The organism is Azospirillum mesophilum, from assembly GCF_053470405.2.
In genome coordinates this window covers 54,321-110,886 of sequence record NZ_JBPXMQ020000015.1, presented here as the reverse complement: position 1 = coordinate 110,886, position 56,566 = coordinate 54,321, and the positions used below count along the sequence as shown (strand labels likewise).

Genomic DNA, 56,566 nt, shown 5'->3' with positions numbered 1-56,566 from the left:
CTTCGTGCCGCGCATTGCCGACCAGATGGCCGACCGCCTGCGCCAGATCGAACCGGACCAGTTGTCCGGTGCGGAAGGCGCGAAATTGATGAAGAGCACCCTGACCGCCGTGGTCAACCGCGAGATGAGCGGCATGCGCATCCGCGAGGTGCTGCTGGACCGCATGGTCGTGCGGTGATGAACCTGCTTCCGTTCCCAAACCCCTTCTCCCCTCCGGGGAGAAGGTTGGGATGAGGGGGCGGCCGTAAGGCCGGATGAGTGCTGCCCGCAAAGGCACTGCAATGAGCCGGCATTTCCCTCTCACCCTAACCCTCTCCCCGGAGGGGAGAGGGGATTTGAGGGAGGAAGAGGAAAAGTCCCTTACTCCGCAGCCGCCGCGCGGCGGTCGGCGTCGCGCTGGAGGCGGGCGCGCTTCAGTTCCTCGGCCAGCAGGAAGGCCAGTTCCAGCGACTGGCTGGCGTTCAGGCGCGGGTCGCAGGCGGTGTGATAGCGCTGGGCCAGCTTGTGGTCGGTGATCGCCTGGGCGCCGCCGGTGCACTCCGTCACGTCCTGGCCGGTCAGCTCGAAATGGACGCCGCCGGCGTGGGTGCCTTCGGCCTGATGGACGGCGAAGAAGTTCTTCGCCTCCGCCAGGACCAGCTCCACCGGGCGGGTCTTGTAGCCGCTGGACGACTTGACCGTGTTGCCGTGCATCGGGTCGCACGACCACACCACCACGCGGCCCTCGCGCTGCACCTTGCGGAGCAGGGGCGGGAACTTCTCCGCCACCTTGTCGGCGCCCATGCGGACGATCAGGGTCAGGCGGCCGGCCTCGTTGGTCGGGTTCAGGATGTCGATCAGGCGGATCAGCTCATCCGGGTCGGTGGTCGGGCCGCACTTCAGGCCGATCGGGTTCTTCACGCCGCGCAGGAATTCCACATGCGCGCCGTCCGGCTGGCGGGTGCGGTCGCCGATCCACAGCATGTGGGCCGACACGTCGTACCAGTCGCCGGTGGTGCTGTCGACGCGGGTCATCGCCTGCTCGAACGGCAGCAGCAGCGCCTCGTGGCTGGTGAAGAGCTCCGTCTCGCGGATCTGCGGGGTGGTCGCCGCGGTGATGCCGCAGGCGGCCATGAAGGCCAGCGTCTCGTCCAGCCGGCTGGCGAGTTCGCGGAAATGCTCGCCGGCGGGGGAGCGCTCCACGAAGCCCAGCGTCCACTGGTGCACCTTGTGCAGGTCGGCGTAGCCGCCCTGGGCGAAGGCGCGCAGCAGGTTCAGCGTGGAGGCGGCCTGGTTGTAGGCCTGCATCATGCGCTCCGGGTCCGGAACGCGGGCCTCGGGGGTGAAGTCGAAGCCGTTGATGATGTCGCCGCGGTAGGACGGCAGCTCGACCCCCTCGATCACCTCCGTGTCGGCCGAGCGCGGCTTGGCGAACTGGCCGGCCATGCGGCCGACCTTCACCACCGGGATCGCCGCGCCGAAGGTCAGCACGACGGCCATCTGGAGCAGGACGCGGAAGGTGTCGCGGATGTTGTTCGGGTGGAACTCCGCGAAGCTCTCGGCGCAGTCGCCGCCCTGGAGAAGGAAGGCGTTGCCGTTGGCCGCCGCCGCCAGACTCTCCTTCAACCGGCGCGCCTCGCCCGCGAAGACGAGCGGCGGATAGGAGGCCAGACGCTGCTCGACCGCTTCGACCTTGGACGGGTCCGGATAAACCGGCATCTGCTTTGCCGGTTTCGACCTCCAACTGGCGGGGGACCAACGCTCGACCATGACGCCTGCTCTTTCCATGAAGTAAGGGGTGCCTCCATTAGACCGATCAACGGCCTGGGGGATCAACCCTATAGTCCGAGTCGGGCAATTTTTCCATAGTTTCGGCGGCCTCTCCCGCAATGGACGGTGCGGCATGGCGCCCGAAAAAGCGCGCTGGCGGCGCGGGCGGCACCCGGCCTATACACGGAAGAACACAGGGATTCGGAAGGGTTAACCCGGTGAAAGCATCGCCCCGGAAAACATCGTCCTGGAAGACCGCGGCGTCCGTCTATCTGGACCGCCGCGTGCTGGCCATCCTGTTCCTGGGCTTTTCCGAAGGGCTACCGCTGGCGCTGACCGGATCGACCCTGTCCTTCTGGCTGCGCGAGGGCGGCGTCAGCAAGGAGGCCATCGGGCTGTTCTCGCTGGTCACGCTGCCCTACGCGCTGAAGTTCGCCTGGGCGCCGCTGATCGACCGGCTGCGCCTGCCGGTGATCACGCGGCTGTTCGGGCGGCGGCGCGGCTGGGCCTTGCTGACGCAGGCGTGCCTCGCGCTGGCGCTGCTGGCGCTGGGGAGCACGAACCCGGTGACGGAGCTGTGGTGGACCGCCCTGTTCGCGGTCATCGTCGCCTTCTGCTCGGCCAGCCAGGACATCGTCATCGACGCCTTCCGCGTGGAAAGTCTGGCGGAGGACCAGCAGGGCGCCGGCGCCGGGGCGCTGGTGCTCGGCTACCGCTTCGGCATGCTGGCGGCGGGGGCGGGCGCCATGGTCGTGGCGGAGTTCTTCGGCTGGCACGCCGCCTACACGGTCATGGCCGCGCTCGTCTCCGTCGGCATGGTCACGATCCTGCTGAACCGGGAACCGGCGGTGGCAGCCTCCGCCGAATCCGCGGCACGGGAGAAGCATGTGGCCGACTGGCTGGACGCCCGCCCGCACCTGCACGGCTGGCGGGCGGAGCTGCTGGCGTGGCTCTACGGCGCGGTGGTGGCGCCCTTCGCCCAGTTCATGACGCGCCGCCACTGGGCGATGATCCTGCTGTTCATCGCGACCTACAAGATGGGCGAGGTGATGGCCGGCGTGATGGCCAGCCCCTTCTACGTGGACCTCGGCTTCGCCAAGGCGGAGGTCGCCGCCGTGTCCAAGGTGTTCGGCCTGTGGGCGACCATCGCGGGCGGGGTGATCGGCGGGATCTTCGTCAGCCGCGTCGGCGTGCAGCGCGCGCTGCTGCTGGGCGGCGTGGCGCAGATGCTGTCCAACCTGGGCTATGTGCTGCTGGCCGTCGCCGGTCACGATGTGGCGGCGCTGGCCGTCACGGTGGCGATCGAGAATGTCTGCGCGGGGATCGCGACCTCGGCCTTCGTTGCCTACCTGTCGGGGCTGTGCAACGTGGCCTACACCGCCACGCAATACGCGCTGCTGACCAGCTTCACCAAGCTGGGCGGCGACCTGTTCGGCGCGTCGAGCGGCTTCCTGGCGGCGCGGCTCGACTGGATCAGCTTCTTCCTGGTGGCGACGGCGGCGGGGCTTCCGGCGCTGCTGCTGCTGATGTGGCTGCAAGGCCGGACGCGGGCGCTGAAGCCCGCGTCGGCCGAAACGTAACATATCGGCAAGTGCCGTTCTGTAGGTTGGGTTGAGGCTCCGCCGAAACCCAACGGGCTTGCAAAGGCGGAGGTTGTTGGGTTTCGCTGGCGCTCAACCCAACCTACGGAGTCGCCCTCACTTCACCTTCGTCGTCTTGCCAGCCCCCGGACCGGCGCCGAGGTCGGCGCCCGTCACCGGGTTCACGTCGGTGCGGGACTTCGTGCGCATCGCGACTTTGTTGATGGCTTGCAGCTCTTCCGCGGCGAGACGGACGGTCGGGTTGCCGTCGCCGCCGTTGACCGGGGCCTGCTCGGCGCGGATGTCCACGAACTCCCACTGCTCGCCCTGGTTCCAGGGGCCGCGCGAATCGCCGGGACCCTGGCTCATGTTGTAGTACTTGTCCGTGTATTCGGGGTTGCCCGGCAGCTTGCCCGGCGGGAAGTTGTTCTCAATCGAATAGAGGGCCTTCTCGAACATCTTCTGGTGCGCGACCTCGCGGGTCATCAGGAAGGTCAGCGCGTCCTTCACGCCGGGGTCCGGGGTCAGGTTGATCAGGCGCTCGTAGATGATCTTGGCGCGCGATTCCGCCGCGATGTTGGAGCGCAGGTCGGCCGTCGGCTCGCCGATGCTGTCGATGTAGCCGGCAGTCCAGAGCTGGCCGGCGGAGTTGGTCAGGGCCGGGCCGCCGCCGTAGAGAAGGGCCAGCGTGTGGCTGCCGTTGCCCTGGGCGATGTTGGCGTAAAGCTCGGTCACTTCCTCCGCGCCTTCGGCCAGCTTGCCCTTCACGCCCTTGGTCAGCATGGCGACGATGCTGCCGATTACCTCAAGATGGCTCAATTCCTCGGTCGCAATGTCAATCAGCATGTCCTTGCGCGCGGGATCGTCGTCGGCCAGCCCCTGCGTGAAATAGCGCAGAGCCGCCGCCAGTTCGCCCTGCGGGCCACCGAATTGCTCCAGCATCAGGCTGGCGAGCTTCGGGTCGGGGTCCGAAACGCGCACCGTGTACATCAAATTCTTGTTGTGCATGAACATGCGAAGGAGCCTCCCGCTTCATGATGAAGGGCGGCGGCGCCACCGGTTCTAGCCAGTCCGGTGGCCGGTCCGGTTGCGCGCCGTCGTCCCGTCAACAGGAGCTTTTTTAGAGGCGTTCCAAAAAATCGGAGGCCTTACGCCACCTTTTCCCGCATCAGCACGAACTCCTCGGCGGTGGAGGGGTGCAGCGCGATGGTGCGGTCGAAGTCCTTCTTCGTGGCGCCGCAGTTCAGCGCGATGCCCAGACCCTGCACAATTTCCGGCGCGTCCATGCCCATCATGTGGCAGCCCAGCACGCGCTGGCTCTCGCCGTCCACGATCAGCTTCATCAGCACGCGCTCGTCCCTACCGGACATGGTGTGCTTCATGGGGCGGAACCCGGCCTTGTAGATGTCGACCTTCGGGAATTTGGCCCGCGCCTCCGCCTCCGTTAGGCCGACGGTGCCCAGCGGCGGGATGGAGAAGACGGCGGTCGGGATGTTGGCGTAACTGATGCTGGTCGGGTTGTCGTTGAACACCGTCTCCACGAAGGCGCGGCCTTCGGCGATGGCGACGGGGGTCAGGGCCATGCGGTCGGTGACGTCGCCGACGGCGAAGATATTGTCCACACTGGTGCGCGAATACTCGTCCACGCGGATCGCGCCCGCCTCGTCCAGCGCGACCCCGACCGTCTCCAGCCCCAGGTCGCGCGTGTTCGGCCGGCGGCCCGTGGCGGCCATGACGAGGCCGGCCGAATGCTCCCGCCCCAGATGGTCGGTGACGGTGAAGCCGCCGGGGCCGTTCTCCACTTTCACCGGCTGGGCGCGGGCGACGATGTTGATGCCGCGCTTGCGCATCTCCTGCGCCAGCGCGATGCGGATGTCGTCGTCGAAGCCGTTCAGCAGCTCCTCGCCACGGATCATGATGGTGACCTCGGCGCCGAGGCCACGGAATATGCCCGCGAACTCCACCGCGATGTAGCCGCCGCCGAGGATGATGACGGAGTGGAGCAGGGTGCCCAGCTGCAATGCCTCGTTGGAGGTGACGGCGTGCTCGATGCCCGGAATCTTCGGCAGGGCCGGCCAGCCGCCGGTGGCGATCAGGATGTTTTTGGCGGTGTAGCGCTTGTCACCCACCTCCACCGTGTGGCGGTCGATCAACCGGCCGAAGCCGTGGTGGAGGGTGACGCCCGAGCTTTCCAGCATCTTGATGTAGATGCCGTTCAGCCGGTCGATCTCCTTGTCCTTGCGCCCGATCAGCGTGCCCCAGTCGAAGGCCGGCGTGTGGGAGGACCAGCCGTAGCCGCAGGCGTCCTCGAACGCGTCGCGGAACTGGGCGGCGTAGACCAGCAGCTTTTTCGGCACGCAGCCGCGAATCACGCAGGTGCCGCCGACGCGGCTGCCCTCGCAGATGGCGACCTTGGCGCCCATGGACGCGGCGCGCCGGCTGGCCGCGACACCGCCGGAACCCGCACCGATGGTGAAGAGGTCGTAATCATACTCGGCCACAGCCGTCTCCTTCCGTCCCGCTTTTGGAATCCGCCCGTCCAGAAACTGCTGCTCCGGATCTTATGGGGAGTGTTCAGCATTCCGGACGCCCTGTCGAGGGGCGGCGCCATGAAGGAGAATGTGGGGTGCGTTCAGCGCATGACCATTTCCTGGACCAGCACCTGACGCACCTTCATCGACTGCATTTCCTTGGCGGCCGTCTGCATCACGGCGTCCTTGATGAAGTACGGGCCGTTCTTGCCGCGCAGTTCGGCGGGGTTCACGTCCAGCATGAGGACGTTCATGGCGCTGGCGATGCGCGGGGCGTAGGTGACCACCGTCTTGGGCTGGGCCAGCGGCTCCATCTCCAGCACCACGCGGACGCGCAGCTCGCGCAGGCGGTCGCCGTCGGTCAGGGTGAAGTTCATGGCGGGCAGGGACGCGTAGTTGGCGGCGGGCCGCGTCGTTTCCGGTCCAGGCAGCCCGGCGCGGGCCATGCGGGGCTTCAGCAGGAAGAGGCCGCCGGCGCTCGCCAGGCTCAAGCCGATCACCAGAGCCAGGAGCAGGAGGATGACCTTGCCGCTGATGCGGTCCAGCGACGGGGTCAAGGTCCCCACCCGTGAAATCGCTTGAGCCATGCCGCACCCCTGTCCCGACGGCCCTGTATTCAGGGCGATGTTCTTGGAACCTATAGTGAAGTGCCTGATGGGGTTCGTCAAATGTCGGTATTTTATACTGTAGGATGCGAAGTATTTGTTGGGGCAATCTCTCGCCTGGTTCGCGAGCGCTTTAAATGGGAAACGCTTCGAAATTCGTAATGCATTTTAGGGAAGCTGCCCGATGGGGCGTTCCGGCGCGATCTTGCGGGCTGCGGCGCAACGTCACCGCTTGTTCCGCGTTTACAGGGTTGAAGCCTCTTCCACAGAAGGCTTGGGGCGTATAATGCTGGTTTCTCAATCGGATCGTCGTTCCCGTGGAGGGGACGGCCTCCGGACCGGACCATTGCGAAGGGCAAGAGCGGGGAGACGAGGACAGCGCCATGGACCAGACCAAGAACCGGCCGCCGGCCAGCCATCCCCCCGCCGCGGCGATCACGGAATGGACGGACACCTACTTCAAGCGGACCAAGGATGCGGTCGGCAAGTTCGGCGACAAGAAGGTGACCTACGCCATCTTCATGCGCCGCCCGGTCGTCTGCGCGCCGCGACTCGCCATCGAATGGCTGGAGGCCGTGGCCCGCGAGCGTGGGTTCGATGTGGACATCCAGCTCAACTACCCGGAGGGCAAGTGGGTCGGTGCGGGTGAGCCGATGATGTACATCACCGGGTCCTTCTACCATCTGGTGGACACCGAGACGATCATCCTCCAGAAGCTCGGCCCGGCCTGCGTGGGCGCCTACAACGCCTTCACCATGTGCGCCGACATGCCCAAGACCGCCTTCCTCGCCATGGAGGCGCGCCACTGCGCCGGCACGGAGATGGAGGAGATGATGGCCTACGCCGCTTCCGTCGGGTCCGACCGGGCCAAGCGGAAGGTCGGCGCCAAGGGCTTCATCGGCAACGCCACCGACGCCACCGCCCATTTCTTCGGCCAGAAGAAGGGCATGGGCACCATGCCGCACGCGCTGATCGGCTATGCCGGCTCCACCGTGCGCGCGGCGGAGATGTTCCACGAGACCTTCCCCGACCTGCCGCTGACCGTGCTGGTCGATTACTTTGGCCGCGAGATCACCGACGGGCTGGAGGTTTGCCGCCGCTTCCCCGAGCTGGCCGCGCAGGGCAAGCTGGCCGTGCGGCTCGACACGCCGGGCGGCCGATTCGTGGAGGGGCTGGACCCGCCGGGCTCCTACGCGGTGCTGGAACGCCACGCTCCGCACGCCATCCGCGGCTATCGGGACGAGACGCAGCTGCGCTACCTGATCGGCACCGGCGTGTCGGCGGCGGCCATCCACTACACGCGCGAGAAGCTGGACGAGGCCGGCTTCCCGGCGGTGAAGATCGTCGCCAGCTCCGGCTTCGGCCCGGCCAAGTGCCGCCTGATGGCGGAGGCCAACGCGCCGGTGGACATCATCGGCACCGGCAGCTACCTGCCGGAGCGCTGGACCGAGACCTACGCCACCGCCGACATCATCGAGTACGACGGCGAGAAGCGCGTGAAGGTCGGCCGCGAGTTCCTGTTCCGGAAGTAGCGTGACATGTCCCTCTCCCGGCGGGGCTGGGAGAGGGTTTTCCTTTACCGCGCCAGCACCATCACCAGCCGCTCAACCGGTTCGTTGTTGACGAGGTGGGACTCGACGATCTCGTCGACATCCTCCGGTGTTTCGGGCCGGTACCAGATCCCCTCCGGATAGACCACCATCAGTGGGCCGGCCGAGCAGAAGCCGAGGCAGCCGGTCCAGGCCATACCGACATCCATCAGCCCCTTGGCCTGGATGCGCTGGCTGAGCCGTTCCCACAACGGATGGGCGTTCTTTGCCGCGCAGCTGCCGCGCGGGTGGCCGGGTGGACGCTGCTGGGCGCAGCAGAAGACGTGATGCCGGAACGGCTGGGGCAGGTCGAGGGACATCGGGGACTCCGAATAAGCCGTACTTCGTGTACGGTTATTTCCCTCGGCTTGCTGCGGCGCAACAAAACTATAATTGTTCTAATTCCAGACTAGACGTCCTCCGCCAGCCGGATTCCGGTGAAGGACAGGCGCGTGTCCGGGCGGAGATAGTGGCGCGTGGTCGGGTTGGCATGGTCGAAGGGCGTGACGCAGCTTCCGCCGCGCAGCACCATGCGGTTGATCATGAAGCGGCCGTGCACCGCCTCATCCACCCCGTCGGGCTGGCGATAGCCGGGGTAGGGGGCGAAGGGGCTGCGGGACCATTCCCAGACGTCGCCGAACATCTGCCATGGTCCGTCGCCGTGGCAGGGGCAGGCGCGGGGGTGGCGGTATCCGGTGCCCAGCAGGTTGCCCATGCTGTCGCAGCGCGCGGCGATGGCCTCCCACTCGGCCTCCATGGGCAGGCGCTTGCCGGCCCAGCGGGCGAAGGCGTCGGCCTCGTACCAGCTGAGATGGCAGACGGGTTCGGCCGGGTCGAGCGGGCGCATGCCGTACAGCGTGAAGACCTGCCACGCGCCGTCACGCCATTCCCAATAGAGCGGCGCCTGCCAGCCCTCCGTCTGCACCTTCTCCCAGCCATCGGCCAGCCAGAGCGAGCGGGTGGTGTAGCCGCCTTCCTCGATGAAGGTCAGGTATTCGCCGCAGGACACGGGCTGGGCGGCGAGGCGGTAGGGGGTCAGGTACACGCGGTGGCGCGGCCCTTCGTGGTCGAAACCGGGGCCGGCGTCGGCGCGGCCGATCTCCACGAGCCCGCCCTCATGCTCGATCCAGTTCTGCGGCTGGGGCGGGACAGGGAAAAGCTGCGGAAGCTGTTCGTAGGCGGGGCGCAATGGGTTGGACCAGAAGGCGTGCTTGATGTGGGTCAGCATGCGCTCCTGGTGGCGCCGCTCGTGGGCGATGCCGACCTCGACCCGCTCGGCGACCTCCTGGAGGCCGGACTCGCCGACCTGCTCCAGCAGGTGCAGCACCGCGCCGTTGACGTGGTCGCGGTAGCGCATGACCTCCGCCGCGTTCGGCCGCGACAGCAGCCGCAGCGCGGGGGAGGGCAACTGGTGGCTGCCGAACCGGTCGCCGCGGGCGGCGAACAGTTGCAGGAAGGCCGGGTCGAAGGGGCGGTAGCCGGGGCTGTGCGGTACCAGCACCATGGTCTCGAACAACCACGTCGTGTGGGCGAGATGCCATTTGGCCGGCGCGCCGTCGGCCACGGACTGGACCATCAGATCCTCGGGCGACAGCGGAGCGGCCAGCTCGGCGGTGCGCCCGCGGGTCTTCTGGAAGCGCGTGGACAGCGCCTGACGCAGGGCGTCGCCGGACGGCTGTGCGTGCTTGGCGATGTGGGAGTCGGGCACGGCGAGACCTCCTCACGGGAACGGGTTTCCGCGGCGGGAATGGCGCCGGGCGGCGCCTCGGCCCGTCGCCGGAGGATCAACTTGGACATTGTGCCGCAACCCCCGTCCCGCCGGGGTGGCGCATCGGTGGAAGCCATAAACCGAATTTGCAAAAAGCGCCGATGTTTCAGGCGTCTACGACCGTGTGCGGGCGCAAGGCGCCGTCCAGCGTCAGCAGCAGGTGCAGATAGACGGCGACCCGCCGCGCCGCCTCGGTGTGAAGGTCCAGGCAGAGCCGCAGTTGCCGGGCGAGCGCCGCATTCTCCGCCGCATCCTGCGGGGGCTGATGCGGGTGCGTCGGCGCCGCCATGTGGACGATGTGGTCATGGTCCAGCGGAACCGTGGTGGCCGGGTCGTCGAGCAGGGCGGCGGCGATGCCCTCCTCGTCATGGTCCGGCGGAGGGGAAGGCGCGTGCGGCGGCGGAGCACGGGTCGCCAGATGGGCGCGCAGGTTCTGCTTGATGCGCGCCCGCTGCTGCGGCTCCAGCGTGTCGATCTCGTCAATTTCGTCGAAGAGGAGGTCGTAGACGCGCCGGCGTTTGCGGTTGGGCTCCTCGTGGTCGCGGCGATCCTGCTGGGCCGGGCGGCGCTTCTGCCGATCGGTCGCGCTGCCCGTGCGCTCGACCGCCACCGGCGAGCGGATCAGGGGCTCCGAACGGCCAATCGAACCGTCGGTCATGGCGACCTCCCCAACGGGGATGTGGAAGGTTCAGTGTGCGCCGTGGGGCGGGAATGTCAAGGTGGGGGATCCCTCCTTATTGAGGCCCCCAAATGAGAAGAGCCCCGCCCTGGGGCGAGGCTCTTTGCGACAGTCCGATCCGGAAGGTTCAGTCGGCGGCGCCGGCGCCGGCGATTTCCGTGGGTTCGGGGCGATGCTTGCCGAACTTGATGTTCGGGAAGGCGTTGATCAGCGCGGTGATGAAGGCCGACAGGTAGGGCAGGGACTGCACCACCAGAAGGCCCGACCACATGAAGGCGTCGCGGTTCTCGTGGCCGAACACCATCACGATGGCCAGCGCCGCACCCCACAGGCCGAGCAGCAGCGCGATTTCCTCCCGCGCCATCAGGAAGGCCTGCATCAGCGCCGGCTGGTTCTCGCATTTCGGCGTGCGGACGAAGGGACGGCCGGAGGTGAACATGCCCAGCCACATGGCGCGGCCCACCGTGTGGGTCAGCGCCATGCCGGCGATGGCGGCGCCCACCTTGTCCCAGAAGCCGCACTTCACGCGCGCCTCGTACAGCCAGAGCGACGCGCCGACCTTGAAGGCGAAGACGCTGAGCGTCGGGATCATGAAGACGTTCGGCGGGAACTCGAAATACTTCGGGAAGGCCAGCAGGCCGATGGACCAGATGATGCCGGCGATGCCGAAGATCATGTGGGCGGCGTCGGCGAACCACGGCAGCCAGCCGGTGATGAAGTGGTACTTCTGCCCGGCGGTCAGGCGCGGGCCGCCCGGCAGCAGGTCGCGCCAGTGGTGCTTCAGGATCTGCACGGCGCCGTAGGCCCAGCGGAAGCGCTGCGTCTTGTAGGCGGAGAAGCTGTCGGGGACGAGGCCCTTGCCGTAGCTTTCCGGCATGTAGACGGCCTCGTACTTGTGCTCGAACAGGCGCAGGCCCAGGTCGGCGTCCTCGGTGATGCACCACTCGCCCCAGCGGCCGACCTCTTCCAGGGCCGACTTGCGGATGATGGTCATCGTGCCGTGCTGGATGATCGCGTTGCGCTCGTTGCGCTGGATCATGCCGATGTGGAAGAAGCCGGCATATTCCCAGTTGATCATGCGCTGGAACAGGTCCTGGTTCCATTCCCGGTAGTCCTGCGGGGACTGCACGAAGCCGACCTCGGGCCGGTCGAAGTGCGGGATGGTGGCCTTCAGCCAGTCTGGGTGGACCTGATAGTCGCTGTCGATGACCGCGATGTGCTGCGCGTCCGGCGCCGTCTGGGCAAGGCCGAAGTTCAGCGCGCCGGCCTTGAAGCCCGGCCAGTTGTCCAGGTGGAAGAAGCGGAACTTGTCCCCGAGCTGCTTGCAGTATTCCTCCACCGGACGCCAGACGGCCGGGTCCTTGGTGTTGTTGTCGAGCAGCAGGACTTCATAGTTCGGGTAGTCCAGCCGGGCCAGCGCGTCCAGCGTCTGCATGACCATGTGCGGCGGCTCGTTGTAGCAGGGCACATGGATGGACACCTTCGGCGCGTTGGGCGCCGGGGCGGCGGAGCAGGGGTGGAACTTGCGCTTGAAGCGGTCCTGCCAGAGCACCTCGGTCAGTTCCAGCCCGTCGATCAGCATGACGGAGAGCAGCACCAACTGGGCGAACAGCAGCAGGCCCCAGGCGATTTCCGTGGTGGTGGCGAGGCCGGCGGCGCTGGCGGCGCTGACGGAAAAGACCAGCACGGAGGCCACGGCCTGGATCATACCGCCGTAGAAGATCTGCCCGCCGAACTTCAGGTCGCCGCCACGGCGCCACAGGAAGAAGACGAGCGGCAGGAAGCCGACGGCGATCGAGATGCCGCACAGCACCGGCCAGTTGCGGACCTCCGTCACCTCGCCGATCATCGGGAACTTGGGCTTGCGCCACGCGTCCCACAGGCCCCAGCTGGTGCCGGCGGTGCCCTCGATCTCCCGCTTCCAGGGCTGGTCGAAGGCCTCCATGATGAAGTAGTCGAGCTTGTTCTGCGCCGCGACGTTCAGGAAGGTGCGGATGAACTTGGCCTGGTTGACCTGGCTCGCCTCGGCGCCACGGCGCCACGGACCCTCGGCCGGCCAGCCGATTTCCGAAATCAGGATGTGCTTGTTCGGATACTTGGACTTCAGCTCGTTGTAGCGGAGCATGGCGTAGTCGACCGACTGGTCGGCGGGCACGCCTTCCCAATAGGGCAGCAGGTGCACGGCCAGGAAGTCCACGGCCTCCACCAGTTCCGGGTGCGAAAGCCAGACGTGCCACGGTTCCGCGGTGGACACCGGCACGTTGACTTTCTTCTTCACGCGCTTGATGTAGTCGATGGCCTGCGGGACGGTGACGTCCGCGCGCAGGATCGCCTCGTTGCCGACCAGGACGCGGCGCACGTTGCTGTTGTCGCGCGCCAGCTTGATCAGGCCGTTGATTTCGGGCTCGTCGACCTCGGGCTTGCCCATGATCCAGGCGCCGGCCGTGACCGGCAGCCCGTATTTGCGGGCGACGGGGGCCACCTGCTCCGACCCGTCGGTCGTGGAGTAGGTGCGCACGCCCTTGACCGAGCCCTCCAGGGCCTGCATGTCCTTCTCGATGTCCTCCGGCGACGCGCGGTCGCCTTTGGACGGGCTCTTGTCCGGATGGAAGGGCGTGTAGCTGACGCCGTTGATGGCGCCGCCCCAGGACCGCTCGGCGACCGGGCGGTTCCACACCGCCCACACCCCGATGTTGCCGAGGATCACCAGAAGAAGAGCCGCGATCGCCGACTTGCGCATGACCGTCTTTCTTTTCCCGCTCATCTCGCGGCTTGGCCGGATCGCTCCGCCCCTGGCCGCCCTGTCCCAATCGCTTGGGCTTGCGAACTCCTTGGACGGCGCACGAGCGGCACCGCCGCCCCGACACCGCCTTCGGACCGAACCCTAAACCACCCCGACTGCTGGACGTTCGTGGTCCCGTCGCGAAGCCCGTCCGCCCCGGTCCGTCGCCTTTTCCGGCGGGGCGGAGCGCAACGATCTTCCCGATGCATGCGGTGTTTCTGTAGAACTCCGCCGGACCGAATAAAGATCGTCGGGTAGTTTATACATTTTTCCTAGTCCCGCAACCATGGCCTGGCGAACACCCCGGCCTTGCGTTTATTCCCGACGTCGTAAGACACAGCAAGGTGAAAGCATGTTCCATCTGCATGAGCGTCTCGCGGCCGACACCACGCCCGTCATCGAGCTTGCGCTCAGCCGCGTGCTGCTGATGAACAACCGGGTCTGGCCGTGGCTGATCCTGGTTCCGGCGCGTCCCGGCCTGACCGAGATCCACCAGCTCGACGAGGCCGCGCGCCACCGGCTGATGGACGAGATCGCGCGCGCGTCGCAGGCGCTGGAGGGGCTGTTCCGGCCGGACAAGATCAACGTCGGCGCGCTCGGCAACATGGTTCCGCAACTGCACGTCCACGTGATCGCCCGCACCCGGTCCGACCCGGCCTGGCCGGGGCCGGTCTGGGGTTCCGGCTTCGCCGAGCCCTACGACCCGGCGGAGCGCGACACGCTCGTTGAAAAGCTTCGCGGCGTGTTGGGCGAAAATTGAGGCTGGCCGCTCCGGGAAAGCGGTGCCGTGACGTTCGGCGGCCTCCTTCTGTTGATGGAACAGGAATCATTCCACGCAGGAGGGGCTGTCATGAATTCCGACCGCATCACCGGGGCCGGCAAGGAGCTGAAGGGCGAAGCGAAGAAGCAGGCCGGCGACCTGACCGGCGACCAGAACCTGAAGGACGAAGGCCGCGCCGACAAGGCCGAGGGCAAGGTCGACAAGTTCATCGGCAAGGTGAAGGACGTCCTTCGGGGAAACCGCACATGACCCCGAACGGCCGGGGGGACGAGCGGGGGCGCCGCAAGGACGACGCCCCGTCCGAATCCGCCCAGCGGATCGAAGACAAGCTCGTCGAGGAAACCGGCAAGGCGTCTGGCGATCCGGACAAGCCGGTCCAGGAAAAGTTCGATGAGCTGGGCGAGAAGGACGAGGTCAAGAGGAAGGGTTTGAGGGAGTGAGTTATTACCCCCTCGCCCAGCCCCGCTGGGAGAGGGAAGGGGCTCACGAAGTGGGAAGGGTGAGGGCAAGGTTTCTCGGGCAGGCCTTGCTGTGCATTGCCAGGATTCTTGGGCTGACCTTGCCCTCACCCTCCCCGCGCCTTTGGCGCTGGCCCTTCCCTCTCCCGCCTCTCGCGCAAGCGAAGCTTGCGCTGACGGCGTCAGGCGAATGCCTGCGGCATTCGCTGAGAGCCGGAGGCGGGCGAGGGGGTTTTACGCCTCCAACTCAATCTTCGGTTCACACCGCACGGGGAAGTTCACCGAGTTTGCGATGAAGCACTTTTCGTGGGCTTCGTGGTGCAGGGCTTCGGCCTTGGCGGTGTCGCTGCCGGGGGCCAGGGTCACTTGGGGACGCAGGGTCACTTCGGTGAAGCGGCCGCCGCCCGCGTCGCCCTCGGCCATGGTGCCGGTCGCCGCGTCGCTGTAGGCGGTCACGGCGATGCCGGCCGTGGCGCACAGGTGCAGGTACCACAGCATGTGGCACGCTGAGAGCGAGGCCACGAGCATGTCTTCGGGATTGTAACGGCTGGGGTCGCCCCGGAAGGCGGGGTCGGAGGAGCCGGGGATGACTGGCTTGGAGCCCGCCGTGATCTCGTGGTCGCGGCTGTAGGCCTTGTAGGCGGACGTTCCGGTGCCGAGGTTGCCCGTCCAGGTCACCGTTGCGCTATAATGGTGCTCACGCCCGGCCATGTCAGCCTCCCGTTGTTTTCCGGAAGGGTAACCGCAGTTCGGCCGGGTGAAAAGAGGCGCGGGAGGGCAGAGCCCTCCCGCTGGTCCTTCCCAGGCTTGACGCCTTACGACGCCTCGGCCGCGCGCTGGTGGCGCTTGCGCTCGTTCGGGTCGAGGTAGCGCTTGCGCAGGCGGATGGACTTCGGCGTGACTTCCACCAGCTCGTCGTCGGAGATGTAGGACAGCGCCTTTTCCAGGGTCATCTGGATCGGCGGGGTCAGGCGCACCGCCTCGTCCTTGCTGGTCGTGCGGATGTTGGTCAGCTGCTTGCCCTTGATGACGTTGACCTCAAGGTCGTTGCCACGGGTGTGCTCGCCGATGATCATGCCCTGGTAGACCGGCACGCCGGGGTCGATCAGCATCGGGCCGCGGTCTTCCAGGTTCCACAGCGCGTAGGCCACGGCGGTGCCGTCGCCGTTGGAGATCAGGACGCCGGTGCGCCGGGCGGCGATGGCACCCTTGTAGGGGGCATAGCCGTGGAACAGCCGGTTCATGATGCCGGTGCCGCGCGTGTCCGTCAGGAACTCGCTCTGGTAGCCGATCAGGCCGCGCGACGGGGCGTGGAAGACGATGCGGGTCTTGCCGCCGCCCGACGGGCGCATCTCGATCAGGTCGGCCTTGCGCTCGGCCATCTTCTGGACGACGGTGCCCGAGAACTCCTCGTCCACGTCGACGACGACTTCCTCGATCGGCTCCAGGCGCTGGCCGTTCAGCGGGTCGGACTTGAACAGCACGCGCGGACGGCTGATCGCCAGCTCATACCCCTCGCGGCGCATGGTCTCGATCAGGATGCCCAGCTGCAGCTCGCCGCGGCCGGCCACCTCGAAGGCGTCGCCGCCCTCGGTGTCGGTGACGCGCAGCGCCACGTTGCCTTCCGCTTCGCGCATCAGGCGGTCACGGATCATGCGGCTGGTGACCTTGTCGCCCTCGCGGCCGGCCAGCGGGCTGTCGTTGACCGAGAAGGTCATCGCCAGGGTCGGCGGGTCGATCGGCTGGGCGGCCAGCGGCTCAGACACTTCCGGCGCGCAGATGGTGTCGGCGACGGTGGTGTTGGTCAGGCCGGCCAGCGCGACGATGTCGCCGGCATGCGCCTCGTCCACCGGAACGCGCTCCAGCCCGCGGAAGGCCAGCACCTTGCTGATGCGGGCATTCTCGACCAGCTTGCCGTCGCGGCTCATCGACTTGACGGCCATGTTGACCTTGACCGACCCCGTCTGGATGCGGCCGGTCAGGATGCGGCCCAGGTACGGGTTCGCTTCCAGCGTGGTCGCCAGCATGGTGAAGGGCAGGTCTTCCTCGACCTTCGGGGCCGGGACATGGTCGCGGATCAGCTCGAACAGCGGGGTCAGCGTCTCGCGGGCGCCGTTCTCCAGGTCCGTGGTCGCCCAGCCGTTGCGGCCCGAGGCGAACAGGGTCGGGAAGTCCAGCTGCTCGTTCGAGGCGTCGAGCGAGGCGAAGAGGTCGAACACCTCGTCATGCACCTCGTGCGGACGGCCGTCGGGACGGTCCACCTTGTTGATGACGACGATCGGGCGCAGGCCGAGCTTCAGGGCCTTGCCCAGCACGAACTTGGTCTGCGGCAGCGGCCCCTCGGCCGCGTCGCAGAGCAGGACGACGCCGTCGACCATGGAGAGGATGCGCTCCACCTCGCCGCCGAAATCGGCGTGGCCCGGGGTGTCGACAATGTTGATGCGCAGGTCGTTCCACAGGACCGACGTGCACTTGGCCAGGATGGTGATGCCGCGCTCGCGCTCCAGATCGTTGGAGTCCATGGCGCGTTCGGCGACTTGCTGGTTCTCGCGGAACGAACCGGCCTGCTTCAGGAGCTGATCGACCAGGGTGGTCTTGCCGTGGTCGACGTGCGCGATGATGGCGACGTTTCGAAGATTCATGTGTCGGGGACTCTAAGCTCGGCTCTGGGGCTTCAGTTTCGCTATGCCGCCCCGACACCGCGGCACCCCTGCCGCGCACAACAAAAAAACCCTCCGAGGGGAAGTCGGGGGGCTCTGTCGGGGAAACTGTTGCGACGCAATATAATGATCCGGCTTGCGAACGCAAGCGGTGAGGTGCCATTTCCTGGCTGAACCGCTTATGCGGAATTTCCTGGGGGGTGCGACAGCGGCGCCATTGGCTTGCCCTTTCGCGCATCCCACATGGACCGACGATGACCCGCCGCGTTCCCGCTTCCCGCCTCGCCGCCCTGCTGCTGACCGGTGCGCTTGCCGCCGCACCGCCCGGTCCGGTGCGGGCGCAGGATGCCGAAACCGCCCCCCCGCCCGCCGAAGGAGCCCCCGCCGAAGCTCCTTCTGCTGAAGGATCGGCGCAGCCCGAGGCGGGGCCGAAGGTTCCCTACGAGGTGGACATCACCGGCGTGGAGGACGGCCTGCGCACCCTGCTGCGCGATACCTCCTCGCTGGTCAGCCTGAAGGACGACCCGCCGCCGTCGGTGCTGGGGCTGGAGCGCCGGGCCGGCGACGACCGGGAGAGGCTGGCGACGGCGCTGCGCTCCGCCGGCTACTACGACGCCACGCTCGACATCCGTGTGGACGCCGACCGGAAGCCGGTGAAGGTCACCATTGCGGTGGAACCGGGGCCGGAATACCGCTTCCGCACCGTCACCATCCGGTCCACCGACAACGTCCCGCTGCCCGGCGATCCCATCACGCCGGACGACCTCGGCCTGAAGATCGGCGCCCAGGCGCGCGGGCCGGCGGTGGTCGACGCGCAGAACGCGCTGTTGGGCCGGATGAGCGACCGGGGGCACCCCTTCGCGAAGATCGCCGAGCGGCGCGTGGTGGTCGACCACGACGACCACGGCATGGACGTGACCTACACGGTCGATCCCGGCCCGCTGGTGCTGTTCGGGGAAACCCGCATCGAGGGGCTGAAGGACATAGACCCGGCCCTGATCCGCGGCCGGATCCCCTGGACGGAGGGGCAGATTTACGACGCGGCGCTGCTGGACAAGGCGCGGCAGGCCATCGCGAAGCTGGAGGTGTTCGACACGGTGCGCGTGCGGCTGGCCGACGAGCCGGGGCCGGGCGGGGCGACGCCGGTGACCGTCACGCTGGTCGAGCGCAAGCCGCACTTCATCGGGGCGAGCGCCTTCTACTCCTCCACCGACGGGCTTGGAGGTTCGGCCTATTGGGGCCACCGCAACCTGTTCGGCGGCGGGGAGCGGCTGCGGCTGGGGGTGGACATCGGCCGCGTCGCCGGGACGAGCGGCACCGGGTCGCGGCGGGGCCGCGAACTCGACCTGCCGGACCTGCGCTTCTCGGCCAATTTCCGCAAGCCGGACTTCCTGCTCCTGCGGCAGTCGCTGGTCCTGAACTTCGAGGTCACGTCGGAGCAGCCGCCCGCCTACGACCGCGTCGCCACCGTGCTGTCCGGCGCGCTGGAGTGGCAGGCGACCGACCAGCTGAAGGTCTCCTACGGGGTGAGCGGAGAGCGCGGGCGCGTGCGCAACAACCTGCGCGAATACCAGACGGCGCTGGTCGGCGTGCCGCTGGGCGTGGCCTGGGACGGGTCGGACAGCCTGCTGAACCCGTCCAAGGGCTACCGCACGTCCTTCCAGGCGACGCCGTGGTTCCCGCTGGGCGGGGACACCACCACCCAGTTCACGACGCTGCAGTTCAACGGGTCGGCCTACCGCGACCTGTCGGGGGACGGGCGCTACGTCGCGGCGGCGCGGGTCGGCGTCGGCAGCACGCTGGGCGCCACGCTGGACCAGATCCCGCCGGACCATCGCTTCTACGCGGGCGGCGGCGGGTCGGTGCGCGGCTTCGGCTTCCAGAAGGCGGGGCCGCGCGACATCTTCGGCGACCCGACCGGCGGACGGTCGCTGTTCGAGGCGGGGCTGGAGCTGCGCATCAAAGTGACCGACACGATCGGCGTGGTGCCCTTCGTCGATGCCGGCACGGTCTACGACAGCGCCTTTCCCGACTTCAAGCGGCCCCTGCGGGTGGGCATGGGCATCGGTGCCCGCTACTACACCGACTTCGGGCCGCTGCGGGTGGATGTGGGTTTCCCGCTGAACGCGGAGCCGGGGGACGCGAAATGGCAGCTCTACATCAGCCTGGGCCAGGCATTTTGAGGAGCGGGGCAAAAGGGCGCAGCCCCATTTTTGCCCCTTCCCTCGGGACCCCTCTCTCAATTTCCCGTTATATCGTCCGTGGAATGCCGGAACGGGGTGCGTGGTGACGGGGCTGCGTCGTCTGTTTTTTGTACTGATCGGCCTCGTTGCCCTGAGCGGTGTGGCTTTTGCGGCCAACAGCGACGGCGGCGGCGATGGAGGCGGGTGGGGGCCGGTGAACGCCGTGCGCCGCTGGATCGCCACGACCATCGAGAACGCCGTCAACGGCCCCGACCTCCAGGTGAGGATCGGCGACATCGGCGGCGCCGTTCCCGTCAACTTCACCATTTCCGAGGTCACGGTCGCCGACCGGGAAGGCGTCTGGCTGCGGCTGGAGCGGCTGCACGTCAACCTTGCCCCCACCGCTCTGTTCACCGGCCGCGCCAAGGCCGACGTGATCGAGGCGCAGACCGTGACGGTGGAGCGCGCGCCGGCACCGGGCACCCAGCCCAAGCCTGCGCCCCAGCCGCAGCAAGGGCCTACCTCCCTTCTGCCGAACCTGCCCGTGGGCGTGGCGGTGGACCGGTTGGCGGTTGACGAGTTGCGGCTGGCCGAGCCGCTGCTGGGGCAGGCGGCGACCTTGAGAGTCGTGGGATCGCTGAACCTCGCGTCCGGCGGTTCGTCGCTGGAGGCGCATCTGGCGGTGGACCGCATCGACAGCCAGCCGGGACAGGCCAAGCTGGACGTCGCCTTCAACCCCGACGACAAGCGGCTGGACCTGAACCTGAAGGCGTCGGAGCCGGCGGGCGGCATCGTCGCCCGCGCGCTGGCGATCCCCGGCCTGCCGCCGGTCGCCGCGTCGCTGGACGGGCAGGGCACGCTGGACGATTGGAAAGGCACGCTGACGGCGAGCGCGGAGAACGCGGCGCGCCTGAACGCCGACGCAACGGTGAAGGCGGTGCCGGAGGGGCACGCGGTGACCCTGGCGGCCGGTGGCGACGTGGCAGCGCTGCTGGGACCGCAGGCGGCGCCTCTGGTCGGGCCGCAGCCGACGCTGGACGGCACGGTGCTGGTGGCGCCGGGTGGTGCGCTGACCGTGCAGCCGGTCGTCGTGAAGGCCGTCGCCGGGACGGCGACTCTCAACGGCACGGTGGGCGCCGACCGCCGCAGCCTCGCCCTGCGCTACGAGGTGGCGGCGGGGCCGGACTCCGCGCTGCATGGCCTGACCCAGGGGATCGGGTGGCGCGAGGGGGTGGTGACCGGCAGCGCCGAGGGCACGCTCGACGCGCTGACCGTAGCCGTGCAGGGGGTGATCCGCGATCTGGCGACGGACAAGCCCGAACTGGCTTCAGTGGCGGGGCCGGAGGTGCGGCTGGACGGGCGGGCGCAGGTTTTCACCAACGACGGGCGCGTGCAGATCAACGGGTTGACGCTGACCACGGCGGCGGCCACGGCCACCGCGCAGGGGAGTGCCGCCGGCTGGGGGCAGACGGCGGACGTGGCGCTGTCGCTGACGGCGGACGACCTGTCGCGCCTGTCGGGGCTGGCCGGACGGCCGCTCGGCGGGTCGGTGGCCCTCGGCGGGCCGGTGCGGCGGGAGGCGGACGGCACGATCACGGCGGAGCTGAGCGGGGCGCTGCGCGACCTCGCCACCGGCACGCCGGCCGATGCGGTGCTGGGCGACGCCGCGACGCTGGGGCTTCAGGCCGCGATGGAGCCGGGCGGGGCGATGCGCCTGCGCGATCTGGTGCTGGACGGGCGCAACGGACGGCTGACCGGAACCGCCGCTCTGGCCGACGGCAAGGTGGATGCGATGACCCGGCTGGAGGTGGCGAACCTCGCCCCGGTCGGGGGCAGCCTGGGCACGGAGATGGCCGGCACGCTGGCGCTCGACGCCACGGCGAACGGGCCGCTCGACGCTCTGGCGGCGGAGGCCAAGCTGAACGCGCGGGGGCTGGTCGTGAAGGGCCGCCGCTTCGGCGCCACCGACGTGACCGCGACCGCCGCCAACCTGCCGGCCAGCCCGCGCGGACGGTTGAGCGCGCGCACTCAGCTTGCCGGGGCAGGGCTGGCGGTCGATGGCGCCTACGCGCTGGAGGGGCGGACCTTGCAGGTCAGCGATCTTGCCGTGGCGAACGGGCCGAACCGGATCACCGGGGCGGTGCGGGTGGCGCTGGACGCCATGACCGCCACCGGCGAGCTGGACGGCACCCTGCCGCAGCTGAAGGCGCTGTCTGAGCTGGCCGGGGTGCCGCTGGACGGGGCGGCGGGCTTCACGGTGGCGCTCGACGCGCCCAATGGAAAGCAGGCGGCGACCCTGACGGCCAACGCCAGCAACCTGCGCGTCGAGGGGCAGGGCGCGCCGCTGCTGGTCGCCCGCCGCCTGACCGCCAACGCCGACGTGGCCGACGCGCTGGGCAGCCCCAGCGGCAAGGCGCGGCTGGAACTGCTGGACGGGTCGGCGGCCGGCAACGACCTCGCCCGCGTCACGGCCAGCGCCGACGGCACGCTCGCCAAGGCCGGCTTCCGGGCGGAGGCGACGGGGGCCGGGCGCGACCCGCTGGCGCTCGACCTCGCCGGCAGCTTCGCGCAGGACAATGGGCTCAATCGTGTCCGGCTTGACCGCTTGCAGGGCCGCTACGCCGGGGAGCCGTTCCGGCTCGCCCAGCCGGCCAACCTCGCGGTGGGCGATCGCCGCTATGAGGTGAAGGGGCTGCGGCTGGTCAGCAACAACGCGCAACTGGCGGCCGACCTTGGACTGACCGGCGACCGGCTGTCGGGGGAACTGCGGCTGGATCAGGTGCCGATGGCGCTCGCCCGGCTGGCCGACCCGACGCTGCGGCTGGACGGCACGCTGAACGCACAGGCCACGCTGGGCGGCTCCGTCGGGCGGCCGCGCGCCGACGCGACGGTGCGCGTCGCCAACCTGAAGGCGCAGCAGACCACGCAGGCCGGCGTGCCCGGCATTGATGCCACCATCAACGCCCAGTGGCGGGAGGAGCGCCTGTCGGTCACCGGCAACGCCGCCACCCGCAACAACGCCGGCCGGATCACCCTGAGCGCCGGGGCGCCCCTGGTCATGAACCGCGACACGCTCGCCGTGTCGGTGCCGGAGCGCGGGAAGCTGGAGGCCGCCGTCAACGGCACCATCGACGCCTCGCTCGCCAACGACCTGCTGGCCGCCAGCGGCGACCGGGCGCGGGGGGCGCTGCGGCTGGACGTAAACGTCGGCGGCACGGTGGGGGCACCCACCCTCGGCGGCGTGGTGACGCTGTCGGGCGGGCGCTACGAGAACCGGGCGTCCGGCGCCATCATCCGCAACATCGACGCCCGCATCGTCGGCAACGGCGACGTCTTCTCCATCGAGAACTTCAGCGGGAAGACGGCCAACGGCGGCACCATCGGCGCGCGCGGCGTGATCCGTCCGGCGGCCACCAACGGGCAGCAGCTCGACCTGCAAATCCAGGCCGACAACGCGCGTCTGGTGCAGAACGACCTTGCGACGGCGGACATCGGCGCCTCGCTGACCCTGACCGGCAGCTTCACCAACCCGCGCCTCGCCGGCCCGATCCGGATCGAGCGGGCTGAGGTCCAGATCCCCAACCAGACCCCGCCCAACGTGGTGGACCTGAAGGTCGTGGAGGTCGGGAACGGCCGCAACGGCAACCTTCAGAGAGCCAGTCTTCCGAAGGGGAACGGCCGGAAACCCAACGGCCAGAATACCAATGGCCAGCCGGCGCCGGAGTCACCCTTCGCCATGGCGCTGGATTTGACGGTGGAGGCACGGAACCAGATCTTCGTGCGGGGGCGCGGGCTGGAATCGGAATTCTCCGCCAACCTCGCCGTCGCCGGCACGTCCAGCCAACCGCTGGTGAGCGGCCGGCTGACCATGCTGAAGGGCCAGCTCTCGCTGCTCGGCAAGAGCTTCGACTTCAAGCGCGGCATCATCGAGTTCGACGGCGGGCCGCAGATCGACCCGCGCCTCGATCTGCAGGCGGAGGCGACGGCCAACAACGTCACCGCCGACGTCGTCATCACCGGAACCGCCCGCCAGCCGAAGCTGGAGCTGACCTCGCCCCAGGGACTGCCGCAGGACGAAATCCTGTCCAGCATCCTGTTCGGCAAGTCGGTCGGCAACCTCAGCGCGGGGGAGGCGGTTCAGTTGGCCCAGTCGGCGGCCTCGCTGGCCGGCTTCGGCGGCAACGGCGGCGGGCTGCTCAGCCGCGTGAGGCGCAGCCTGGGCATCGACCGGCTGGAGTTCACCTCCGGCGAGAACGGGAAGGGCGGCGCGGTGCAGGCCGGGCGCTACGTCAGCGACCGCGTCTATGTCGGCGTCGAGCAGGGCATCGGCGCCAACCAGAGCCGCGCCACGGTCGAGGTAGACATCACCAAGAACCTGAAAGCCGAAGCCGACGTGGGCGCGGATTCCGAAACCCGCGTCGGCGTGAAGTGGGAGTGGAATTACTGAGGTTTTACTGAGTTCTATGCAAAAGGGCGCCGGTTTTCTTTTCCGTCGTCCCCGCGCAAGGCGGGGATCCGGAAAACTTCGCGTAGGAGCACCTGAAATGCCCTGGATCCCCGCCTTCGCGGGGATGACGCACGGTGGTTGCTCTCTCGGACAAGATCATGCTCTGTCCGCCGCCCCTACTTCCTCCCCACCACAATCCGCACGTGGGCGGGGAGGGGGACCACGTCGCCGGTGGCGCGCTCGTCGAAGCGGCGGGCGATGTCGGCCTCCAGTGCCGCGCGCCGGTCCGGGGGGAGACCGTGCAGGCGGTGGCCGAAACTCATGTCCAGGGTCGCGCGCCAGAAGGGCTGGCCCTTGGGGGCCTTGCGGACGGGGGTGAGGTCCGTCTCCGTCGCCTCGCGGAAGCCGGCGGCGCGCATCGCCGACGCGAGCAGGCCCGGAGCGGCGAAGCGGAACAGCGGGTCGAGGCTGCCGTCCTCGCCAAGCTGTGCGGCGACCCCCGCGCCCACCGTTTCGAACAGGGCGTTGCCGGCGCGTGGTCCCCAGACCATGAAGGCCGCCTTGCCGCCGGGGCGCAGGACGCGCCGGACCTCGGCGAGGGCCGCCGCCACGTCGGGCACGAACATGATGCCGAAGCGGCAGGTCACGCCATCGAAGCTTTGGTCCGCGAAGGGCAGGGCGGTCATGTCGGCGGCGGTGAAGACGGGGCGTTGCCCGTCCGGTGCCTCGGCGGCGCGGCGCACCGCCCCGCTCATCATGCCGGGCACGAGGTCGCTGCCGACCACCAGACCGCCCGGTCCGACGCGCCGCGCCGCGCTCAGCGCCGGTTCCCCGGCCCCGGAGGCGAGGTCGAGCAGGCGTCCACCCTCAGCCACGCCGGCGGCGTCCAGCAAGGGCTGGTTCAGCTTGTCGGCCAGATCGGCCATGGGGTCGGCCCAGCGGTCCCAGGCGTCGGCGCTGGCGGCCCAGCGCGCGCGCTCGGTGTCGCCGTCGATGGAAAGGTCGATGTCGGTCAATGCAGAAGCCTTGCGGTGCTGGTGGTCCGGGGCGCGGAGTCCGTGTCGCCGAGCCGTTCGCCGAGCGCGGCCAGCTCCTCGCCCAGCTTGCGGTTGGCGTCGGTCAGCTGCTGGATGCGATCCTGCGCGGCCTGCTGCCGGGCGTTCAGCGCCGCGACGGTCTCGGCAAGCCTGAGATTCTGCTGGGCTTGGCGCGCCAGGCTTTCGTTCAGGCTGCGGCGGATCGACCCGACGGCGGCCAGCGCCGCCACGGCCACGACGGCGGCGAGCATGGTGCAGACCACCATCAGCCAGTCCGCCGGAAACCCGCCTGTCGTAAGCCCGTCCATGGCCGAAGCCGCCTGTCCTTTTTCCGCCGCCATTGCTCATGACCGTCGGCCGCGCGCCGCCGGTGGAGGAAGGCGAAAAGCATCGGCCGATTCACAATTTTGGTCAAGCATGGCTCCGGTCAAGCACGGCGCAAAAACGGCAAAAGGCCCGGCCTTCCGGCCGAGCCCTTCTGTCCGCTGCGGTGCGGTCCCGCGTCAGGCGACGGTGTCGTCGACCGGACGGGAGACCTTGGCGCGCATGTCCTTCAGGTGATCGCCGAAGGCGCGCAGGACCGGCATGATGCGCTGCATCTGGTCCGACGTGACGTGCGCGTCCGTCTTCAGGACGATGGTCGGCGCCTCCGACATCAGGCGCTTGGCGCGCATCGGGCCAACCTTGTCGTCCATGAACATGGACAGGCCCATCAGGATGCCGAGCGTCACATCGTCGGGAGCCTTGGGCAGAGCCAGCACGTCGTGCAGCTCGTTGAGGAGGGTGTACGCGACGATGGAGGTGCGTTCGATGGTGTCAACGTCGGCAGCCATGGACATCGGTCAGAATCCTTAGGGCGCTGAGTGGTGCGTTCTGACGGAACGTTAGCGCTTGGATCGTAACCAAACTGTTAACCAACCCTCATCCGAGTCGCCCCGAGTCGTTTTTTTCGATTCGCAATCCACGGTCGCCGAATCAGGTCGTTACCTCCACAGATTCGATTGTTCGGACCTTCGCGACCCGGTCGATGGCCGCCAGAACGGCCTCCGGACGGGCGTGGTGCGGCATGTGGCCGGTGCCCGCCAGCAGGTGCAGCGTCGATCCCTTGATGGCGTCGTGCAGGGGAACCGCATGATGTTGCGGGTCGATGATCCGGTCCTCGTCCCCGGCGACGATGGAGACGGGGCAAGTGATCTCCGGGTAGCGGGGCGCCAGCTCCGCCACGCCGGGCACCAGCGCGGCCAGTTGCTCGGCCGCCCCCTCCAGCTGCGTCGGCCGCAGCAGCAGGTCGGCGGGCAGCAGGGCGTAGCGCTCCGGCACCGGGTCGGGCTCGAAAATGCGGCGAATCAGCGGGCCGATCAGCAGCCGGTCCACCGGCGGCAGGACCGTGCGGCTCAGCACCGGTCCCAGCACCGGGACCGCCGGCGTCAGGAAGGGAATGAAGTCCGGGCGCGGGGTCGGGTGCGAGAAGCCGGAGACGACGACCAGCCCGCCGACCTCGTCGGGATAATCCAGCGCCCAGGCCAGCGCCACGGCCCCGCCCAGGGAATGGCCGACGATGATCGGCTTCTCCAGCCCCAGCTTGCGCGCGCCGGCCCGCAGGATGGCGGCTTGGGCGGCGGGGCTGGCCTGCCCGTGCGGCAACTCGCTATAGCCGTGCCCCGGCCGGTCGAAGCAGACGCAGCGCCAGCGCTCGGCGGCGCGGTCCAGGATGCTCAGCGACCAGTCGTCGGCCACCACGCCGTTGCCGTGCAGGAACACCACCGGGCGGCCCTTGCCGCGGTCGAGATAATGCAGCGTCACCCCGTCTGCGTTCATGAAGTGGCCGGCGGGCGGGTGTTCCCGCTCCGCCCGCGCCGTGCGCCGAGTGGTGTCGAGCCAGAGCCCGGCGAGCATTCCGGCGGCCAGCGCCAATCCGTTGCGCATCAGCCGGCCCTCCGGGCGGCGGGGACGGTGGGGTGGGGCAGGGACGGCATGGCGTGGGCTCTCCCATGGGCTGCATCGCGGACCCCGGAGCAACAGGGCGGCGGTAGGGGGTGTTCCGGCGGGACCCGCCCCCGCGCGCAGGGCGGCCATGTCTCAACATTGTTTCGACAAATTAAGCTAAAATCTTATCATTCTCGGCGTGTAAGGGGGAGGCGAACTCCCCGTGGTTCGGAAGTGAATTCGTTAGCGAACAGTGGAATCCATGAAGGCCTACCCAAGAGCGGGAGAATCGCCATGAGTGCCGCCGCCAAACACGCGCCGGGCGAGCCCGAACGCACCGCCACCGACCGCAATGCAGACCGCAGCGGGCGCGGCGCCTTGCCGGCGGTCTACACCGACCTCGGCCGCATCATCGAAAGCATGACGCGCCGGTTCCTGGACGTGCTGCGCATGGAGCTGGCGCGCATCGGGATCGACGATCTCAGCCCCGGACAGGCGCTCATGCTCATCAACATCGGCGGCGAGGAGCTGTCGGTGCGCGATCTGCTGGAGCGCGGCTACTATCTGGGCTCCAACGCGTCCTACAACCTGAAGCATCTGGTGGAGGCGGGCTACGTCGACCGCTCCGCCTCGCAGCGCGACCGCCGCACGGCCCGCCTGCGCCTGTCGGAACGCGGGCTCCAGCTGTGCGAGGCGCTGCGCGGCCTGGAGGCGCTGCGGACCGAGGGGCTGGTGCGCAACGACGAGGAGGCGGCGGACTTCGAGACGACCTACCGCACGTTGCGCCGTTTGGAGCGGGCGTGGAGCGATCTTATCCGCTACGATACGCCGGACTTCTGATCCTCCGCACGGACGGCACCGCGCATGGCCCCGCGTTCCCTCACCCAGAAGGCCCTCAGCCAGAAGGACGTTCAACGCCTTCTGGCCGCCCCCGACGCCCAGGCGCGCATCGACACCATGACCCATGTGGTGCGCGACCTGGAGGCGGGGGAGCTTGCGGAGACGGAACGGGCGCTGGCGCTGGAAATCCTCCAGCGCTTCGCCGCCGACGCGGTGGCCGCGGTGCGGGAGGCCGTGGCATGGCAGATCAACAACTCCTCCCTGTTGACCGAGGATATGGCCGCCCGGCTCGCGCGTGACGTGGACCGGGTGGCCTTTCCCATCCTGCGGCACGCGGAAAACCTCCGCGAAGGGCTGCTGCTGGACATCCTGCGGGAGCGCAGCCCGGCCAAGCAGCTGGCCATCGCCGGGCGCAAGACCGTCTCCCCGGCGGTGTCGGACGCGCTGGTCCGCACCGGCAACGTCATCGTCATCACGCAGCTTCTGCGCAACCGCGGCGCGGTGATCGCCGAGCCGACGCTGCACAGCGTGCTCGACCAGTACGGCACGGTGGCGACGGTCAACGAGGCCATGGCCGAGCGCCCGGACCTCTCCGCCGCTGTCGTGGAGAAGCTGATCCTCTATGTGTCGGAGGAAATCCGCGCCCGTCTGATCCGCACCCATCGCCTGAGCCCGCGCCTGATCGGCAAGCTGGTGGAGCGCGCGCGGGAGGCGGCGACCCTGCTGCTGCTGAAGCCGCTGACGCCGGGGGAGGCGGACGTGGAGTTGCTGGCGCGGCACCTGCTGGTGCGCAACCGGCTGACGGCGCCGCTGCTGTTCCGCGCGCTCTGCGCCGGGGAATTCGCGCTTTTCGACGCCGGCATCGCCGTGCGTGCCCGGCTGCCGCTGGAGAACGCCCGGCAGCTCGCCTGGGACGGCGGGCCGCACGCGCTGAAGGGGCTGTTCGCGAAGGCGGGCCTGTCCTTCACCCTGATGAGGCTCTTCCGCGTGGTCATCGGCGTTGCCAAGTCCCTGGACTACAAGGGCGGCGACGAGGGGCGCGAGCGCTTCCAGACGGAGGCCGTCGCCACCCTATTCGACACCTGCGCCAACAGCGAGGACCGGGAGGTCGACGATCTTCTGCTGCAACTGTTCGACCAGACCTCCGCCGACGTGATCGCCCGCGCGATGGAGCAGGCCGGGATCCCCTTCGCGCCCGTGGGCGGGTGACGGCCCTTCTCTTATGCACTTTTTCGTCATCCCCGCGAAGGCGGGGATCCAGGGCATTTCGGGCAGTCGTCGGGGGGCTCTGGACCCCCGCCTTCGCGGGGGTGACGATCGGTGGTCGTTATGATGGAAAGCTTCGGAGGCGGGCGAGGGGGTTCTCTACAGCTTGAAGTAGGCCTTCAGCTTTGCCAGCAGGTCGGTTTCGGCCACCACGGGGATGGCCGCCGCAGGAGCGCTGGCGCGCCGTTGGGCGTCGTTGCGGCGCTGGCGCAGGCCCATCAGGTCGGCGAGCCGCTTCGCCAACTCCGGGCGGCGGCGCAGGACGGGGTCGAGGGCTTCCTTGTCCAGCTCGTAGACCACGGCGTCGGTGTTGGCGATCACCGACGCGCTGCGCGGCTGGCCGGTCAGCAGGGACATCTCCCCGAACACGTCCCCCGGCCCCATGTGGTCCAGCAGGATCGTCCGTCCGCCGAAGACGCCGCGCACGTCGAGCGCGCCTTCCGCCACCAGGAACAGGGAGGTGCCCAGCTCGTCCTGCCGCACCACCGCCTCACCGGCCGGAACGTGGCGCAGGTGCATGCCGGCGGCCAGCTCGTCCAGCTCGTCGGCGCGGAAGGCGGCGAACAGGTCGACGTGGCACAGCAGCTCCCGGCCCAGCCCCTCGGCCGTGCAGTCGGGCGGGGGCTTGCGGCTGCGCTGGAGTTCCTGCTTGGGGTGGGCGGGCTCCAGCCCGGCGCGGGACAGATGCTCCAGGATGGCGGAGGCCGCCGCGTCGCGACAGGCGGCGAGCCGCGCGAAGTCCGGCACCCAGAAGCGCGCCTGATAGGTCACGCCGTTCAGCGTCACCGCCTCCACGATCACGTCGGGGCGCGGTTCGGCCGGGATGTCGTCGCAGCAGACCATGGCCGACAGCAGGATGCGCTTGGCCCGCGCCACCGGGACGCCAGCGTCCAGCGTGACGGGGACGGAGCTGCGGAAGCCGTTCACCGGCTGGCTGAAATTGACGATGCGGCTGCCGGCCGCCAGCCCGTTCGGCACGGTCAGCACAGTCCCGTCCAGCGCGACCAGCCGCGTGGCCCGCCAGTTGATCTCGTCCACCCGGCCGGCGATGCCCGGCGGCAGCTCGATCCAGTCGCCGATCCGGTAGGGATGCTCGATGTTCAGCGCGATGCCGGAGAAGATGTCGGCGATCATGTTGCGCAGCGCGAAGCCCAGCACCGCGATCAGCACGCCGGAGGTGGCGACCAGCCCGGTCACCGGCTGCCCCAGCACATAGGCCAGGATGCCCAGCGCCGCGATCCCGTAGAGCACGGCGCGCAGCAGGTCGGTCAACAGGCGGGGCATCGGTGTCGCCCGCGCGCTGCGCGCGATCGCAAGGTCGATGACGCGCGAGCCCAGCCAAGCCGCCCCCAACCACGCCGCCGCCGCCAGCAGCGTTGCCAGCGCTTCGGCCACCATCGCCCCGGCCATGGGCGCGACATGGCCGGACAGCCACGGCCGCTGTGCCGCCGCCGCGGAAGCGGCCAGCGTCAGCAAGGCCGGCGCCAGCAGGCGGCGCAGACCCGGCCGCGGCGTTACCCCGGCGGGGCCGGCGGGAAGCGGAGCGAGGCGGGATGAATCGGGCATGGGCGTGGGCTCCCTTCTTCGACCTTCGCACCGGGGGCGGTCCGGTCAAGCCCGCAAAGGAATAGGGGGATGGGGCGGACTTCCTCCCGCAAAATGGGGTGGCGGCGAGCCGCTCTACGACCTCAAATAATCAGCGGGGAGGGAGAGAAAGGATGAGGGGCGAAAAACCGCGATCACTGCGACCCGACAAAGCATAAGATCACCTTCTCTTAGGGAAAGGGGGAGTCCATGCAACGAGTCGCCATGGTGGTGGCGGCCGCGCTGCTCCTGTTGCCGGGTGCTGCGCTGGCCCAGTCCGACAAGCCGAGACCGAAGGCGCCGGACGGCGCCCGCGCCTACATCATGTGGCCGACCAACGGCGCGGTGATCCCCGGCGGCAAGTTCTGGGTGCGCATGGGGCTTCAGAACATGGGCGTCGCCCCGGCGGGCATCCGCAAGGACGACACCGGGCACCATCACCTGCTGGTGGACAGCGACCTTCCCGGCTTCGACGAGCCGATCCCGAACAACAAGCAGTCGCTCCACTTCGGCGGCGGACAGACGGAGGTGCGGCTGGAACTGCCGCCGGGCAAGCACACGCTCCAGATGGTGCTGGGCGATGCCGACCACATGCCCTTCGACCCGCCGATCATGTCCCAGAAGGTCACCGTCACGGTGAAGTAGGCCGGGAGACCAACGCCGCCGGGAGGCCAACGCCGAAGGGAGAGCACGCCATGATGCACGCGCCCGCAACCTTGTCCGGAACCTTGTTCGGAGCCATGGCCCTCGGCCTGCTGCTGGCCGCCGGGCCGGCGGCGGCGCAGTCGTCGCCGGAAGCCGACCCGCTGAACAAGCCGCTCGCCGACACCAAGAACACCCCGCAGCCGGCCAGCCCCGGCCACGAGCACGAAAGCACCCCGACCACGCCCGATGCGGCCAAGGCCGGGCGCACCAAGGCGCCGAAGGACGCCTACGTCTACATCGGCTGGCCGAACAACGGCGAGGTGGTGCAGGGCCGCTTCAAGGTGTGGTTCGGCCTGCGCAACTTCGGCGTGGCTCCGGCCGGCGTGCGCAAGGACAACACCGGCCACCATCACCTGCTGGTGGACGCCGACCTGCCGCCGATGGACGAGCCGATCCCGAACAACAAGAACTACATCCACTTCGGCAAGGGCCAGACCGAAACGATGCTGGAGCTGCCGCCGGGCAAGCACACGCTCCAGCTCCTGGTGGGGGATTCGGAGCACATCCCGCACGACCCGCCCATCATGTCGAAGAAGATCACCATCACCGTGCGGCCGGGCGGGGACAAGACCCGCGTCTCCGTCCGCTGAACGCGAAGCTTGAGTGCAGTGCAGGAGGGGCATCCATGGCGTTCATTCGGCTGATCGGCTGCCGGCGGATCGACTGCGGCCGGCTCTTTGCCGCGGCCACGCTCCTGCTTCTGGGGGCCTGCGTCACGTCGGGCGAGCAGGCGACGGTGGTGCAGAAGCCGAAGACGCCGGCCGTGCGCACGGTCTCCAACTTCAGCGAGGCATTGCGTTGCATGGACACGCTGCTGTGGAACCACGGCAAACGCGACATCTTCATCACCTCCAACGGCATTCCCGACGCCACGGGCAAGGTGGCCGGCGGCACCAAGGAGATGCTGATCACCGCCGTCTCGCGCATGTCGGAGCGCTCCAACGCCTTCCGTTTCGTGGATTTCGAACCGACGCTGGACGACGTGAACGCTCTTTACTGGATGATCGGCGTGCAGCCGAACTTCCGCGCGCCGTCCTACTACATCCGGGGCGCCATCACGCAGCTCGACGACAACGTGGTCAGCGAGGCGGCGAGCGCCGGAATCTCGCTGCCCACGGTCGATCTGGGCATCTCCGCCGATCAGGTGATGTCGGTCATCTCCGTGGACCTGAACATCGGGGAACTGGCGACCCGGCAGATCATCCCCGGCCTGTCGGCCAGCAACTCGCTGGCCGTCGTGTCGTCGGGCAAGGGGGCGGACGCGGGGGCGGTGATCGGGAAGGCGGGCCTGTCCTTCAACGTCTCGCTCAACAAGTCGGAAGGGCTGCATCAGGCGGTGCGCACGCTGGTCGAACTCAGCGCCATCGAGGCGCTGGGCAAGATGACCCGCGTCCCCTACTGGCAATGCCTGGGCATCGACCACACGAACCCAACCTTCGCCGGGCAGGCGCGGGACTGGTTCGACGGGATGCCGCCGTCGCAGCGCGTCGCCTACGTGCAGCGCGTGCTGGCCGCCGACGGCTACTACGACGGGCCGGACAACGGGCAGGTCGACGACCGCACGCGCGACGCCATCGGGCGTTATCAGGCCGACCATGACCTGATCGCCACGGGCCGCGTGGACTTCGACCTCTACCAGCGCATGCTGGCGGAGCCGGCCGGCCAGAGCGGGAAGGGTGCCCCCCGGCTGCAATCGGTGTCGAACGCCGGCGGGGAAGGGCTGCCGCGTGCCGTCCCCGCGCCCGGAGCGGCGGGCGTGCCGGATCTGGTGCTCAGCTCCGACCGGGGGCCGCAGCCGCGCTACCGCGTGGGCGAGGCGGTGGTGGTCCGGGTGCAGCCGACGGCGAACGGCTTCGTCTATTGCTATTACCAGGACGCCGGCGGGTCGGTCGCCCGCATCTTCCCGAACCGCTTCCAGCCCGACAGCTTCGTCCAGGCCAACCGGCAGGTGGAGGTGCCGCCGGGCGCGCAGAAGCCCTTCAACCTGCGCATGGACCGCCCCGGCGCCGACGAGACCATCGCCTGCGTGGTGTCGCCGGACGAGATCGGCACGCGCATCCCCGACCTTTACAAGGCCGAGGACTTGCAGCCGATCCCCGGCGCGACGCTGGCCGATGTGCTGGGCGCCTACAACAGCATCCAGGGGACCAGCGTGCGCTCCCGCCAGATGAAGATGCAGGTGGCCCCGGCGGTCGCGGCGATGCGGTGAGCCGGGGAAAGTTCGGAAAACTGTTGGCCGGTTCACAGCGGTGGGCCGGCCTTCGGGGCTAAACAGGGGGGCAAGACGACCTCACGCCGATGCAAGGGAGGGCCACCGATGCCGCAACCGATCCCCCTATCGATTTCCGGGACCAGCTTCCGCCGCCTGCTCAGCCGCGTGGCGCTGCCTGTCCTGGCGATCGCCTGCGCCGGGCCGGCGCTGGCGCAGACCGTCGAGGGCACGGGCGGCAACAAGGTCATGATGTTCGAGCGCCCGCCGACCGTGGACGAACTGCGCGAAGCGGTGAAGCCCTCCGTCGCGCCGGGCGATGCCCAGGACCAGCCCCAGGACCAGCCGAAAATTCGCACCCGCAGCATCGAGATCGTCGGCGGCGGCATCAGCAACGCCCAGCGCCCGCGCCCGACCGAGCCCGCCAACTACGGCGCTGCCCCGACCATGGCCCAGCCTGCGCCCACCATGACCCAGCCCTCCATGCCCCAGGCGGCGCCCGTCATGGCGCAGCCCGAACCGGCACCCCGGCCTCACCCCAAGCGCCCGCACGTCCAGGAGGCGGCGGCCCCGCCGAGCGCTCCGCTGCCCTCCGGCCCGCGTCCGGCGCCGCGCCAGCCGACGGTGCAACCGGCGACCCTGTCGACCCCGCAAGGCGATGCGGCGACCCAGAATCAGCAGGCCGGCCAGCAGACCAACGGCTTCGGCTTCCGCATCAATTTCCCCTTCAACTCGGCGGACATCCCGAAGGAGTTCTACGCCTACATCGACGCGGTCGGCGGGCTGATGAGCCAGGACCCGCAGTTGCGCCTCGTCATTGAGGGGCACACCGACGCCATTGGCGGCGACCAGTACAACCTCGCCCTGTCGGAGCGGCGCGCCGTGTCGGTGGGTGAGTATCTGGTGCGCGTCCACCATGTGGAGCCGCAGCGCCTTGCCATCGCCGGCATGGGCAAGACCCAGCCCCTGACCCCCGACCCGACCGACAGCCGCAACCGGCGCGTCGAGTTCCGGCCGGTACAGTAACGCGGCCGGGGCGCTGAGGGAGGCCTGCCATGATCCGCCACCTCCTCCTCATCGCGGCCATTGTGGCGGTTCCGCTGTTCGTTGGGACCGCCGGGGCCACGCTGGTCCGCAAGAACGGCCACAGTGTCGGCCCGGAGACCGGCGGCATCGAGATCGGCGTCACCAAGGGCCGCGTGCGCGTCCAGTGCTGGCAGGACGGCGAAAAGATCATCGACGAGGCCGACCTGAACGTCCTCTCCCTCAGCGTCGCCAGCCAGATCAACGCGCTGCGCTTCCGCCGCCCCGGCGAGCCGGAAACGACGCTGTCCATCGTCAGCCAGAACCGCACGTCGTGTTTGCTGAGTCCCAAGGAGTAAAAACCCTCGCCCAGCCTCGCTGGGAGAGGGAGGGGCCCGCGCCGAAGGTGCGGGAGGGTGAGGGCAAGGTCTGTCCGAGAATCCCTGGTCCACATTCCCTGGATTCTCGCCAAAACCTTGCCCTCACCCTCCCACCGCTTCGCGGTGGGCCCCTCCCTCTCCCATCGGAGATGGGCGAGGGGAATTTGGATTCTCAATGCACGCTGACCAGGCGCATGCCGTGGTTGGTCAGGGCGGCGCCGGCCATGTCGCGGTCGGTGTCGAGCCACAGGCAGGTGCCGTCGGCGGCGTGGACCGCGTAGGCGACGCGGCCTTCCAGCAGAACGGTGCGCAGGTAGGCCACCTCCATGATGCCGTAGCGGTCGAAGCCGCTGTCCGTCGCGGCGAAGGTGACGCGCGGGGTGGACGCGTGCGGGGTGGACATGGGGTGCCTCCTTGGGCGTGGAGCGGTGATCCTCTTGGGCGGCAGTCTAGGGCGGTCATTTGCGGCGCGCTGTGACGGGCGCCACAGCGGCGCGGAAAATGTGACGGGGTCCACAAGCCCCCTGTGGAGTGCCTCACAGCGTCCATGGCGGGGGCCGGCCTAGAATTCGGGTTGCGAACCGCTCGCGGCGTCAGGCCGCCGGGCTCAAATCGGAGCAACCGCTATGCCCATCCGTGATGCACGCCATACCCTAGGAAGGCCGGTTTTCCCGGCCCGGCATTCCCCCTTCGTTGCCTGGACAGGAGTCCGGGAAAGGCCAATGATTTCGCGTTCCCCGCCGGTGGAGACGATGATGAGCAAGGCAATAGGCGCGGCCCTCGCCCTGGTGCTGTCCGGTCTCGCGCTCCCACCGTCCGCCCTGGCGGCGGAGGCCGTGGTGGTCGCCTCGACCGCTCCCGGCTACGCGCAGGGGGAACTGGTCCCCGATGGGCGCCCGGTCACGGTGCCGGACGGTGCGAACGCGCTGTTCCTGTTCGCCAACGGGCGCATGGTCCGCATCAAGGGACCGTTCGAGGGCACACTCGACAAGATGCCGGAAGCCTCCAGCTGGACCGGCGTCGGCAGCCTCGTCGGGGGCGAGCGCTTCTTCCAGACCGACCTGGGGGCCGCCCGCGGGATCAACAGCCCCTTGCAGAAGGGGGCCGAACAGGTCTTCGCCATCGACCCCGGCGTGGCGGGTACGCAGTGCGTGAAGGCCGGCGGCACGGCCCTGCTGCAAAAGCCGCAGGACCCGTCGCTCGTCCCGACCACCCTGCGCGAGAGCGGGCGAGACGGCGGGCGCGGCGGCTCGGCCACGGTCCGCTGGGACAAGGGCATGCCCGTGCCCTGGCCCAAGGACATCGCCCTGAAGGACGGCGCCGAGCTGTCCGTCGCCGGACCCGACGGCAAGACGCGCCACACGCTGCGCCTGCGCGTGGTGGACGACGGCGGGGACGGGGCCGCGCTGGCCGTCCGACTGGCCCAGGCCGGCTGCACCGCGCAGGCCGCGGCGCTGCTGACGCCGGTGCGGGACAGCATGGCGCCGCTGAACCTGTATCTTTCGACCGACCGCGGGCTCTACCCGACCTACAAGGCGGGCGACCCGGTGACGCTGGTGCTGCAGACCAACCGCGACGCGCATGTCTATTGCTACGTGCGCAACGCGCGCGGCCAGCTGACCCCGATCTTCCCGGCGGGGCCGTCGGCCAGTTCGCTGGTCGAGGGGCACCACACGCTGTCGCTGCCGGGCGACCGCATGCCCATGCCGCTGCGGGTGGGCGACCCGTCCGGCGGCAAGCCCGGCGATCTGGAGGTGCGCTGCTTCGCCGCCGGCCGCGACCTGGGCAACGACCTGCCGGGCCGCCGCGACGCCTTCCGGCCGATGAGCGACGAGGCCGCCGCGCGGCTGGAGCAGACGCTGAACTCGCTGAGGCAGACCGATCTGGTGATGGCCCAGGTCATTCTGCGCGCCGATTGAGGGCGCGGCCTTGGCGGCTCCCTCAACGGCCCGGGGTTTGCCCCATTGGCTTCCCCGTTGGATTCTGGTGGCGGCGGTGGTGGCCGGGGTCTCGGCGGCGGCGCTGGGGCTGACACGGCTGGTGCCGCCGCTGCGCTCCGCGGACGAGAGCTTCCGCGACCTGGCCATCGCCTATTTCACGCCGCCCCAGCCGCAGCACGCCGGCGTGGTGCTGGTCACGCTGGGGGAGGACCTGTTCGCCTCGCTCGCCTGCCGCTCGCCCGTGGACCGGGGCTTCCTCGCCGACCTCGTGGGCAATCTGGAGAAGGCCGGGGTGCGGGCCATCGGGCTGGACATCCTGTTCGACCAGCCGACCGTGCCGGCGCTGGACGACCGGCTGCGCCAGCGCATCCACGGCGCGACCGTGCCGGTGGTCGGGATCACGGCGCTGGGCGACACGCCGCTGACGGAGCAGCAGCGCCGGTACCTCGACCGCTTCCTCGACGGCATTCCCTTCGGCCACGCCAACCTCGCCAAGGACCGGCTGGACGGCACCGTGCGCTGGCACGTCCCCAAGGCGCCCGACGGCACGCCGAGCTTCCCGGCGCGGCTGGCGCAGGTGGCCGGGGTTCCCATCCCGGAAGACCCCTTCCGCATCGACTGGCGCGCGGGTCCGACGCCGGGGGCGCCGCCCTTTCCGGTCTATCCGGCGGACGTGGTGCCGATGCTGCCGCGCGCATGGCTGGCCGGGCGCATCGCGGTCGTCGGCACGGTGCTTGTCGGGGTGGACCAGCACCGCACGCCGCTGGCCGTCGCCGGCCTGTCCACCCCCGGTGTGGAGATCCAGGCCCATGTGCTGGCCCAGCTTCTCGACGGGCGGCCCAGCCGCAGCCTGGGCTTCGGGGGGGAGGCGGCGCTGGTCGTGGCGCTGAGCGCGGCGGGCGTGGCGCTGGCCGTGGCGGGGCTGCCGATGGGGCTGCTGGTGTCGGGCGCCCTGCTGGTCCTGTTCGGGCTGTGGGCGGCGGGGATCGCGCTGTTCGCCCATGGCGGGCCGCTGGTGTCGATGATGGCCCCGTCGGGGGCGTGGCTGGGCGGCATCGCCGCGATGACCGCGCATCTCTCCCTGAAGGAGCGGGCCGACCGCCGCAGCCTGATGCAGCTGTTCGCCAACCACGTCTCGCAGCCCGTCGCCGACGAGGTCTGGCGCGAGCGCGCGACCTTTCTGGCCGGCGGACGCCCGCGCCCGCAGCAGTTGACGGCCACGGTCCTCTTCTCCGACATCGAGGGCTTCACCACCGTCTGCGAGGCGCTGGAGCCGGAACCGCTGATCCGCTGGCTGGAAGGCTATCTGGACGCCATGGTCCGCGTCGTGGCGGCGCATGACGGGATCGTGCTGCGCTTCATCGGGGACGCGATCCTGGCGGTGTTCGGCGCCCCCGTCGCCCGCACCACCCAGGCGGAGATCGACGCCGACGCGGAGCGGGCGGTGCATTGCGCCCTCCAGATGGGGCGGGAGCTGCGCGCCCTGAACCGGCAATGGCAGGCGGAGGGCTTGCCCCCCATCGGCATCCGCATCGGCATCCACACCGGCCCGCTGGTCGCCGGCAGCCTGGGCGGGCTGCGGCACATGGAATATTCGCTGCTGGGCGACACGGCCAACACGGCGGCCCGGCTGGAGGCGCTGGGCAAGACGGTCGCCATGCGCTCCTCCACCCACAGCCGCATCGTGATCGGGGAGCCGACCTGGACGGCGGTGGAGGGCAAGCTGCCCGGCCTGCCGGTCGGCGAAATGGCGCTGAAGGGCAAGCGCAAGGCCGTGCGCGCCTGGCTGATCCTGGACGAGCAGGACCCGCAGACGCTCCGCCCCGCTGCGGCCGGGGAATCCTTCGGAACGGGGTAGCCCGTCCGGGCCAGCCCCGTGACCGTTTTCGGGATTAGGCTGAATGAACGCTTTATCCGCAGGATCCGGAAGGATAACCTTCGTCTTTCAGCAACAATAAAACCAGGATTGCGGCTGTCCCAACGCGGCTGTCCCAAGAAGGAGCCGGCGCGATGACGAACGGACGATTGGCGCGAAGCTGGCCGGGCCTCTGCGTCTGTCTGGCTGTGCTTGCGCTTGCCGGAACGATCCTGTTGGGGGCGGCGGAGGCCTGGGCGCAGAAGGCCGGCGCCCAACCCGCCGGCCAGGAAAAGCGCATCGCGCTGGTCGTCGGCATCGGCAAGTACGACTTCGCCCCCGAACTCCAGAACCCGGTGAACGACGCGAAGTCCATCGGCGACGCGTTGCGCAAGCTGCAGTTCGAGGTGGACGAGAAGTTCAACGTCGACAACCGGACCTTCGAACGCGCGCTGCGCGATTTCGGCATCAAGGCCTCGCAGGCCGACGTGGCGGTCATCTATTACGCCGGGCACGGCATCCAGGTCGGCGGCAACAACTACATCGTCCCGGCCGACGCCAAGCTGGAGCGCGAGCGCGACCTCGTCTACGAGGCGATGCCGCTGAACCTGATGATGGGCGAACTGTCGCAGGCGCGCAAGCTGGGCATCCTGATGCTGGACGCCTGCCGCAACAACCCCTTCGTGGACCGGCTGAAGCAGGCCGGGCAGAACCGCGTCCAGGTGAATTACGGCTTTGCCCGCGTGGACGACACGCCCAGCGACACGCTGGTCGCCATGGCCACCCGCGCCGACCAGCTGGCCGAGGACGGGCAGGGCGACCACAGCCCCTACACGGCCGCGCTGCTCCAGCATCTGCAAACGCCGGGGCTGGAACTGAGCCTGTTCTTCCGCAACGTGCGCGACACCGTGCGTACGGCGACCAACGGCCGGCAGGAGCCCTACATCTTCGGCTCCCTCGGCGCGACGCCCTTCTACTTCAACCCGCGTCCGCCGAACCGGCCGCCGGTGCTGGCCGAATTGAAGCCGCTGGAGGTCTTCGACCGGGGCGACGCCGAGCCGCTGCGCATCGGGCGCCCCACCGACCCGGACGACGACCAGCTGTTCGCCCAGGTCTCCGGCCTGCCGCGCGGCGGCAGCGTGCGCATCGGCGACCGGGTGGTGCTGATCGGCGATTACCTGACCGTGGAACAACTGGCCGCCACCAGCTTCAAGCCCGACGCGACCGTGGTCGGGGACGCCGGCAGTTTCGACTTCACGGTGATGGATGGGAGAGGCGGCACCGTGCGCGGGGCCGTGGCGATCACCATCAAGCCCAGCAACCGCCCGCCCGCCGTGATGGCGGAGCGCACGCTGCGCGCCGTGCCGAACCCGCTGAACATCGAACCGCCGGTGGACCCCGACGGCGACCCGCTGACCATCACCGTCACCGCCGTGCCGGAGCGCGGCAAGGTCAAGGACGGCGCCACCCTGGTCCGCCCCAGCGACCGGCTGACCCCCGAAGCCCTCAACCGCCTGACCTTCGACCCGGAGGAGGCTCCCCCCGGCCCGGCCGGCGCCTTCGCCTATCTGGTGGAGGACGGCAAGGGCGGCCGCGCGACCGGCACCGTGAAGCTGGAGATCACCCCTCCCGGCAGCGCCCCGTCCGCCCCGGCGCTGGAGGAGTCGATGTGGCAGATGGTCAAGGGCAGCAACGACCCCGCCGACCTGGACGCCTTCCTGCGGCTGTTCGGCAACGGATCCTACGCGTCGCTGGCGCGGCAGAGGCTCGGCGCGCTGAACACCGTGGCGAAGAAAAGCGAGACGGTCATCAGCAGCCAGCCGGTCATCGCCATGGGATCCGCGCCGGAGCGGCCACCGACGGAAGTCGCGATGGCGGCGCCGAAACCGGAAGCGGTCAAGCCCGAGGCCTCCAAGCCCGATGCGCTGAAGCTGGATCCGGTGGAGGAGGGGACCTACGTCACCATCTCCGACGCCAACCTGCGTTCCACCCCCGCCAACAACGCCGCCCGCGTCGCCAACCTGCCGCGCAACACGACCGTGACCGTGCTGGGCCGCGTGCCTGGGGGCAACTGGTACCGGGTCGCGCTGGCCGATGGCTCTCAGGGCTATGTGTTCGCGCCGCTGGTCCACCGGATGCAGCCGGAACCGAAGGCCGAGGCCGCCCCGCCGCCCACTCCTCAGCCGGCCCCGCAGGCGCCCCCGGTGGCTCAAGCCGAGGAGCCGCAGCAGGTTGCCGCCGCGCAGGCGCCGCCCAACGGCGCGGTGCGCAACCACAGCAAGTCCAACAGCTTCCAGGACTGCCCGGAATGCCCGGTGATGGTGCGCATCCAGCCCGGCACCTTCAGCATGGGCAGCGACCAGGGCGACCGCTCGGAAAAGCCGGTCCACCGGGTGACCATCGCCAAGCCCTTCGCCATCGGCGCCTACGAGGTGACGGTGGCGGAGTGGCGTGCCTGCGTGGACGGCGGCGGCTGCACCGGCGGCATGCCCCGCATGACCAACCCCACCGACAACACGCCCATCCACAACATCTCCTGGCAGGAAGCGGCGGCTTACGCGAAGTGGCTCAGCCAGAAGACCGGCCAGCGCTACCGCCTGCCGACGGAGGCGGAATGGGAATACGCGGCGCGGGGTGGCACCACGGGCCGCTACTGGTGGGGCAACGAGACGGGTCCTCTGGCCAACTGCCAGGACTGCGGCGGCCCGCATGAGCGCCTCACCCCCGCAGCGGTCGGCAGCTACAAGCCCAATCCCTTCGGTCTGCACGACATGAACGGCGGCGTGGCGGAGTGGGTGGCCGACTGCTGGCACCCGGACTATGGCGGTGCCCCCGCCGACGGCAGCGCCTGGACCTCCGGCGACTGCCGCGAACGCGTCCTGCGCGGCGGCTCCTGGCGCGCCAGCAAGACGGACATCACCGACACCGCGCGGCTGTTCTACGACGTGGACGTGCGATACCTGAACAATGGGATGAGGGTGGTGCGGGAGTTAAATTGAGGGTGCGCGCTGGCGACGGTTGCCCCCACCCTAACCCTCCCCCGCTGCGCGGTGGAGGGGACTGCCGCCGCTTCGCGAAAGGCTCCCTCCACCGCCAAAGGCGGGGGAGGGTTGGGGAGGGGGCGGCACGCCACGCCTTCACCCATTCGCCTCCGCGATCTCCTCCAGCGCCTCTCGGTCCAGCAGGGTGATGCGCCCGGACTCCACCGCGATCACGCCGCCCCTCTGCCATTCGCCGAGCAGTTTGTTGATGCTCTCGCGCGAGACGCCGACCAGGCAGCCCAGTTGCTGCTGCGACAGCTTGATGTCCAGCTTCATACCGTTCGGGGTGGGCTTGCCGAACACCTCGGCGAGGCGCATCAGCGCGCGGGCGAAGCGGGAGGAGGCCTCCAGGAACAGCGTGTCCTCCAGATGCTCGCTGGTCTGGCGCAGGCGCTTGCACAAAACGGTGATGAGCTGGAGAGCCACCGCCGGGCGCTCGTTCAGCAGGGGAATGAACTTGGCGCGGTCGAGCACCAGCAGGTCCGTCTCCTCCAGCGCCACGGCGTCGGCGGTGCGCGGCTCGCCGTCGAGCAGGGCGACCTCCCCGAACAGGCCGCCCTTGTTGATGATGTTCAGCACCAGCTCCTTCCCGTCGGTGGAGTGGGAGCAGATCTTCACGCGGCCCCGGATGACCGCCATCATGCTGTCGCCGGGATCGCCCTTCTGGAAGATGATCGCGCCGGGCCGGAAGTAGGCGAGGCGGGCACTGGCCGCGAGGCGCTGAAGCTCCGGCTTTTCCAGATGCTTCAGCAGGAAATGTCCGGACAGGACCAGTTCCTTGTCGAACGCGATCCGCACCGCCGTCATGGTCGCCCCCGCGCGTGGGTTGAAGCCGCACCAGTGTACAAGCCCGCGCGCTCCGTTCGGCGGCGCCAGAGGCATTAACGCGCTAGCCCACATGCACCCCTTCCGCGCGGATAGGGTCATCGCGCGCCGGCTGTGAGCGCCTGCACAGCGCGGCGCGCCGTTCGCCGCCATCATCGGGCCACCCCACGATGGAGGCCCGCGATGCGTGCGTTGCTGACGGTTCTGGCCCTGCTGGTTTCGGCGCTGCTGGTCTCGGCGCTGCCCTGCGCCGCCGAAACCACCAGCATCGCCCCGCCGCCAGCCGTCGACGCGGATCTGACCGGCACCGTCACCGCGCGCGTGGAGGGCGAGCGGGTGCGGGTCACGCTGTCCGGCGTCATCACCCCGGCGGTGGCCGCGACCTTCATCGGCGCGCTGGACGCGGTGCCCGCCGCCCGCCCGGTGCTGGTCGAACTGGACAGCCCCGGCGGATTCGTGAAGGCCGGCTACGCCATGATCGACGCCATGCTGCGCCACCGCGCCGAGGGCCGCCGCATCGACACGCTGGTGCGCGGCTCCGCGACCTGCGAGAGCATGTGCGTCGGCGTTTTCATGGCCGGTGCCCGCCGCGCCGCGGAACCCGGCGCGTATTTCATGGTTCACGCCCCGCGCGACGACCGGACCGGCACGATGACCCTGCGCACCACGCAGGCGATGATGGAACGGCTGATCGGGCTGGGCACCTCGCCCGCCTGGATCCGGACGGTGGCGGACCAGGGCGGCTTTTCCGGCCGGCTGGACTACGGCACCCGCGCGGAGGCGCTGGTGGAGGCCGGCGCCAACATCGTGACCGAACTGGTCGCGGCCCGCTGACGCATGCCGCCCTCCGTCATAGCCTGTCGAAGGTGAATCTTGTCCAAACGGATTGTTCGTGCCTACCATCGCTCCCAAGGCGCCCGCGTCGAGGCGCCGTGATAAGCACTGGGAGGGCACGACCGTGGACGCCACCAATCCGTCCGTCGAACTGGCCAAGCGCGCGGCAAACTATGTGCCGCTGACGCCGCTCGACTTCCTGCGCCGCTCGGCGATGGTCTATCCGGACAAGACGGCCGTCATCTACGGCAGCCTGCGCCGAACCTGGGCTGAGACGGAACGCCGCGCCCGTGCGCTGGCCTCCGCGCTCGCCAACGCCGGTATCCGGCCGGGCGAGGTGGTGTCCATCCTGGCCTACAACACGCCCGCGATGTTGGAGGCGCATTTCGGCGTGCCCGGCGCGGGGGCGACGCTGAACGCCGTCAACACGCGACTGGACGCCGCCACCGTGGCCTTTACGCTGGAGCATGCGGAAAGCCGCCTGTTCCTGGTGGACCGCGGCCTGTCCGCCGTCGCCCGCGACGCGCTCGACCGCATGGCGCTTAAGAAAGACAAGCCCCTGCCGCGCGTCGTCTGGATCGACGACCCCGCCGCGCAAGGCCTCGACCCCGTCGGCGACACCGAATACGAGGATTTCCTGAAGACCGGCGACCCCACCCAGCCCTGGCGCACGCCGGAGGACGAGTGGGAGTCCATCTCGCTCAACTACACCTCCGGCACCACCGGGAACCCGAAGGGCGTCGTCTATCACCACCGGGGCGCCTACCTGAACGCGCTCGGCAACGTCATCACCTTCGGGCTTCAGCCGAACAGCGTCTATCTGTGGACGCTGCCCATGTTCCACTGCAACGGCTGGACTTTCCCCTGGGCGGTCACCTCGGTCGGCGCCACGCACGTCTGCCTGCGCGTGGTGGACCCGGCCGAGATCTTCCGCCTGATCGCGGAGGAGAAGGTCACCCACCTCTGCGGCGCACCGGTCGTGCTGACCATGCTGATCCATGCGCCGGACGGCGTGAAGCGGAGTTTCGAGCACGGCCCCGTCCAGGTCGCCACCGGCGGGGCCGCCCCGCCGAGCGCGGTCATCGCGGGCATGGAGCGCATGGGCTTCCGCCTGACCCACCTCTACGGCATGACGGAGTGCTATGGCCCCGCCACCGGCTGCGCGTGGCAGGAGGCGTGGGCCGACCTGCCGCTGGACGAGCGCGCGGTGAAGATGGCCCGCCAGGGCGTGCCGAACCTGACCATGTCCGAACAGACGGTTCTGGACCCCGACACCGGCCTTGAGGTGCCCGCCGATGGCGAGACGCTGGGCGAATTGGCGCTGCGCGGCAACACGGTGATGAAGGGCTACCTGAAGAACCCGGTCGCCACTGAGGAGGCTCTGCGCGACGGCTGGCTGCACACCGGCGACCTCGCCGTGCTGCACCCCGACCGCTATGTCGAGATCAAGGACCGCGCCAAGGACATCATCATTTCCGGCGGCGAGAACATCGCCTCGCTGGAGGTGGAGGAAGTCCTCTACAAGCACCCCCACGTCATGGAGGCCGCCGTCGTCGCCCGCCCGGACGAGAAATGGGGCGAGACGCCCTGCGCCTTCGTCACGCTGAAGCCGGGATCGGAGGGGAACGTGACGGAGGCGGACATCATCGCCTACTGCCGCGAAAACCTCGCCCACTACAAAATCCCGCGCACGGTGGTGTTCGGAGCGTTGCCGAAGACGTCGACCGGGAAGATCCAGAAGTTCGTGCTGAGGGATCAGGCGAAGGGGTTGTGAGGGGATACCTCGCGGCCCCCTCCCTAACCCTCCCCCGCTTACGCGGTGGAGGGGACTGCCGCGGCGTCGGAACAGATCCCCTCTCCCGCGCAGCGGGGGAGGGTTAGGGAGGGGGCAAGGACCAGCATTTCAGGAAACCATCAATGACCTTCGACCTCACCAACCGCACCGCCCTCGTTACTGGAGCGTCCTCCGGCCTCGGCCGGCACTTCGCCACGGTGCTGGCGGCCAGCGGCGCGCGCGTGGCGCTGGCGGCGCGGCGGCGGGAGAGCCTGGACGAGGTGGTGGCGGAGATCGCCGATGCCGGAGGCCAAGCCGTCGCCGTCCCGCTGGACGTCACCGACGCGGCATCCGTCCGCGACGGGGTGCGGGAGGCCGCCGGGATGCTCGGCGGGGTGGACATCCTCGTCAACAACGCCGGGACGACCGTCTCCAAATCCGCGCTCGACCACAGCGAGGCGGACTGGGACCGGGTGATCGACACAAACCTGAAGGGCGCCTTCCTCGTCGCGCAGGAAGCCGCGCGCGTCATGAAGGACGCGGGCAAGGGCGGTTCCATCGTCAACATCGCTTCCATCCTCGGGCTGCGGGTCGCCGGGCATGTAGCGGCTTACGCTGCGTCCAAGGCGGGGCTGGTGCAGCTGACCCAGGCGCTGGCGCTGGAATGGGCGCGGTACGGCATCCGGGTCAACGCGCTCGCCCCCGGCTACATGGAAACCGACCTGAACCGCGACTTCCTGGCGACGGACGCGGGACAGGCGCTGGTCAAGCGCGTGCCGCAGCGGCGGCTGGGGCGGTTGTCGGACCTGGACGGGCCGTTGCTGCTGCTCTGCTCCGACGCGTCGGCCTACATGACCGGCGCGATCGTGCCGGTGGACGGCGGGCACCTCGTCAACACCTTGTAACCAAGAACGAAATCCGGAGAGGAACGAGACCGATGGACTTCACCCTGTCGCCGGAGATCGAGGATTTCCGCCGCCGCGTGCGCGCCTTCGTCCAGGACCGCATCCTGCCGCTGGAGGCCGACCCCGCCTCCTTCGACGAGCACGAGAACATCGCGCCGGCCGTGCTGGAGCGCGTGCGCGCGGAGGTGAAGGCCGCCGGCCTGTGGGCGCCGCAGATGCCGAAGGAGCGCGGCGGGCAGGGGCTGGGCATCGTCGGCATGGCGGCGAGCTACGAGGAGATGAACCGCTCCATCGTCGGGCCGGTCTGCTTCAACTGCGCCGCACCCGACGACGGCAACATGCAGCTTCTCAACAGGGTGGCGACGCCGGCGCAGAAGGAGCGCTGGCTCCAGCCGATCATCGACGGCAAGGTGCGGTCGGCCTTCGCCATGACCGAGCCGCACCCCGGCGGCGGCTCCGACCCCTCGATGATGAAGACGAAGGCGGAGCGCAAGGGCGACCGCTGGGTCATCTCCGGCCACAAGTGGTTCATCACCGGGGCGGGGGAAGCGCAGCACTTCATCCTGATGGCCCGCACCTCCGACGACAAGCGCAAGGGCCTGACCGCCTTCCTGTTCGACAAGGACCAGCCGGGCTGGGAGATCGTGCGCCGCATCCCGATCATGGGGCCGGAGGAGCACGGCGGCCATTGCGAGCTGCGCTTCCACGAGTTGGAAGTCGCCGACGAGAACGTCCTGATGAACGTGGGCGACGGGCTGAAGGCGACGCAGATCCGCCTCGGCCCGGCGCGGCTGACCCACTGCATGCGCTGGACCGGCCTTTCCAAGCGCGCCATGGAGATCGCCGCCGCCTATGTGCGCGAGCGCGAAAGCTTCGGTTCCACGCTCGCCGAGCATGAGGGCGTGCAGTGGATGCTGGGCGACGTCGCCATACAGATCGAGATCGGGCGCCTGCTGATCATGAAGGCGGCGTGGCAGCTCGACCGCGGAAACTTCGGCCGCAAGGAGGTGTCGATGGCTAAGGTCCACGTCGCCGACACGCTGCACAAGGCGGTGGACACCGCCATCCAGCTGTGCGGCGCAAGGGGGTATTCGAAGGATACGCCGCTGGAATGGATGTACCGCTACGCGCGTCAGGCCCGTCTGGTTGACGGTGCGTCGGAGGTCCACAAGATGGTCTTGTCGCGCTTCTACATGGACGAGGGCGACGGGTTCTGGGCGTGGGGATGAAATGGGCGCAGTGATTGACGATACGAGCCGCCCGCGCCTGGAGGCGTGGCTGGCTCAGGCCACGGGCGCGCAGCGCGTGTCGGTGGCCGACGAAGGGCGCCTCGGTGGGGGTGCCATTTCCCTGAACCTTGCGGTGACGTTGGACATCGACGGCGGCCCCCGCGCCGGGCGGCACGCCTGCGTGCTGCGCGCGCAATCGGCGGCGGGCATCAAGGCCAGCATCTCCAAAAGCCAGGAGTTCGCCGTCCTGCGTGCCGCGTTCGACGCCGGGGTGGCTGCGCCCGAGCCTATCGCCGCCTGCGCCGATCCCGCCGTGCTGGGTGCGGAGTTCTACGTGATGCGCCGCGCCGACGGCATCGGCGCCGGGCACAAGGTGGTGAAGTCCGACCAGCCGCAGCGCGACCTCGCCCGCGAGCTTGGGCGGCAGCTCGGCCGCCTGCACCGGGTCGGACCGGACACGCCGGGCCTCGACCGGCTGCCGGTCCCGAACCCCGCGCCGGCCATCGACTGTGTCCATGCCTACCGCGACTGGATGGGGGAACGGGCGAGCTGCGACCCGGTGCTGGCCTGGGGGCTGCGTTGGCTGGAGGTGAACGCGCCGCAGACCGAGGACGTCGTGCTGTGCCACCGCGATTTTCGCACCGGCAACTATCTGGTCGAGGGCGGGCGGCTGACCGCGATCCTGGATTGGGAGTTCGCGGGCTTCAGCGATCCCATGGAGGATTTGGGCTGGTTCTGCGCCCGCTCCTGGCGGTTCGGCCGCAACGACCGCGAGGCCGGCGGGCTGGCCGACCGGGCGGACTTCTACGCCGGCTACGAGGAGACCTCCGGCCGCATCGTCGATCCGCAGGCGGTCGCCTATTGGGAGGCCTCGGCCTATCTGCGCTGGGCGGCCATCGCGATCCTGCAAGCCCGCCGCCACACCTCCGGCGAGGAGCCGTCGCTGGAACTGGCGCTGACCGGCCGCATGCTGCCGGAAATCGAGATGGACCTGCTGCGCCACCTGAAGACCATCGCCCCGATGGTCCCGGCGGTCGCCACCCAAACCACCGACGAGGAGGAGGTCGGCTGATGCGCGCCAGTCCCAACGCCCGGGAATTGCTGAACATCGCCGCGCAGACTTTCCGCGAGGAGTTTCTGCCCCACATCCCGCCCGCCCAGCGCTACACCGCCCTGATGATCGCCAACGCCCTGTCCATCGTGGAACGGGAACTGGCCGGGCTGGACGAGGCCGGGCACGCCATGCTCCGCGCGCTCGCGCCGCTCTATGGCGAGGACGCGGACGACAGCCTGTCCGGGCTGGAACTGCGCAAGCGCGTGGAGGGTCTGCAACACCGGCTGTGCATCGAGATCGCCGCGGGCGACTTCGACCAGGACGGCCAGGACACGCTGATGGAATGCCTGGAGGAGATCGTCCGCGCCCGGCTCGGCATCTCCAACCCCAAGGCGCTGAAGTCGTGACCTTCACGCCGTTGGAAGGCACCCGCTGCCGGCGCCGCGTCTACCTGATGCGGCACGGCAAGGTGGCCTATTACGACGAGGCCGGCCAACCGCTGAACCCCAAGCTCGCCGGCCTGACGGAGGAGGGGCGGGCGCAGGCCCGCGCGGCGGGGGAGGCGCTGGCGGCCGTGCCGCTCGACCGGGTGCTCTGCTCCGGCCTGCCGCGCACGCGCGAGACGGCGGAACTGGCCGTGCAGGGGCGCGGCCTTGCGGTGGAGGAGGCGCCGGGCTTCCTGGAACTCCGCGCCGGCCGCTTCCGCCTGATCCCCCGCGAGGAACGCGAGGCCGCCTACGTCTACGGCTTCGAGGCGGCCACCGCCCCCGGCGCCCGCTTCGCTGGCGGGGACGCCTTCGCGGAGGTGCAGGCCCGCGTGGTCGGGGCGCTGGAGGCGCTGCTGGCCGAACCCGGCTGGACCCGCCTGCTGCTGGTCGCGCACGACGGCGTGAACCGCCTGCTGCTGTCCTGGGCCTGCGGAGCTGGGCTGGGCGCGCTCGGCGCGTTCGAGCAGGACTACGGCGCGCTGAACGTGCTGGATTTCGACGTGGAGGACGGGGATGTGGAGGACGGGCGGGTGGTGCGTCGGCTGATCCGGGCGACCAACGTCACACCGTGGAATGTGGCGAAGGCGGGGTGTCACCAGACGAGTTTGGAAGAGGTCTTCCGGCCGCTGTTGGTGCTGGAGTGAGAAGGGGTTTTGCCCCCTCCCTAACCCTCCCCCGCTTTGCGGGAGAGGGGACTGCCGCCGCATCGGCAATTCACCCTCTCCCGCAAAGCGGGGGAGGGAAGGGGCTCACGGCATAGCCGTGGGAAGGGAGGGGGCAACCGCCGCACTCACTCCGCAATCGGCTCGTAGAATTCCGGTCCGAAGTCCGCCGCCTGCCGGCTGGTCACGTTGAAGGGCTTCTTCAGGTTGCCCCGGAAATACTGCTTCACCAGAGCCTGCCACGTCTCCACCGGGTCCGCGCCGCGCTTGGCGCAGAGGTGGCCGAACCAGCGGCGGCCGGCCGCGACGTGGGTGATTTCCTCGTCGTGGATGGTCTGGAGCAGGCCGGCGCTCTCCTCGTCGCCGAACTCCCGCAGGCGGCGCACGGTGTCGGGGGTCACGTCCAGGCCACGCGCCTCCAGCACCATCGGCACCACCGCCAGCCGGGCGGCGAGGTCGTGGGCCGTGGTGATGGCCGCCTGCCACAGGCCGTCATGGGCTGGCAGTTCGCCATAGCCGGAGCCCATCGCGTTCAGCCGTTCCTCCAGCATCAGAAAGTGCCGGGCCTCGTCGTCGGCCACCTGCACCCAGTCGTCGGTGAAGCCCTTGGGCATGCCCTCGCCGACGAAGCGGCAGACGATGTCCCAGGCGAGGTCGATGGCGTTCAGCTCGATGTGGGCGAGCGCGTGCAGCAGGGCGACGCGGTTCTGCGCGCTGCCGCCGCGCCCGCGCTTGGGCATGTCGCGGGGCAGCATCAGCGGCGGACGTTCCGGACGGGCGGGGCGCTCCGGTGGGAGGGTGTTGCCGAATTCGCTGATGCGGCCGTCGCGCCACGCGGCGGCGTAGTCCCGCGTCAGGCGCACCTTCTCCAGCGGCGCCGCGGTGGTCAGAACCGCGACGGCCGCGTCACACAGGGTCGTCACCATCCATACGCAACGAAGTGGGGGTTGAGGATGTCCGCCTTGCCGTAGACGAGCGGGGAGCCGTCCGGCTGCTCCACCCGGCCGCCGGCGGCGATCAGCACGGCATGGCCGGCGGCGGTGTCCCACTCGCTGGTCGGGCCGAAGCGGGGGTAGAGGTCGGCCTTGCCCGCCGCCACGGTGCAGAACTTCAGGGAGCTGCCGCAGGTCACCCGGTCCTTGACCGTGTGGTTGGCGAGGAAGGTCTCCAGTTCGCTGCCGCTGCCGTGCGACCGGCTGGCGACGACGGTCAGGCCCTCGGCCGGGGGCTTGCGGACGTGGATGGGGTAGTCGTGGCGGCCCTCCACCCAATGCACGGCGGTGCCCGGCCCGGCCGCGGCGTAGAGGTCGCCGGTCGCCGGGGCGTAGACCACGCCCAGCACCGGCTTTCCGTTCTCGATCAGCGCGATGTTGACCGTGAACTCGCCGTTGCGGCTGATGAACTCCTTGGTGCCGTCCAGCGGATCGACCAGCCAGAAGCGCCCGCCGGAGATGTCCGGCCGGTGCCCGGCGGCCACGGCTTCCTCCGCCACCACCGGGATGCCGGGGGCGAGGTGGTGCAGGGCGGGGGTGATGACGTGCTCGGCGGCGAGATCGGCCTGCGTGACGGGGCTGCCGTCCACCTTTGTGGCGGCGTCGATGCCGCCGTTGTAGAAGCGCAGGATCACCTGACCAGCTTCGTGCGCGATGGTCCGCACCTTGGGCAGCAGGGTCGCCGCGGCGGTGTCGGTCATGTGGTCCTCCGGTGGGCAAGTCGAACGCCCACCATAGCGCGCCCGGCACACGGGCTGGAAGACCCGGAAAGGGCAGGGACGAAAGGAGAATGCGGATGATCGCGGAATGGCGGGGCATGAAGCCGGCGGATCTGGACGCCGTGATGCGCATCGCCGACATCGTCCACCCCGACTACCCGGAGGAGCGCGCCGTCTTCGCCGAGCGGCTGGTCCTGTTCCCGGACGGGTGCCGCATGGCGCTGGCCGGCAGGGAGTTGGCTGGCGGGGAGCCCGTCGGCTACGCGGTCATGCATCCGGGCGTGCTGGGTGCGCCGCCGCCGCTCGATTCGCCGCTGGGCGGGCTGCCGGAGGCGGCGGACTGCCTGTACCTGCACGACGTGGCGCTGCTGCCCGCGGCGCGCGGGTTTGGGCTCGCGGCCCTGGCGGTGGAGCATATGGACATGCTCGCGGTGGCGCGGGGCTATGGGTGGCTGGCGCTGACCTCCACGCCGAAGGCGCGGGGCTTCTGGGACCGGCAGGGATTTCTGCCCCACGACGGCGGGCCGGCGCTGGCGGCGAAGCTCGCCTCCTACGGGGACGGCATGGCCTACATGACCCGGCGGGTGCGCGAGCTTGGCTGTTGAGGGCGGGCCGATTGGTGTATCAGGGATAGTGCCCACGGAGGAGACCGCCGCCCATGCCGACCGTCCCGCACACCGAGCGCCACTTCACCGCCTCCGAAACCGTCCGCGACGTGGTGATCGGGATGGCCGACGGGCTGACGGTGCCCTTCGCGCTGGCCGCCGGCCTGTCCGGCGCGGTGGACGACACCGGGCTTGTGGTGACGGCGGGGCTGGCGGAGATCGTGGCGGGCTCCATCGCCATGGGGCTCGGCGGCTATCTCGCCGCGCGGACGGACGCGGAGCACTACCATTCCGAATACGCCCGCGAGACCCGCGAAACCCATGAGCTGCCGGAGCAGGAACGCCGCGAGGTCGCCGCGATCTTCCGCAGCTATGGCCTGCGGGGGCCGCAGCTCGACGCCGTGGTGACGGCCATCGCCAGCGACCGGCAGCGCTGGGTAGACTTCATGATGAAGTTCGAACTGGGGCTGGAGGAGCCGAACCCCCGCCGCGCCCCGGCCAGCGCCGCGACCATCGGCGGGTCCTATGTTGTCGGCGGGCTGATCCCCCTGCTGCCCTACATGCTGATGGACCATCTGGCGCCGGCGCTGCGCGTGTCCGTCGCCGTCACGTTGGTGGCACTGGCCGTCTTCGGCGCGGTCAAGGGACGGCTGACCGGGGTGGGGACGCTACGGTCGGGCGTGCAGACGCTGGCCGTGGGCGGTCTGGCCGCCGCCGCGGCCTACACGCTGGCGACGCTGATTGGCTGAGGGGTGGCGAGTGCCTCCAGCGCGGGCTTGGCGAACAGATAGCCCTGCATCAGCGTGATGCCCAGGTCGCGCAGGGTCTGCGCCTCGTCCGCCGTTTCGATGCCTTCGGCGACGGGGGTGATGTCCAGGTCGCGGCAGACCATCAGGATGGCCTTGACGATGCTGCGCCGGGTGCGGTCGCGGTCGATGGCGCGGGTCAGCTCCATGTCCAGTTTCAGGATGTCCGGCTGGAACTCGGCCAGCAGGTTCAGGCCGGAATAGCCGGCGCCGAAGTCGTCGATGGCCGTCTGGAAGCCCTGGCGCTTGTACTCCGTGAAGATGCTCTTCAGGTGGTTGTGGTCCACCACGCGCTCGTTCTCGGTCACCTCGAAGATGATCCGGTCGGGCGGGAAGCCGGTGCGCTCGGCCGCCGCCAGCGTGGCGCGGATGCAGGTCTCGGCCTTGTAGACCGCGTTGGGCAGGAAGTTGATGGACAGCCGCGCGTCCCGCAGCCCCAGGCGGGAGGCCAACTCGATGGCCTTGACCCGGCAGGACTGGTCGAAGGCATAGCGCGTGTCCTCGGTCACCTGCCCGAGCACCCAGCCAGCCCCCTGGCCCTCGCGGCCACGCACCAGCGCTTCGTGAGCCCAGGGGCGGCCAGCCTCGACGTCCACGATGGGTTGGAACGCCATCGTGAAATCGAACCCGAGCCCGTTGGCGCACAACCCGCCGCAGCCGTCCCCCGCCGTCTCAACCGCCATTTTCCGCCCCTTGCTGTTCCCTTGTCTTTGGGAAGTGAAATTATGGCGACTTTTTCACGACTTTCATCGGTTCGAGGTGTGACAACAGCCACGCCCTCGGCTCACGCCCGCGCCGTCATTCGGCCGCCGCGCGCAGGCGGTGCGCCTGGATGGCCTGCCAGACCGACAGCGGAGTCGCCGGCATGTCCACATGCTGGATGCCGTAGTCCGACAGCGCGTCGACCAGCGCGTTGATGACCGCCGGCGGCGCGCCGATGGCCCCGGCCTCGCCGGCCCCCTTCATGCCCAGCGCGTTGGTCGTGCTGGGCACGCAGTTCAGCTTGATGCGGATGTCCGGGATGTCGACCGCGCGGGGCAACTGGTAGTCCATGAAGGACCCGCTGAGCAGCTGGCCGCTGTCCGGGTCGAACACGACGCGCTCCTGCAAGGCCTGTCCGATGCCCTGGGCGACGCCGCCGTGCACCTGGCCCATGACCAGCAGCGGGTTCACCACCGTGCCGAAGTCGTCCACCACCGTGTAGTCCACCACCTCGACCACGCCGGTTTCCGGATCAACCTCCACCTCCGCGACGTGGCAGCCGTTGGGGAAGGTGTTGGCCGGCGGGGTCCAGCGCGCCATCTCGGAGAAGGCGATACCGCCGCCAGAAGCAGAATCGGTTGCCGCCGCCTTCGCGGCCACCTCCTTGAAGGAGACGCTGCGGTCGGTGCCGACGACGCTGAAGACGCCTTCCTTGAACTCCACGTCCACGGCGGCGGTCTCCAGCAGGTCGGCCGCCACGTCCGTGGCCTTCGTCACGACGCGCGAGGCGCTTTCCGCCAGCGCGGCCCCGCCCACGGGGACAGAGCGGGACCCGCCGGTGCCGGCACCCCAGGTGACGCGGTCGGTGTCGCCCTGCACGACCTCGATGTCCTCCGGCGGGACGCCCAGCCGGTCGGCGAGGATCTGCTTGTAGGCGGTCTCGTGCCCCTGACCGTTGGTCTGGGTGCCGATCATCAGCACGATGCGGCCGTCGCCGTTGACCTGCACGGTCGCCTGCTCCGGCCCGCCGCCCGAGCAGGCCTCGATGTAGGTGGAGATGCCGGCGCCGCGCAGTTTCCCGCGCGCCTTGGCCTCCGCCTTGCGGGCGGGCAGCCCGTCCCAGCCGGCCAGCGCCAGCCCGTCCTCCAGATTCTTCAGGAAGTCGCCGGTGTCGTAGGTCTGGCCCATCGGGGTGGCGAAAGGCATCGCGCTGGCGGGGATGAAGTTGCGCCGCCGGATCTCCGCCGGGCCAAGGCCGGTGACGCGGCCCGCGTGGTCGATCAGGCGTTCCAGCAGATAGGCCGCCTCCGGCCGGCCGGCGCCGCGGTAGGCGTCCACCGGCTGGGTGTTGGTGAAGACGCCCTTCACGCGCACATAGACGGCCGGCGTGGTGTAGGAGCCGACCAGCATGGCCGACCCCGCGTCGGTCGGGATGAACGGGCCGTAGTTCGACAGGTAGGCGCCGAGGTTCGCCACCGTGTCCACACGCAGCCCCAGGAACTTGCCGTCGGCGTCCACGGCCAGCCGGGCGCGGCTGACGTGGTCGCGCCCGTGGTCGTCGCTGAGGAAGCCCTCCGTCCGCTCCGCCGTCCACTTCACGGCGCGCTTCAGGCGTTTCGCCGCGAACAGGCAGACCATGTATTCGGGGTAGTTGAACAGCTTCATGCCGAAGCCGCCGCCGACGTCGGTGGTGACGACGCGGAACTGTTTCTCCGGCAGCTTGAACAGCTGCGAGAACTGCTTGCGCAGCCCATGCACGCCCTGGCTGGTCAGGTAGATGACCAGACGGCCGGTGTCCGCCTCCACATCGGCGAGGCAGGCGCGGCCCTCCATCGGGTTGGCGACGACGCGGTTGTTGACGATCTCCAGTTCGACCACGCGGGCGGCCTTGGACAGGGCGTCGTTCACCGCGTCCTCGTCGCCCTGCTCCCAGTCGAAGCAGAGGTTGTTCGGCGCCTGGTCCCAGACCAGCGGGCGGCCGGGCTCCAGCGCCTCCGCCGTGCCGGTGACGGAGGGCAGGTCGTCGTAATCGACCATCACCAGCTCCGCCGCGTCGCGGGCGGCGTCCAGCGTCTCCGCCACCACCACCGCGACCGGGTCGCCGACGTGCCGCACACGCCCCTTGGCCAGCGCCGGACGGGGCGGGGCGACGTAGTCGGAGCCGTCGCGCTGCTTCAGCCCCGCCTGACAGGGGATCGGCTGAATGCCGTCCGCCTCCAGATCCTCCACCGTGAAGATGCCCAGCACCCCCGGCTGGCTCGCCGCGTCGGCCGTGTCGATGCCGCGGATCGCGGCGTGCGCGTAGGGCGAGCGGACGAACACCGCGTAGGTCTGGCCGGGCAGCGACACGTCGTCGGTGTAGCGGCCGCGGCCGGTCAGCAGGCGCGCGTCTTCGGTGCGGGGGACCGGCTGGCCGATGCCGAACTTCTTCATGGTGCGGGCTCTTCGCTTGTATCGGGGGTGGGCCGAAGCGGACGGAATGCGCACCGTAAGGTAGGGCCAAGCGCGCCCGCTGGGAAGGGCCGCCTTGCCGCGGTCCTGCTTACGCCAGCGCGAACAGGTCGAAGCCGAGCGCCTTCTGCACCGCGTCGCCGACCACCGCCAGCATGGCCTTGATGGCCGCCTGAACGGCGATCTCGACCATCTCCGACGCGGCGATCAGCGTGTTTTCCGTCGATTGGAGCTGCATGGAAAACAGCAGCTTGGCGGTTTCCGGCGTGTAAGCCGGGGGCACCTGCGCCAGATCCGATTCGATGCCGGCGATGGTCTGGGCGATCTTCTGGAACTCCGTCGTGGCGTAGGCCGCCGTGCGGTCCCAGTTGTCGCCGAAGGCGGCGGCGCCGGCCGCGAGCATCCGCTGCGCCAGGCTTTCAACGTCGAGGGCCATGGTCCGGGTCTCCGATCAAATCTGGTTGCGCTTCTTGGCGAGTTCGACGGCGAGGATGGCGCGCAGCGCCTGCGTGGTGATGTCGCGCACCCGCTGGGCCGCCGGGCCGGTCAGGTAGGTTTCGCCCTGGTGGATCAGGGCCATCGTGTCAATCTGGCTGCGCACGTTCTGCAGCATCTTCACGGTGCAGCCGACCCCGCCGCCGGAACCGTCCGTGGTGGTCGCCGCTTCCGTCGCTGGGGCAGTTGGCGCGGGCAGGGCGGCCCCGCCGGCGGCGCCCAGGATTTGCCGGACCGTGTCCGGGATGACGCAGCTGCGGGTGATGTCCTGCGCCTCTGCCCGCACGGTCAGCGTGTCCACCGCCGCGCGCGAGTCGTCGTAGAAGGCGAGGTTGTTGTCGTAGCGCCCGGCTGCATCCTTGACCTTGCCGAGCCGATCCATCTTCAGGATGAACGTCTCCAGCGCC

Annotated in this window: 50 protein-coding genes (2 of these 50 only partly in view); 27 read left to right on the top strand and 23 right to left on the bottom strand. The window is 69.5% G+C overall.

Annotation, left to right across the window (positions count from 1 at the left end):
* On the top strand, positions 1-178 hold the 3' end of the coding sequence (locus ACSVC7_RS16335; protein WP_448203160.1) for a flagellar basal body-associated FliL family protein. 278 nt of this gene lie to the left of the window's left edge; 178 of the gene's 456 nt are visible here — the last part of the coding sequence; its start codon lies beyond the left edge, outside the window; the stop codon is at positions 176-178.
* A gap of 182 nt (positions 179-360) precedes the next feature.
* Here ACSVC7_RS16335 and ACSVC7_RS16330 read toward each other — a convergent pair whose 3' ends face one another.
* Complete coding sequence (locus ACSVC7_RS16330; RefSeq protein WP_448203159.1) at positions 361-1,749, bottom strand: class II 3-deoxy-7-phosphoheptulonate synthase; 1,389 nt, start codon at positions 1,747-1,749, stop codon at positions 361-363.
* Between the two features lie 218 nt (positions 1,750-1,967).
* Between ACSVC7_RS16330 and ACSVC7_RS16325 the strand changes: the two genes are divergently transcribed.
* A complete protein-coding gene (locus ACSVC7_RS16325) occupies positions 1,968-3,329 on the top strand; it encodes an AmpG family muropeptide MFS transporter (RefSeq protein ID WP_448203158.1) in 1,362 nt (453 codons plus the stop codon).
* A 117-nt stretch (positions 3,330-3,446) separates the two neighbouring features.
* On the opposite strand, the gene ACSVC7_RS16320 is transcribed toward ACSVC7_RS16325, so the two are convergent.
* From ACSVC7_RS16320 to ACSVC7_RS16310, 3 genes are all read right to left on the bottom strand, one after another.
* Positions 3,447-4,343 (bottom strand): manganese catalase family protein, encoded by an 897-nt coding sequence (locus tag ACSVC7_RS16320; RefSeq protein ID WP_448203157.1) that lies wholly within the window; start codon positions 4,341-4,343, stop codon positions 3,447-3,449.
* 134 nt (positions 4,344-4,477) lie between these two features.
* A complete protein-coding gene (gor, locus tag ACSVC7_RS16315) occupies positions 4,478-5,830 on the bottom strand; it encodes a glutathione-disulfide reductase (protein WP_448203156.1) in 1,353 nt (450 codons plus the stop codon).
* Between the two features lie 131 nt (positions 5,831-5,961).
* Positions 5,962-6,447: a flagellar basal body-associated FliL family protein gene (locus tag ACSVC7_RS16310; RefSeq protein ID WP_448203155.1), complete on the bottom strand. Its 486-nt coding sequence runs from the start codon at positions 6,445-6,447 to the stop codon at positions 5,962-5,964.
* Positions 6,448-6,848: 401 nt separating this feature from the next.
* Here ACSVC7_RS16310 and ACSVC7_RS16305 point away from each other — a divergent pair, with 401 nt between their 5' ends.
* Positions 6,849-7,997 carry a nicotinate phosphoribosyltransferase gene (locus ACSVC7_RS16305; RefSeq protein WP_448203154.1) on the top strand — a complete coding sequence of 383 codons (1,149 nt, stop codon included), beginning with the start codon at positions 6,849-6,851 and terminating at the stop codon, positions 7,995-7,997.
* 44 nt (positions 7,998-8,041) lie between these two features.
* Here ACSVC7_RS16305 and ACSVC7_RS16300 read toward each other — a convergent pair whose 3' ends face one another.
* From ACSVC7_RS16300 to ACSVC7_RS16285, 4 genes are all read right to left on the bottom strand, one after another.
* Positions 8,042-8,374 carry a (2Fe-2S) ferredoxin domain-containing protein gene (locus ACSVC7_RS16300; RefSeq protein WP_448203153.1) on the bottom strand — a complete coding sequence of 111 codons (333 nt, stop codon included), beginning with the start codon at positions 8,372-8,374 and terminating at the stop codon, positions 8,042-8,044.
* A gap of 89 nt (positions 8,375-8,463) precedes the next feature.
* Positions 8,464-9,762, bottom strand: a complete 1,299-nt coding sequence (gene egtB, locus ACSVC7_RS16295; RefSeq protein ID WP_448203152.1) for an ergothioneine biosynthesis protein EgtB — start codon at positions 9,760-9,762, stop codon at positions 8,464-8,466.
* Positions 9,763-9,928: 166 nt separating this feature from the next.
* Positions 9,929-10,480: a hypothetical protein gene (locus tag ACSVC7_RS16290; RefSeq protein ID WP_448203151.1), complete on the bottom strand. Its 552-nt coding sequence runs from the start codon at positions 10,478-10,480 to the stop codon at positions 9,929-9,931.
* 148 nt (positions 10,481-10,628) lie between these two features.
* On the bottom strand, positions 10,629-13,241 hold the full coding sequence (locus tag ACSVC7_RS16285; protein ID WP_448203150.1) for a glycosyltransferase family 2 protein: 2,613 nt from the start codon (positions 13,239-13,241) through the stop codon (positions 10,629-10,631).
* A gap of 394 nt (positions 13,242-13,635) precedes the next feature.
* Here ACSVC7_RS16285 and ACSVC7_RS16280 point away from each other — a divergent pair, with 394 nt between their 5' ends.
* The 3 genes from ACSVC7_RS16280 to ACSVC7_RS16270 all read left to right on the top strand — a co-directional run bounded on the left by ACSVC7_RS16280 (position 13,636) and on the right by ACSVC7_RS16270 (position 14,504).
* Positions 13,636-14,043 (top strand): HIT domain-containing protein, encoded by a 408-nt coding sequence (locus ACSVC7_RS16280; RefSeq protein ID WP_448203149.1) that lies wholly within the window; start codon positions 13,636-13,638, stop codon positions 14,041-14,043.
* Positions 14,044-14,133: 90 nt separating this feature from the next.
* Positions 14,134-14,313 (top strand): CsbD family protein, encoded by a 180-nt coding sequence (locus tag ACSVC7_RS16275; RefSeq protein WP_448203148.1) that lies wholly within the window; start codon positions 14,134-14,136, stop codon positions 14,311-14,313.
* Positions 14,310-14,504, top strand: coding sequence for a hypothetical protein (locus tag ACSVC7_RS16270; protein WP_448203147.1), 195 nt, complete (start codon positions 14,310-14,312; stop codon positions 14,502-14,504). Before ACSVC7_RS16275 ends, ACSVC7_RS16270 begins: the two co-directional genes overlap by 4 nt.
* 252 nt (positions 14,505-14,756) lie before the next feature.
* Here ACSVC7_RS16270 and ACSVC7_RS16265 read toward each other — a convergent pair whose 3' ends face one another.
* Positions 14,757-15,233 (bottom strand): OsmC family protein, encoded by a 477-nt coding sequence (locus ACSVC7_RS16265; protein WP_448203146.1) that lies wholly within the window; start codon positions 15,231-15,233, stop codon positions 14,757-14,759.
* Between the two features lie 104 nt (positions 15,234-15,337).
* Positions 15,338-17,164, bottom strand: a complete 1,827-nt coding sequence (gene typA / locus ACSVC7_RS16260) for a translational GTPase TypA (protein ID WP_448203145.1) — start codon at positions 17,162-17,164, stop codon at positions 15,338-15,340.
* A 272-nt stretch (positions 17,165-17,436) separates the two neighbouring features.
* Between typA and ACSVC7_RS16255 the strand changes: the two genes are divergently transcribed.
* Both ACSVC7_RS16255 and ACSVC7_RS16250 read left to right on the top strand, forming a co-directional pair.
* A complete protein-coding gene (locus ACSVC7_RS16255) occupies positions 17,437-19,365 on the top strand; it encodes an autotransporter assembly complex protein TamA (RefSeq protein ID WP_448203144.1) in 1,929 nt (642 codons plus the stop codon).
* Between the two features lie 103 nt (positions 19,366-19,468).
* Complete coding sequence (locus tag ACSVC7_RS16250; RefSeq protein ID WP_448203143.1) at positions 19,469-23,812, top strand: translocation/assembly module TamB domain-containing protein; 4,344 nt, start codon at positions 19,469-19,471, stop codon at positions 23,810-23,812.
* Between the two features lie 176 nt (positions 23,813-23,988).
* Here ACSVC7_RS16250 and ACSVC7_RS16245 read toward each other — a convergent pair whose 3' ends face one another.
* From ACSVC7_RS16245 to ACSVC7_RS16230, 4 genes are all read right to left on the bottom strand, one after another.
* Positions 23,989-24,828, bottom strand: coding sequence for a class I SAM-dependent methyltransferase (locus ACSVC7_RS16245; protein ID WP_448203142.1), 840 nt, complete (start codon positions 24,826-24,828; stop codon positions 23,989-23,991).
* On the bottom strand, positions 24,825-25,157 hold the full coding sequence (locus tag ACSVC7_RS16240; RefSeq protein WP_448203141.1) for a hypothetical protein: 333 nt from the start codon (positions 25,155-25,157) through the stop codon (positions 24,825-24,827). Before ACSVC7_RS16240 ends, ACSVC7_RS16245 begins: the two co-directional genes overlap by 4 nt.
* 195 nt (positions 25,158-25,352) lie before the next feature.
* The gene (locus tag ACSVC7_RS16235) at positions 25,353-25,682 is read right to left on the bottom strand and encodes a hypothetical protein (RefSeq protein ID WP_448203140.1); all 330 of its coding nucleotides are present in this window, start codon (positions 25,680-25,682) and stop codon (positions 25,353-25,355) included.
* Positions 25,683-25,824: 142 nt separating this feature from the next.
* Positions 25,825-26,775, bottom strand: a complete 951-nt coding sequence (locus tag ACSVC7_RS16230; RefSeq protein ID WP_448203139.1) for an alpha/beta fold hydrolase — start codon at positions 26,773-26,775, stop codon at positions 25,825-25,827.
* Between the two features lie 294 nt (positions 26,776-27,069).
* Here ACSVC7_RS16230 and ACSVC7_RS16225 point away from each other — a divergent pair, with 294 nt between their 5' ends.
* Positions 27,070-27,615, top strand: coding sequence for a MarR family transcriptional regulator (locus ACSVC7_RS16225; protein WP_448203138.1), 546 nt, complete (start codon positions 27,070-27,072; stop codon positions 27,613-27,615).
* A 24-nt stretch (positions 27,616-27,639) separates the two neighbouring features.
* The gene (locus ACSVC7_RS16220) at positions 27,640-28,824 is read left to right on the top strand and encodes a DUF2336 domain-containing protein (protein ID WP_448203137.1); all 1,185 of its coding nucleotides are present in this window, start codon (positions 27,640-27,642) and stop codon (positions 28,822-28,824) included.
* 156 nt (positions 28,825-28,980) lie between these two features.
* On the opposite strand, the gene ACSVC7_RS16215 is transcribed toward ACSVC7_RS16220, so the two are convergent.
* On the bottom strand, positions 28,981-30,447 hold the full coding sequence (locus ACSVC7_RS16215) for a mechanosensitive ion channel family protein (protein ID WP_448203136.1): 1,467 nt from the start codon (positions 30,445-30,447) through the stop codon (positions 28,981-28,983).
* Between the two features lie 228 nt (positions 30,448-30,675).
* Here ACSVC7_RS16215 and ACSVC7_RS16210 point away from each other — a divergent pair, with 228 nt between their 5' ends.
* From ACSVC7_RS16210 to ACSVC7_RS16190, 5 genes are all read left to right on the top strand, one after another.
* A complete protein-coding gene (locus ACSVC7_RS16210) occupies positions 30,676-31,110 on the top strand; it encodes a DUF4399 domain-containing protein (RefSeq protein ID WP_448203135.1) in 435 nt (144 codons plus the stop codon).
* A gap of 50 nt (positions 31,111-31,160) precedes the next feature.
* Positions 31,161-31,760 carry a DUF4399 domain-containing protein gene (locus tag ACSVC7_RS16205; protein WP_448203134.1) on the top strand — a complete coding sequence of 200 codons (600 nt, stop codon included), beginning with the start codon at positions 31,161-31,163 and terminating at the stop codon, positions 31,758-31,760.
* 35 nt (positions 31,761-31,795) lie between these two features.
* Positions 31,796-33,379, top strand: coding sequence for a DUF4384 domain-containing protein (locus ACSVC7_RS16200; RefSeq protein WP_448203133.1), 1,584 nt, complete (start codon positions 31,796-31,798; stop codon positions 33,377-33,379).
* A 108-nt stretch (positions 33,380-33,487) separates the two neighbouring features.
* Positions 33,488-34,405: an OmpA family protein gene (locus tag ACSVC7_RS16195; RefSeq protein ID WP_448203132.1), complete on the top strand. Its 918-nt coding sequence runs from the start codon at positions 33,488-33,490 to the stop codon at positions 34,403-34,405.
* 29 nt (positions 34,406-34,434) lie between these two features.
* Positions 34,435-34,761, top strand: a complete 327-nt coding sequence (locus tag ACSVC7_RS16190; RefSeq protein WP_448203131.1) for a hypothetical protein — start codon at positions 34,435-34,437, stop codon at positions 34,759-34,761.
* Positions 34,762-34,954: 193 nt separating this feature from the next.
* On the opposite strand, the gene ACSVC7_RS16185 is transcribed toward ACSVC7_RS16190, so the two are convergent.
* Positions 34,955-35,185, bottom strand: coding sequence for a DUF1150 family protein (locus tag ACSVC7_RS16185; RefSeq protein ID WP_448203130.1), 231 nt, complete (start codon positions 35,183-35,185; stop codon positions 34,955-34,957).
* Between the two features lie 319 nt (positions 35,186-35,504).
* Here ACSVC7_RS16185 and ACSVC7_RS16180 point away from each other — a divergent pair, with 319 nt between their 5' ends.
* The 3 genes from ACSVC7_RS16180 to ACSVC7_RS16170 all read left to right on the top strand — a co-directional run bounded on the left by ACSVC7_RS16180 (position 35,505) and on the right by ACSVC7_RS16170 (position 41,576).
* The gene (locus ACSVC7_RS16180; protein ID WP_448203129.1) at positions 35,505-36,701 is read left to right on the top strand and encodes a DUF4384 domain-containing protein; all 1,197 of its coding nucleotides are present in this window, start codon (positions 35,505-35,507) and stop codon (positions 36,699-36,701) included.
* A gap of 79 nt (positions 36,702-36,780) precedes the next feature.
* Positions 36,781-38,580 carry a CHASE2 domain-containing protein gene (locus ACSVC7_RS16175; RefSeq protein WP_448203128.1) on the top strand — a complete coding sequence of 600 codons (1,800 nt, stop codon included), beginning with the start codon at positions 36,781-36,783 and terminating at the stop codon, positions 38,578-38,580.
* A gap of 152 nt (positions 38,581-38,732) precedes the next feature.
* The gene (locus tag ACSVC7_RS16170) at positions 38,733-41,576 is read left to right on the top strand and encodes an SUMF1/EgtB/PvdO family nonheme iron enzyme (RefSeq protein ID WP_448203127.1); all 2,844 of its coding nucleotides are present in this window, start codon (positions 38,733-38,735) and stop codon (positions 41,574-41,576) included.
* 138 nt (positions 41,577-41,714) lie between these two features.
* Here ACSVC7_RS16170 and ACSVC7_RS16165 read toward each other — a convergent pair whose 3' ends face one another.
* On the bottom strand, positions 41,715-42,425 hold the full coding sequence (locus ACSVC7_RS16165) for a Crp/Fnr family transcriptional regulator (protein WP_448203126.1): 711 nt from the start codon (positions 42,423-42,425) through the stop codon (positions 41,715-41,717).
* A 201-nt stretch (positions 42,426-42,626) separates the two neighbouring features.
* Here ACSVC7_RS16165 and ACSVC7_RS16160 point away from each other — a divergent pair, with 201 nt between their 5' ends.
* The 7 genes from ACSVC7_RS16160 to ACSVC7_RS16130 all read left to right on the top strand — a co-directional run bounded on the left by ACSVC7_RS16160 (position 42,627) and on the right by ACSVC7_RS16130 (position 49,371).
* Positions 42,627-43,277, top strand: a complete 651-nt coding sequence (locus tag ACSVC7_RS16160; RefSeq protein WP_448203125.1) for an ATP-dependent Clp protease proteolytic subunit — start codon at positions 42,627-42,629, stop codon at positions 43,275-43,277.
* Positions 43,278-43,401: 124 nt separating this feature from the next.
* Complete coding sequence (locus ACSVC7_RS16155) at positions 43,402-45,051, top strand: acyl-CoA synthetase (RefSeq protein WP_448203124.1); 1,650 nt, start codon at positions 43,402-43,404, stop codon at positions 45,049-45,051.
* A 143-nt stretch (positions 45,052-45,194) separates the two neighbouring features.
* Positions 45,195-45,956 carry an SDR family NAD(P)-dependent oxidoreductase gene (locus ACSVC7_RS16150; protein ID WP_448203123.1) on the top strand — a complete coding sequence of 254 codons (762 nt, stop codon included), beginning with the start codon at positions 45,195-45,197 and terminating at the stop codon, positions 45,954-45,956.
* A 32-nt stretch (positions 45,957-45,988) separates the two neighbouring features.
* Positions 45,989-47,185, top strand: coding sequence for an acyl-CoA dehydrogenase family protein (locus tag ACSVC7_RS16145; RefSeq protein WP_448203122.1), 1,197 nt, complete (start codon positions 45,989-45,991; stop codon positions 47,183-47,185).
* 1 nt (position 47,186) lies between these two features.
* The gene (locus ACSVC7_RS16140) at positions 47,187-48,257 is read left to right on the top strand and encodes a phosphotransferase family protein (protein WP_448203121.1); all 1,071 of its coding nucleotides are present in this window, start codon (positions 47,187-47,189) and stop codon (positions 48,255-48,257) included.
* The gene (locus ACSVC7_RS16135; RefSeq protein WP_448203120.1) at positions 48,257-48,646 is read left to right on the top strand and encodes a DUF6285 domain-containing protein; all 390 of its coding nucleotides are present in this window, start codon (positions 48,257-48,259) and stop codon (positions 48,644-48,646) included. The genes ACSVC7_RS16140 and ACSVC7_RS16135 overlap by 1 nt, the downstream gene beginning before the upstream one ends.
* Complete coding sequence (locus ACSVC7_RS16130; protein WP_448203119.1) at positions 48,643-49,371, top strand: histidine phosphatase family protein; 729 nt, start codon at positions 48,643-48,645, stop codon at positions 49,369-49,371. The genes ACSVC7_RS16135 and ACSVC7_RS16130 overlap by 4 nt, the downstream gene beginning before the upstream one ends.
* Positions 49,372-49,517: 146 nt before the next feature.
* On the opposite strand, the gene ACSVC7_RS16125 is transcribed toward ACSVC7_RS16130, so the two are convergent.
* Entirely contained in the window at positions 49,518-50,315 is a 798-nt protein-coding gene (locus ACSVC7_RS16125; RefSeq protein ID WP_448203118.1) for a ferritin-like domain-containing protein, read from the bottom strand.
* Positions 50,309-51,082, bottom strand: a complete 774-nt coding sequence (cysQ, locus tag ACSVC7_RS16120) for a 3'(2'),5'-bisphosphate nucleotidase CysQ (RefSeq protein ID WP_448203117.1) — start codon at positions 51,080-51,082, stop codon at positions 50,309-50,311. Before cysQ ends, ACSVC7_RS16125 begins: the two co-directional genes overlap by 7 nt.
* A gap of 95 nt (positions 51,083-51,177) precedes the next feature.
* Here cysQ and ACSVC7_RS16115 point away from each other — a divergent pair, with 95 nt between their 5' ends.
* Positions 51,178-51,705 (top strand): GNAT family N-acetyltransferase, encoded by a 528-nt coding sequence (locus tag ACSVC7_RS16115; RefSeq protein WP_448203116.1) that lies wholly within the window; start codon positions 51,178-51,180, stop codon positions 51,703-51,705.
* A 53-nt stretch (positions 51,706-51,758) separates the two neighbouring features.
* A complete protein-coding gene (locus ACSVC7_RS16110; RefSeq protein ID WP_448203115.1) occupies positions 51,759-52,454 on the top strand; it encodes a VIT1/CCC1 transporter family protein in 696 nt (231 codons plus the stop codon).
* Here ACSVC7_RS16110 and ACSVC7_RS16105 read toward each other — a convergent pair.
* The 4 genes from ACSVC7_RS16105 to ACSVC7_RS16090 all read right to left on the bottom strand — a co-directional run.
* Positions 52,427-53,194 (bottom strand): EAL domain-containing protein, encoded by a 768-nt coding sequence (locus tag ACSVC7_RS16105; RefSeq protein WP_448203114.1) that lies wholly within the window; start codon positions 53,192-53,194, stop codon positions 52,427-52,429. The genes ACSVC7_RS16110 and ACSVC7_RS16105 overlap by 28 nt on opposite strands.
* Positions 53,195-53,309: 115 nt before the next feature.
* The gene (locus ACSVC7_RS16100; protein WP_448203113.1) at positions 53,310-55,646 is read right to left on the bottom strand and encodes a xanthine dehydrogenase family protein molybdopterin-binding subunit; all 2,337 of its coding nucleotides are present in this window, start codon (positions 55,644-55,646) and stop codon (positions 53,310-53,312) included.
* 109 nt (positions 55,647-55,755) lie between these two features.
* A complete protein-coding gene (locus tag ACSVC7_RS16095; RefSeq protein WP_448203112.1) occupies positions 55,756-56,100 on the bottom strand; it encodes a hypothetical protein in 345 nt (114 codons plus the stop codon).
* A gap of 15 nt (positions 56,101-56,115) precedes the next feature.
* Positions 56,116-56,566 carry the 3' portion of a hypothetical protein gene (locus ACSVC7_RS16090; protein ID WP_448203111.1) on the bottom strand. The gene runs 161 nt beyond the window's last position, so the window shows 451 of its 612 coding nt (coding positions 162-612); its start codon lies beyond the right edge, outside the window — the gene reads right to left on this strand; the stop codon is at positions 56,116-56,118.

Coding starts and splice junctions, on each gene's coding strand:
- ACSVC7_RS16150 (WP_448203123.1), top strand. CDS start 45,195: ATGACCTTCGACCTCACCAACCGCACCGCCCTCGTTACTGGAGCGTCC.
- ACSVC7_RS16105 (WP_448203114.1), bottom strand. CDS start 53,194: ATGGCGGTTGAGACGGCGGGGGACGGCTGCGGCGGGTTGTGCGCCAAC.
- ACSVC7_RS16145 (WP_448203122.1), top strand. CDS start 45,989: ATGGACTTCACCCTGTCGCCGGAGATCGAGGATTTCCGCCGCCGCGTG.
- ACSVC7_RS16220 (WP_448203137.1), top strand. CDS start 27,640: ATGGCCCCGCGTTCCCTCACCCAGAAGGCCCTCAGCCAGAAGGACGTT.
- ACSVC7_RS16290 (WP_448203151.1), bottom strand. CDS start 10,480: ATGACCGACGGTTCGATTGGCCGTTCGGAGCCCCTGATCCGCTCGCCG.
- ACSVC7_RS16275 (WP_448203148.1), top strand. CDS start 14,134: ATGAATTCCGACCGCATCACCGGGGCCGGCAAGGAGCTGAAGGGCGAA.
- ACSVC7_RS16095 (WP_448203112.1), bottom strand. CDS start 56,100: ATGGCCCTCGACGTTGAAAGCCTGGCGCAGCGGATGCTCGCGGCCGGC.
- ACSVC7_RS16265 (WP_448203146.1), bottom strand. CDS start 15,233: ATGGCCGGGCGTGAGCACCATTATAGCGCAACGGTGACCTGGACGGGC.
- ACSVC7_RS16230 (WP_448203139.1), bottom strand. CDS start 26,775: ATGCGCAACGGATTGGCGCTGGCCGCCGGAATGCTCGCCGGGCTCTGG.
- ACSVC7_RS16255 (WP_448203144.1), top strand. CDS start 17,437: ATGACCCGCCGCGTTCCCGCTTCCCGCCTCGCCGCCCTGCTGCTGACC.
- ACSVC7_RS16165 (WP_448203126.1), bottom strand. CDS start 42,425: ATGACGGCGGTGCGGATCGCGTTCGACAAGGAACTGGTCCTGTCCGGA.
- ACSVC7_RS16285 (WP_448203150.1), bottom strand. CDS start 13,241: ATGCGCAAGTCGGCGATCGCGGCTCTTCTTCTGGTGATCCTCGGCAAC.
- ACSVC7_RS16100 (WP_448203113.1), bottom strand. CDS start 55,646: ATGAAGAAGTTCGGCATCGGCCAGCCGGTCCCCCGCACCGAAGACGCG.
- ACSVC7_RS16300 (WP_448203153.1), bottom strand. CDS start 8,374: ATGTCCCTCGACCTGCCCCAGCCGTTCCGGCATCACGTCTTCTGCTGC.
- ACSVC7_RS16280 (WP_448203149.1), top strand. CDS start 13,636: ATGTTCCATCTGCATGAGCGTCTCGCGGCCGACACCACGCCCGTCATC.
- ACSVC7_RS16225 (WP_448203138.1), top strand. CDS start 27,070: ATGAGTGCCGCCGCCAAACACGCGCCGGGCGAGCCCGAACGCACCGCC.
- ACSVC7_RS16195 (WP_448203132.1), top strand. CDS start 33,488: ATGCCGCAACCGATCCCCCTATCGATTTCCGGGACCAGCTTCCGCCGC.
- ACSVC7_RS16160 (WP_448203125.1), top strand. CDS start 42,627: ATGCGTGCGTTGCTGACGGTTCTGGCCCTGCTGGTTTCGGCGCTGCTG.
- cysQ (WP_448203117.1), bottom strand. CDS start 51,082: ATGACCGACACCGCCGCGGCGACCCTGCTGCCCAAGGTGCGGACCATC.
- ACSVC7_RS16210 (WP_448203135.1), top strand. CDS start 30,676: ATGCAACGAGTCGCCATGGTGGTGGCGGCCGCGCTGCTCCTGTTGCCG.
- ACSVC7_RS16200 (WP_448203133.1), top strand. CDS start 31,796: ATGGCGTTCATTCGGCTGATCGGCTGCCGGCGGATCGACTGCGGCCGG.
- ACSVC7_RS16270 (WP_448203147.1), top strand. CDS start 14,310: ATGACCCCGAACGGCCGGGGGGACGAGCGGGGGCGCCGCAAGGACGAC.
- ACSVC7_RS16140 (WP_448203121.1), top strand. CDS start 47,187: ATGGGCGCAGTGATTGACGATACGAGCCGCCCGCGCCTGGAGGCGTGG.
- ACSVC7_RS16110 (WP_448203115.1), top strand. CDS start 51,759: ATGCCGACCGTCCCGCACACCGAGCGCCACTTCACCGCCTCCGAAACC.
- ACSVC7_RS16190 (WP_448203131.1), top strand. CDS start 34,435: ATGATCCGCCACCTCCTCCTCATCGCGGCCATTGTGGCGGTTCCGCTG.
- ACSVC7_RS16125 (WP_448203118.1), bottom strand. CDS start 50,315: ATGGTGACGACCCTGTGTGACGCGGCCGTCGCGGTTCTGACCACCGCG.
- ACSVC7_RS16115 (WP_448203116.1), top strand. CDS start 51,178: ATGATCGCGGAATGGCGGGGCATGAAGCCGGCGGATCTGGACGCCGTG.
- ACSVC7_RS16235 (WP_448203140.1), bottom strand. CDS start 25,682: ATGGCTGCCGACGTTGACACCATCGAACGCACCTCCATCGTCGCGTAC.
- ACSVC7_RS16215 (WP_448203136.1), bottom strand. CDS start 30,447: ATGCCCGATTCATCCCGCCTCGCTCCGCTTCCCGCCGGCCCCGCCGGG.
- ACSVC7_RS16170 (WP_448203127.1), top strand. CDS start 38,733: ATGACGAACGGACGATTGGCGCGAAGCTGGCCGGGCCTCTGCGTCTGT.
- ACSVC7_RS16180 (WP_448203129.1), top strand. CDS start 35,505: ATGATTTCGCGTTCCCCGCCGGTGGAGACGATGATGAGCAAGGCAATA.
- ACSVC7_RS16205 (WP_448203134.1), top strand. CDS start 31,161: ATGATGCACGCGCCCGCAACCTTGTCCGGAACCTTGTTCGGAGCCATG.
- typA (WP_448203145.1), bottom strand. CDS start 17,164: ATGAATCTTCGAAACGTCGCCATCATCGCGCACGTCGACCACGGCAAG.
- ACSVC7_RS16185 (WP_448203130.1), bottom strand. CDS start 35,185: ATGTCCACCCCGCACGCGTCCACCCCGCGCGTCACCTTCGCCGCGACG.
- ACSVC7_RS16305 (WP_448203154.1), top strand. CDS start 6,849: ATGGACCAGACCAAGAACCGGCCGCCGGCCAGCCATCCCCCCGCCGCG.
- ACSVC7_RS16135 (WP_448203120.1), top strand. CDS start 48,257: ATGCGCGCCAGTCCCAACGCCCGGGAATTGCTGAACATCGCCGCGCAG.
- ACSVC7_RS16320 (WP_448203157.1), bottom strand. CDS start 4,343: ATGTTCATGCACAACAAGAATTTGATGTACACGGTGCGCGTTTCGGAC.
- ACSVC7_RS16240 (WP_448203141.1), bottom strand. CDS start 25,157: ATGGACGGGCTTACGACAGGCGGGTTTCCGGCGGACTGGCTGATGGTG.
- ACSVC7_RS16330 (WP_448203159.1), bottom strand. CDS start 1,749: ATGGTCGAGCGTTGGTCCCCCGCCAGTTGGAGGTCGAAACCGGCAAAG.
- ACSVC7_RS16310 (WP_448203155.1), bottom strand. CDS start 6,447: ATGGCTCAAGCGATTTCACGGGTGGGGACCTTGACCCCGTCGCTGGAC.